This window comes from Oceanobacillus sp. GQ8, assembly GCF_059758495.1.
Genome location: NZ_JCAXEV010000005.1, coordinates 56080 through 113750 on the forward strand (window position 1 = coordinate 56080; position 57671 = coordinate 113750).

A 57671-nucleotide genomic window follows, 5' to 3' on the forward strand; every position below is an offset into this window, starting at 1 on the left:
ATTTTCTGATAAAACTGTTACTTTTACTTCACTATTCTTGTCATTTTTAGTATCTAATGTGTAATAGGATACCAATACACAAAAGAATAGTAAAAAAGCAATGATAAGAATCTTTTTTTTATTCATAAATTATCATCCTTTATTTAAATCTTTTCAGTGTAAAAATGAAAAATACTCTCTAAATCTTTTATCTCTGCTTGTTTGTTATTTTCAATAGATATTTTTAATTCTTTAACATTTCCACTGGCTACGATTTCACCTTTGCTAAGTATGATAAACTTATCACACAATTTTTCAGCAACATCCATTAAGTGCGTGCTAATAATGATTGAATTTCCTAATCTTGCGTATGATTTTAAGTATTTTTTTATAACTCTAATACTTCCCGGATCCAAACCTACCAGTGGTTCATCAAGAACCAAAAGTTTTGGCTGATGTACTAGCGATGCCATCAAAGTAATTTTCTTACGCATACCTTTTGAATATTCACTAATTAAAGATTCAATACTTCCTTCCATTAATAAGTCTTTACTCATTTGTTCGATGAAAGAATTTATATATTTAAGTTGGATTCCTCTTATTTGTCCTACAAACTTTATGTACTCACGTCCAGTTAAAAAATCGTATAATTCTATATCGTCAGAAACAAACCCTACTTCTTGGTTTAAATTATTTTTTGTTGCAAATTGAGTATTATTCAATTCTACGGTACCTTGATCTGAATCTATTAATCCTACAATAATAGATAAAGTAGTGGTTTTTCCAGAACCATTTGGTCCAAGCAAACCTATAATCTCCCCAGGTAATAAACAGAAACTCACTTTATTTAACACCATTTTGCTATTATACCATTTACTAATAGAATCAATTCTTATCATTCAATCATTCCTTACTCAAAAAATTCATTAATAGAAGCAAAAGATTTAAAACTAGTCTGACGCAATTTTCCACAGAATACTTTATAGCAAAATAAGCTGCAGCCAACCGAAAAAATTGTAAAAATTTGTAGAGAGAGAGAACTCATTCCCAAAAATAAAATAGTGCTACCTGAGGTGAAAAGGTAAATAGAAGACATTATCTTATACATAATATCAGCTCTAGTGGAAGGCACATCGAGATAAGATTCTCGATTGAAATTAGGGAATGTAGTAGTGCATAATAACGCAATTGTAATTCCGACAATTAGTGTTAATACTCCTATTATCATAAAATGGAAAAAATCGGTTCTGTAAAACAAGAAAATAATGAGAGTCAGCACTATATTAATTGGAATAACGGTGATTATAAAACTCAAAATTTTTGCCAATGCTATGTTTTCAACTTTAACAGGTAATAACAACAAAAAAATAAAACTTTTTCCTTCGAAGTCTATAGAAAATCTATTAAATAGTTTCCCAACCATATTAATGGTTACAGAGATATGAGTAATCGCTAACACCTTGGAGTTTTCCATATTTATACTTAGAGATGTTTTATAAGTAATAAACCAATATAGAGATAGAATTATGACATACTGTGCTATGATCATAAAAAATGTTGCTGTTAGTCTATATTTATTATTCCTATTAAAATTATTGAAGTCTTTTTCAACAATTGCTATTACTTGAAATGGGATAAACTTAATCCTAGTAATCAACCCTCTAATAGAGTTTAAGTACAAATTGAATATTGATATATTCATATTTGTTTTGTTCTTAATATAACTAGAGTTTAAAAGTTGGATTAAATAGGCTGCTTTACTGTAAGTGAATTTCTTTTTAAAGAATAGGAAAGCAAAAGAGCAAGAAATAATAATAATTATGAGTAACCAATGACCTCTTAGTATGTATTGAGTTATATTTTTTGACTCAACGAAAAATTCATTTACATATATAGATTCTAATAGTAGCTTTATGTTTTCTAGAGGTATATATTGCATAAAAGGGTGCAATATAATCAAGAGTAGAAATAAAGAAATAGCTTTAAAAAATAGAAACACAAAGTTATAAACTATTAATGTCTCCCTAATTAGTTTTTTTAAAGTCATCTCGATAATAATCAACAATTTCAATGAGTGTGTAACAACAATTGCAATAATTATACATAAAAGGAATACAAGAAAATTTATTGTTTCGAAACTTGACAATTTCAACCCACACAAGATTAAAACAAAAAAACTCAAAATTACTGTCGCGTATTGTAAAAGGTGCCTTTCGATTAACTTTCCAATTAAGATCAATTTTTTCTTGGCAATTAATGTAACCAACATCTTTATATCTTTCGCCATTAGAAGTCTATAAACATTAGCATGGAGATTATTTGTAAAAACTTGCATTACTAAAAGCAAGAAAAGACTATTGAACCAAATTTTCTGTTCACTATCTTTTAATAAGTTTACTTTACTAGCAACCAAATCAATGCCCATAAAGATTATGGACTGTAAAACTATGGCGATCATTATTAGAAACAAAAGCAAGATAAAAAAGAGGGGAATTAAACTTCCCCTCTTTCTAACAGGAAGTATTCTATTTATTAAACTTATAAATTTATACTTAATCATAAAGTGAATTTCTCTCATTTAAACAATCCTTTAATCCAAAAACTTTTATAATAACCAAAATATTATAAATAAACTTCCACAAGCCCTTCTACAATCGATGCACTAAAAAGAAAAACCACATATAAAATTAGTAAGCATAACATATCTAATAGATCCTGTTTATTAATGAAGTTTTTACTTCTGAAGATGGAATTAATTACGATATAACCTGGTTTAATAGAAAATGATGCAACTAATGAAATAGCAACTACTTCAAAAATCCCATGAATAAGTGTATATTTGATTATTGTTAGGAAGGATAAATCATGAGCAATACTGTATATAGACACACCTAATAAATATCCTTGTAAGACTAAATATATAATGGATATAAACCCTAAAGTGAATACGCCCAATAAAACTGGAGTTAGCATGAAAAAGTTATGTTTAAAAATAGAAAACCATACCACTTCATTAATCTCAAGTTCTTCACCTGAAGTTAAGGTTGGTGAATTACTAACAGTTGGTTCTTCCAATACTTGAATAATGATCGTCCCAAATAAGCTTATTAAAAAAAGAGATACAGAAAATATAAATACCCAGATGTTCCTTCTTACAAATGATATTAAAAAATTTCTTACTAGCTGAATATTTAAACGTCCCTCTGATTTATTTATCATTCTCATTTAAGTTATTAATCCTTTTTTCAAAAGATGGATGGTTTTTTCTCCATTCATTTTTTTCATCGTTATTAGGATATTCCTCCTCTTCGTAAACAAAAGCCTTTAATTTTTTAAGCGTATTTACATATAAATACTTATCATTCAAATGAGATGCAGCAAAATTGTCCGCCTGTATTTCAAATGCTCTACTAATTTTTTTAGGTAACCACTCTGTAATAAATATAAGACAGAGAATACCGAAAGGTAGTATGAATATATATTGCCACCATCCATTTAATAGCATGTATTGCCTTGCAAAGTACATAATGACACTCATAACTATTGTAATTATAATACTAGATACCACAGTAAACTGGGAATGTTTTAACTTGATGTGTCCCATTTCGTGCAACAAGATTGCTTTTATTTCTTCGGCGTCAAATCTTTCTAATAAACCTTCTGTTATAAACAAATTTTCCCTTTTTTGAAATGGTATCTTAAACGAATAAATCCATGCATTAATTTCGTGTTTTGAGTCTTTTTTTAGCATAATATTAATTTTTTTGCTAGTAAGATTTTCCAAACTTTCTCTAATACAATTTATTTCATTAGAATTAAGATTTTCATAACTATTAAATATTTTTTGTAGTATTGAATAACCCGCTAAAAATAGGAATAATAAAAATAGGTACCAGCCAGTAAACATGTATAAATTATTCATTATTTCAGCTTGTAAGTATAATGGGAAAACTAAATAAGAAGAAAAGTAAATTAAGATTGTGGTTATCATAAAGAAAATTCCAATTTGCTCTTTATTAGACAACATAAACAAGTCCTTCATATTTCGGCTTTCTTCATCTGGCACCTGAGGATCGGCCTTCTTGGTTATGATTTCAAAGGAATATGTTGTAAACAAAATTGATAGCAGAATTGGTATTAGTATCGCCGTTACCACACTTATAGCATAAGAGTTTGTTATTGAAAGTAAGTATCCCATTAAAAGATAATAATTTATTATTAATGGAAAAAAAACAGCTAAAACAAATGGCAAAAATAGAGTGAAAATATTTTTAAATGATTCCTTTATGTTAAAAACAAAGAATAGCAACCCTGGTATGAAAATCGTTAATATAGTAGAAATAACAACAATGAAGATACTATATTTAAAACTTGTTTTAAGTATAATATCACTAGAGTTTGATAGATCTAGAGTATATTTCTCAAAGAAAAGGTTGCTGGACCTTTTCTTTAAAGGAATTTTTTCAGAGTTGGTTATTTTAAACCCTCGCCGAAGTATAACTTCAGAACTCTCTAATCCTTTATCAAAACCAATATTATAAGTACTATTCTCCGGAGTAATTTCATGAAATGTTATCACTTTATTAACCAAAGTTAATTGCACTTTATTATCGCTATTTCCTTTCAAATCCTCATTATGAGACATAAGATAATCCCCATGAAAAAGCGACTCACCAATAAGTATTTTTGAACTTGACGCTTCGTCATTAGAATTTAATAAAATCATAGGAGAGACCGCGGCTGACCGGAAGCCCACCTCAATCAGTATCACTATTACAGTAATTACGCAAGCTACTAAGTAAGATATAGAAATTCTATGTAACATTTGATCACATCCTGTTGAAAAGTATTATAATACTATAAGATCATCTCTAGTATCTGAGGAAGTAGTTTTAGAATATTAGCAAATAGGAACACAGAAATGATTAATACCAAAGTCACCCATTTTGATAAGCCTCTCAATAATACTCTAATACCTATATACATAATTACATATTTCCATATAACGAATAAGTCTAAATTCTTAAAGAAATATATCAAGAATTGGTTATTAGTATTATTCATCAGGCCAGCAAAACCATTTGGTTCATAAAGTTCACCTGATATTAAAACTAATAAGGAAAAGAAAGTGACCTTTATAGATATAGGAATCCAACTATACCCAATAATACTTGATACTACTCTAAATGGCCTATTTTCAGAGGAAAAGACAGCAACTATAAAGTAAATAACTATTGACTGAACTAACCATTCAACAAGTAAACCTCCACTTATTAAAAATGACAAGGAACCCAGAATAATAGCGGAATTCGAAACATTCTCTTCTAAACCGAATATATATGTAATTTCTTCAATCGTAAACTTTGACGTTGAAAAAGCTAATAAAAAGCCGGTGAATAATACCAAAATAAGTGGGAATAAGTTCTTTGGAGTGGAACATAGTTCAAGAAATAATTTTCTTGGATCTATTAGCGCTTCCCAAAAAGTATTAATTGGATGTAGATACTTCTTCATTTACTAACCACCTACCTTCATTTTAATACACAAATAAAATGGAGTTAGTTCCAATTTTATTAATTGGAACTAACTTCCTTATAATTACCATAAAACTGCTTGTCTTCTTCCCTTTTTCTTAATGTACCATTTAAGTGACATTCTTGCTGCCCAAGTAATTGCGGTAACTACTCCGAAAGAAAGGAAACCTAGTACAACTGAAATGGCACTAGCTATATCCGAACCAGTAATAACAGCGTTTACAATTTTGCTTGCTTTTGTCTGTGCTTGGTTCCAAGTAGTTTTCTTGCTGTACTTATTAATTATTCTAGCTAGATTTACTTCTACAGAAGATTTCTCAATAGTTTCTACAGTATTGACGGTGGATTTTTGACTATTTACACTTGGAGCAGTTAATGTGGCAAACATCATTATAGCAGCTATGAGAATCATTCCAAATGCTGTGAAACTCCTTGATCTTTTATTAGTAGAATTCAAACTTTTCATACTTTTCACCTCCTTCACAACAATTATAATACAATACCTTTTCATATAATACAATAACAATTTCTATAATTTCCATATAATAGTAATCATATTGTTTCTATATTAAGAATCTAAATAAACCTTTTAATGGCTCGCCGATTGCATTATGATGTACTATGTATCTCCCTTGATAGTCCACCCAGACAACAAATGGTAATACCATGGAATAACTGAACTAATTAATGCATCACTACAATTACTCACTCTTGAAACGTCAAGTAGTTTTAACACTTTCTGTTTTTAAAAAGTTATTCACGATATTTAATTCTATGACTAGCTCTATTAAAGTGAAGAACTTCAGAACAGTGGAGGAGTCTATCATAAATTGTCATAGCGATTCCTTGGTCGCCAAGTAGCATTTGCGTATTAAGGGAAGAAGAAGTTTTTCGAGTATTATATACAGTAAAGAGGAATTATTAGAAAATGAAAGGTATGATCAACAGTTAGTAATTATTTATTTAACCCAGAACAATTTAATAATTTAAAGACATAGCTAAAATATATATCGAAAAAGAAGACATAGAAAAACGGGTATCTGAATTAAATGAGCAATGCAGATCGAGAATTGAAGTAAACTAGTAATAATTGGATGAGGGGGGATCAGAATGGAATTAAAAGGGATTAAGAAAGTTCCAAAACTATAAATAAAAAGAGTATACACTTTGTAGATGAAATCTTATAAAGGTGTTTGAATTTATTGATAGTAAAAACGAAAAGAATACTTTTGAGTGTAAATAACTTACATTATTATTTAGCACTTTAAGAATAGACCTTATAAATAAGTAAAGGGACTGTCAACAATTTTGTGTAAATCACAAATGCTCATGTTTTGCTCATGTTTATATGACAAAATAGGTATATCTATGTTGAAATATTGAAACAAGAAGCTACTGTAATGGGAGTATGAGCTTTTATTTATTTATGTTTTGACTGTTAATATATGGGCGGCATGATGTAATAAAGTCGTCAATCCCTTGATATATAAGGCTTTATTAGGAGACCTTTAGTATTTAGTGACCGGTATAAATTAATGTGTTTTATAGAGGGCTTTCATTAAGTAAACTTAATGAAAGCCTCTTTTTTTATGTCTTTCTTCTCAACGAACTCCTGTTCATTAATTATTGCTTTTATCTATTCCTTATTCTATTTCAATGAATAATGCCCATTAATTAGTGTAGTATTCAAACAGGTACGTTAATTCAATCAGGTGTTATAGAAATTACAACTTGAGGTCTCATAAATTTTCTGAAGGGGTTAAAAGTGTTAAAATAATATATTCCCCCCAAAAGATACGTATAAAATGATAAAATTTAATAGCATAGGTAATTGTAAGAGAAGTTGTTTAAGTAGATGTTTAAAAAGGGGGATATATTATGGGGGTAATTATTAAAGAAGTACGCCTAAGAGATTTTAAATCTTATAAATCAGCAGATATTAATTTATCGGAAAATTGCGTGCTTATAGGTGCCAATAACGTAGGGAAAACCTCTTTTTTGAAGGCACTTCAAATAGCCTTTATAAGGGGAATACGAGTGAGCGATGAAGATATATATGTTAATATAAATGAAATCTTACCAAAAAGCAGAAGAGCAATTATTGATATTTTAATTGTTCCTACTGATGAAAATAATCATGTAGTAGAAGAGTTTGATGAAGATTGGTTTGAGCACTTTGGAGAATTAAGAAGTGAAGATAAGAATACATTAGCTCAATTTTTTGCAATGAGAACTATAATAGCATATAACACTATTAAAGGTGAATATGAAATTGAGAAAAAGGCATTAATTGAATGGCCGCATACTGATAATGTTGAGACCTATATAGAATATAAGAGAATGAGAATAACAGAAAAGGTCTTACAGGCGATGCCAATTTTCTATATGGATGCTAAGAGAGACATTGCTATAGAAATGAAAGATAGGAATTCGTATTGGGGAAGATTAGTTAGGGATGTTGGTTTAGAGAATGAAGAAATTGAAACTATAGAATCCACTTTAGACCAAATAAATAATGAGATTATCGAACGAAGTCCTATTTTAAAACATTTAACTGATAATCTTAGTAAAATCTCCAGAACTGTAAATACAGATGAAGACAGTATTAAAATAAACCCAGTATCAAGAAAAATCAGAGATTTAAATAGAGGTATTGATCTTACTTTTAAAGATGAACAATCCGAGAGATTTCCAATATCTAATCATGGTATGGGGACTAGAAGCTGGATTACTTTCCTTACAGTAGTCGCGTATATATCATGGAAAATAGAGCAAATGGATAAAGAAGATATGCCATACCACCCAATAGTTCTTTTAGAAGAACCTGAAGCCCATTTACATCCACAAGCTCAGAGGAAGATATTTCATCAAATCAATGGTCTTTCAGGCCAAAAAATTGTAAGTACTCATTCTCCGATGATTGTGGGTCAAATAGATATAGAAGATATTAGACATGCATCTAAGACGGAAGGTAACACTACTATAAACTCAATTAATAATGCATATTTAGATGAACAGGAAATACGAAAAATTAAACAAGAAATACTTAAATCCAGAGGAGATTTACTATTTGCTAGAGCTATTCTCTTGTGTGAAGGCGAAACAGAAGACCAAGCATTACCAACCTTTTTTAGAGAATATTTTGGAGTTGAATCCTTTGAGGCAGGCATTAATATTATCAGTGTAGGAGGTTTTGGAAAGTATAAGCCTTTTTTAAGAATAGCAAAGGATTTAAATATCAAAGTATATCTTTTAAGTGATGGAGAGAAACAAGCAATACAAAAGGTCACAAGGGATATAAAAAAAGTTTACGGAGATGGGACAGTTATCGAGGAACTTAGAGGTATTAAATTTTTGCCAAACGAATTTGATTTTGAAAAATACTTGATCTATAACGGGTATGAAGAAGATCTCTTTAATGCCATGACCGAAATTCTTGGCAATGGTTTTCTAGATAAATATATTTCAGCTAAAGATCAGAAACCAAAACCTGGTGGCAGAAGAGCAACAAATGAAAAGTGTGCAACTTGTGAACAATTTATATATGAAACAACTTTCAGAGATTACAGTGGTGATGAAGGTAAAACGGATGCATTACTAGATTGTATACAAGAAAATAAAACTGCTTACTCTTCAGTAATTGCCGATATAATAATCAAGAATAGGGTAGAGAAGAAAATTCCTACAATTATAGAAGAATTATTTAAGGAAATGAATAATGATTTGAAAATTACTTCTGAAGAGAAACTGGAGGTGAATGTATAATGGAATTTCCTCTAACTGAAAATCAGTTAAAAATAGTTAAACATATAGACGGAGCACTTCTTGTTATTGCGGGTCCTGGAAGCGGAAAGACGAGAGTACTTACAGAAAGAATAACAAATTTGCTGGATATAGGAAAAAAAAGAATTCTTGCATTAACTTTTAGTAATAAAGCTGCTGAAGAGATAACCGAGCGAATTAGACAAAATATAAATGAAGAACTCCGTGACAACGTTCTGGTTGGAACAATTCATAGCTTTTGCCTTGACGTAGTTATGAATAGGGGGAATTTAATAGGGCTGCCCAATGGCATGGTCATATTTGAGTCGGATGCCGATAAGTTGGAAATAATGAAAAAGGTAGCTTACGAAATACCGGATTTAAGGAATGAAATTTTTGGATCAAAAGGTAAAAGTAATATCTTAAAGAATTATCTAAGAGAAATAAGTAAGTATAAACAGGATTTTATTTCACCTGAAGTGTTATCAGATTCTAGTGATGAGCGTGAAGTTGAATTTGCAAAAGTGTATGAAGCATATAACAATATGATGTTAGCTCAAAGAGCATTAGATTTTGATGATATTCTTTTTTATGCATACAGAATATTTACTGAAAGACCACAAATAGCTAATTCATATACGAGACTTTATAAATATATATTTGTGGATGAAGCCCAAGATTTGAATGAAGCCCAATATAAAGTTATAAGGGCATTATGTAAGGACTTTGAAAATATTATGATGGTTGGAGATCCTGCACAATCCATCTATGGATTTAATGGATCTGATAGTGATTTTATGACAGAGCATTTTATACGTGATTTTAGGACAACTGAATTCAGATTAGTTGAAAATTTCCGTTGTACAAAAAAAATAATTGAGGCTGCAAAAAAAATTCAAACTAATGTAGATAGTAGTGCTGTTTATCCGTTAGAAGGCGAATTATTGGTTCGAGAGTTTCGTAATGAACATGAAGAGGCAACATGGATACTGGGTAAAATTGAAAATCTAATAGAAAATGGGAGCAAGTGGGTTGAAGATAAAATAAGCTTTGAAAAGATTGCTGTTATTGCCAGAAATAGATATGTTATGTCAAAACTTCATGAATTGTTAATAGAAAAAGGGATACCGGTTAATCAAGGTGCTGCTTCAAGAAGTATTGAAAGCGAATCGATAGCAATAAAAGTATTTGAAGCGGGACTAAGAGTTATTATTAATCCTTATGATAATGTCCATTTTAATCAAATTCTTGGCTTAATTAAATATAAGGGGAGATTGAATAATAGTAGTGATTTGAATTACTTAGAATTGTTGATAAACATAGATATAAACAATATTGATATAGACTACGTCAAATATTTTAAAGGGATCAAAAAGGCATGGGATGTTTTGTTAGAAGATGAAGAAAATTTTTCAAGAGCCTTAAAGGTTATTACAGAGATTTTAGTTGAAGAGCAAGCACAGGACTTTGAACTAGAAAATGAACAGTATTTAATTCAAAAAGATATAGAAATGTGGAAAGGACATTGGAAGAAATATTGTAGCCAATCTGTCTTGGGTCAAAGGACTTTATCACATTTTAGAAATCAAGTATCTCTAGGGAAGACACAAACACATAGTAATTCAGGGATTTCCTTGCTGACAGTCCATATGTCAAAGGGCTTAGAATACGATATTGTATTCTTAATAGGACTTAATGAAGGGACATTCCCTGACTATAGGGCTAAAAATCATAAGGAACTAAAAGAAGAACTAAATAACATGTTTGTTGCATTAACTAGAGCTAGAAGGGTCTGCTATATTACATATCCTCAGTACAAACTTATGCCTTGGGGTGATATTAAACTTCAAGCCCCGTCTAGTTTTATAGGTAAAATGGGGCTGAGCCAAGAAAAAAATTAGTTTAGATTCCTTTATTTTCCTAAAGTTAATTGTAATGTCATTATGGCGAAATTGATAAGAAGCCTATGAACAAGTCAAGGGTACAATTTTCTTATTGTGGGGGTACTACTTTATTTAGGGGGAAAAACAGCCCCAAGTGAATTAATTTCACTTGGGGACGTACATTAATTCGTGTCAGCGATTTTGTTCTACTATTAGAATTTATATTTTATGGTTGATAGTATAAGAAAAACTAAGGCTTTCATCATTGGATTTGGCGACAAGCTAAGATTGTTTAGAGGAGGTCATAATTAATCCTACTTGCTTTAAGAAGAAAGTTAGAAATTAAGGTTTGTTCTAATGAATGAGATGTAATGAGAATTCTTTCATTAAATTTCCAAACTTATTGGAAGCCTCTTTTTTCAAGTTTTTTGTCATGTGTGCATATATATCCATAGTAGTTTTAATGTTATTATGCCCTAACCGTTCTTGTATTTCTTTAATATGAACATTAGCTTCAATTAATAAAGAAGTGTGTGTATGCCGGAATGAATGAGGTGTAACGGGCTTATTAATTGTTGTTTTCTTTAGAATTCGCTTCATTCTATGGAAAGATGTTTAATTGTTTTAGGATATCCTTCATTGGTTGCATAAATAAAGCCACTATCTATATAAAAAGGCTTGTTTTCTTTCATAACATTTTCTTGTTCTCCCTTGTGTTTCTGGAGCAATTTCATTAACAATGAATCAAGTGTTATTGTACGTATAGATTCTACTGTTTTAGGGGTAAGTAATGTATATTTTGATTTGTTATTAGTTGGATTGTAATATTTTTTATAACACGTAGTGTATGGTTTGTAAAATGAATATCAGACCATTTCAAAGCGATCATTTCACCAATTCGTATACCTGTATATGCTAACATTGTGAAAACTAGCAGATCGCCATCTAAACCTTCATTTTTAATAATTGTAAGAAATCCTCTAATTCTTCTTTTTCAAGAAATTTATCAAAGTAGGTATGAGTCTAATAAATTTATGAAAAGAATATAAGTAAGTCTAAAAAAGGTCAATTATAAAAAAATTTTAAGAATCTTATCAGTGATTTACGGTAACTATATATTTGTAAATGATCATGCTTTTGCTCATGTTTCAAAAAAACAAGAGATTTTCAGTAAGGGAAATTTTACTGGAAATCTCTTTTCTTATTTGTGACCATTAGGCACTTATGAACTTAGTCTGTTCATCTCACTTTTTAATTGCACTTCATCGTATTCGGTAAGTATAAATCCTTCGATTTCGATTTCGTGTTAAAAGGTTTTTCTATTTTGATTACTCCGGTTAATCCTTATTCGGCTAAAGCCCCTTCAGTTGAAGAAGGCATCTTGATTGCTTCTTATTTTTTTATTAACTTTTGATACTCTTTTATCAACTTAACAAAGTCATTAATGAAATGTAGATTATGTGGCAATTTAAATTCCTTTAATAAATTATGGGTGTATTTCCTTCTCTTTCTTTCGTTGGAAAGGTTAACAAATAATTCTGTTCCTTTTATCTTATTTAATATTAAATCTGCAACTTTTTGGTAATCATGATTTTTGAAAAAAGGTATATCCATTATATTACCTGGCATCCTATTATAAGCTTTTGGATATGAATCATAAGCTCTTATCGCATTATCTCCCGACTCGTTCAAATTTGAAAATGAGGTATTTACTAAAGGGATTAAACTAATACTGAATGTGGCTCCTAAATTATAACATTATATATTACAGGATTTCCTGTTGGCTCTTGAAGACAGGTCTTATAAGCCCTGTCGAATACGCTTTCGGATTCCCAACGTAATACATATCATATACACCATTATGGATGGATGATATAAATGCCAGTGTAATCTTTAATTCCCATGCCTTCTCTTACTTTTGTATTTTTAAGTTCAAGCAATTCTTGTGAAGTATTTTTTTACCTTTTCTCTAAGAGCATCTAAACCTTTTCTCACAATTTCTTTTTTTGCACTACTTTAAATTTGGCTTTTTTTAGAAAAACATAGTTCGCCTGGGTATAGAATTATATTCATAATCCTTACCTAAAACCAACTTTAACCAATTCATTTCATCTTCCGTTATCATATTATCACCTTCCTGGGTACTAATATTTCACATCAATATATGTAGCCACACGATACTACTATTAGTCTTTCTAATCAAATTCTTACAAGGAAGTGTGTAAGGGAAGACTGTTTTATTAAAAGTAGGCAAAAAATGAAAAAGTAAGGGTTTCTCTAATAAAGAAGAACCCTTACTTTTCCATTATAATTCAATAGCTTTAATATACTTCTATATGCCCCTCATTGGATGCTACTATTTTCGGAAGAGAGTATCGTTAGATATAAAAAGCATTATATATCAAAGTTTAAACCCCTCAAGAAATGTGAGGTTATCTAATGGTAGATTCAAGCGTTTAAATTGTTTAATGACTATCTCTTGTTTTACTTTTCCTTTTTTTGGAATGCTTTTGGATAGCTTTCTGGATGACCGACTACTGCCCCTTTTTCAATCCACTGTTGTCGATATAATTGAAAAGCGGCTTCTTTCATTTCATCAGGAGTGACAATATATCCTAAATCTACATCATGATCTTCACTGTACCCATATTGAAAACGACAACAAGGGCATATTTCATAAGAGGGAGCATAGGTATTCTCTTCGTATGGTGTTTCATCTTCTACAGCATCATATCCGCAAATTGGGCAAGTATAAGTTTCCATCTAAATTCAGCTCCTTATTGATTATTATAATATGCTCTAGCTTTTTTCTTCCATTCTTTTTGTCCATATTTTGGTTTAAAAAAAGTTTTTATGACATCATTCTTCGTTAAAGAAATAAATTCTCCAGTTTGGTTATTATTTAACAATATCTCCTGAGTTACCTTTCTTTTTCTTACTCAAAACATTTTTACTGGTTGATCCCGCTAAACTTTGAGCCCTTTTTAAATAACCTGCCTTAGTTAATCCAGGAAATTCCTTTTTATGATCTCCCCAATGCCCATTTAACTTTTTTGTACTCGCAAATTTTATTTTTGAGAATGTTTTTCCAGAAGCTTTTGTCCCATATTTCTTCGTAGCATTGTTTACAGCACTTTTCCCATATTTTTTAATTGCCCATTTTACACCATGTTGAGCTACCTTAATAGCCACAACTATTGCGGGATACCAAGAAGCCTGAAATTCAGCAGTATCCACATAAAATTACTCTTCTGTATCAAGATCAGTGACTTCAATATCAAAATTATACTCAAACAACATATTTATAGCTAAAAGGCGTTTCCGTACAGAGTTCTCACTTTGTCGGAAGCGTCCTTTTTCATTTTATTTATGCATGAATAAATATCTCTTTATTGAGTTTCATACCTTCATAGCCAACTCTTTTCATAATAGACCTTTTTATAATGTTAAGAATCGTATTAAAAACAAAAAAACCGGACGAAAATGTCCGGTTTCTAACTCTTAGGAATACTGCCCTGTCACTTTCCCTCCTACTTCTCTCTATTAAAAAGATCAGAAAGATTTTTAGTAGCGTCATTTGTTTCTTGCACTAGATGCGTGAGTTGTTCCTTATTTTCCGTTTGCAATTGAATACTTGCGGAAATCTCTTCCAGGGAAGCGGTGGTTTGTTCTAAAACAGAAGCAAATTCGTTTACTGATGCTTCAATGTTTCGAGTATCTTGATCAATATTTCCCGTTACAGATGTGAAACTTTGGATTTCTTGTTGAAGTTTATTAATGGAGTCTTGGATCGATTGGAAAATAGATCTATTTCGTACGGTTTCTTCAATATTTTCATCCATTCTACTTGATACAACATCCATTTGTTTTTGCGTTTCCTGATTGTTTTCGTGTACTTGATTTAACATGGTAGAAATTTGCTCCGTAGTTTGTTTGGACCCTTCTGCTAGTTTACGAATTTCGTCCGCAACAACGGAAAAACCTCTACCTGCTTCTCCGGCTCTAGCTGCTTCAATAGAGGCATTTAGAGCAAGGAGGTTTGTTTGATCGGAAATTCCTTGTATGGCCTCAATTGCTGTTAACGACGACTCGATATTTTTACTTAATTGATTCATATCTTTTTTCAAGATTTCAATGAATTCCTTGAAATCTTGCATATTATTATTTAGCACTGCTGACTGTGAACTACCTTCATCAATTCGTCCAGTTATGTTACTCGTAAAACGATTCGTTTCTTGTACCCGTTTATTCATGGAGACAACTTGCTTTGCAGTACTTTCCATTGCAGTCATAATATCATTAATCGAATTTCCTTGTGATTGTGTTCCAGCAACAATTTCTTGTATTGAAATATTTACTTCTTCGATTGTTTGTTTTTCCAATTCGGATTGTGACTTCACTTGTTCCATGTTGTCTGCAATAACTCGTGAATTATCTTCAATAACGATCCGTTGCTGCGTTTCCTTGTGTAACTGCTCTTCAGCATCAGCCTTCATACTACCAAGATCTTTCTCCAATCTGCCCATAACTTTCGTTTGGAAGACAAGAACGAGAACAGATAGAGAAAACAAGAATAGATAGGTGGTGAGATCGGAAGAATAAATAGCTCCATTTATAGAAAAGGCAAAAAGTAATAAACTAACCGCTAAAGCAGTTCCGATAATAAAAATTGCTAGATTCATATAAAAGGCGGAACTAATTAGTAGGAAATAGAGAAGAGAAAGGTTATTTTCAGATGGGCTGATAAAAATAATACTCCCTAAAATAGCTGCTAATCCGATTATCGCGAGATACCCGATTTGTTTCGTGAATTTTTTTGTTTTGAGCAAATAGGCAATTGTACCACATAAAACAAGCCCACCAATTGCGATCGCTAGAATGAGTTCAAGCGGTTTATTCATGCCTATTTCTACTACTACACCTAAAACTACTGTTATGATCAACATGATTAAAATAATTCTATTTTTTCTTTGTAATGTTTTCAGTTGTAATTCATCAATCGTCATGAACATTCACTCCTTCAGTTTGTGAAAATTTCCATTTTTTATATCGGAATAGTAATGAAAAATATAAATATATGATTCCTTAACCAAGAGAAGAATAAAAATAGAACACTAGCATAGACTAGTGTTCTGCTTGTAGAGTTATATGTTTTTACAGTAACTCTTTGAAATAGGAAAGGTTTTCTTCAAAGTTTGGAATAACCTTTTCGGTTTCAGCTTTCTTCACTAAACGTACTAGTAAGTCGTTAAATGGTGTGTCGATATCGGTTTCTTTACCTTTGGATGAGACAACCCCATTAATATAGTCTATCTCGGTTTTTCGTTGCTTTTCGAGGTCTTGTAACATACTTGCTTTGAGTAAGGCTTGTGGTCCAAATGCTTTCTTTGCAAAACCGATTGCTTGAGCTAGATTGATCTTGTTTTCCTCTAGTTTAAAGATAGCTAAATTAAATCCAGCAAGTTCTTCAAATTCCACACCTGATGCGATCCCAACTTTAAGTGTTTCATCTGCTAACATTACTGCGCTTGTTACAGCATCTTCATTATTAAGAACGTCTCCGTATGTACAACCTAAAGCAGTAGATAACCCACTCATAGCAACATTTACTAAGAGTTTTGCCCACTTCGTTCCTACAAGATTAGTAGAGATAGTTGTATTACCTACTAAATCAAGAACTTTCTTTATTTGGTGAATACGGTCCGTAGTGGTTCCATCTAATTCGCCGATTTGAAAAGCGTTTGCTTTGAATGCATCAGCTGCTGTTGTTAATTCGGATACACCAGGTTTAACCCATGTTGCACCAAACTCAACGGATCCGCCGATCACTTTATCCTTGCCTAAAATAGAAGCAAGCGACTCTTCCGGAACACCGTTCTGTAAGGAAAGAATGGTACTATCTTCATTTAAATAAGGTTGAAGATTAGATAGAACCTCCTCATTATATAGTTGCTTCGTTAATAAAAGGACTAAATCATAAGTTCCTTCCATTTGCTCTGGAGTAATTGCTTTTACCGCAATTGTTTCCGTAACGGTTCCTGTAATGGTTGCACCAGATTGATTTAGAGCGTCAACATGCTCTTTGTTCACATCAATAAGTTCTACAATTTCGGCCCCTTTTGAAAGATATGCACCGATAATGGTGCCTAAGGAACCAGCTCCCATGATTGCTATTCTCATATAATTCCTCCTCTAAGTTGCAATGGCAATATAAAGTATACTCTATATCCAAATTTAATGCATATATATTGAATATCAACTAAACATTTCCATTTCACAGCCGATATAAGATAGTAGAAGAGGTTGCAAATATGATAGTAAGGGGATTGGGATGGGACAACAAGATACATATAATACACAAAGGGTTCATAAGGTTAATTTATTTTTATTATCTTCAATAGTGTTACTTTTAGTTATACCGATTGTATTTTCCAGAGGTTTTAGTGATAGTGTAGGTATCGTGGTTGCGGGTACATTGGTTATTATTCTCTCTGTAATTAATTATTACGTACCACTACCTCCATATGTAAAAGGTTTAATCTTCGCTTTATTACCGTTTTTAGTTACAATCGCTCTATTTCATTCGGATGGTTTTGCATTAAATAAGCATTATATTATATTATTGTCTATTGCAATGATTGCTCTTTATTTTAAAGAAAAACTTATACTTATCTTTGCTGTTTTTGTTAATGTAGCGATAATTGCCACGTACTTGATGGTACCCGAAGAAATATTCGGTTTGGATCATAACTTTAAAGGTTTTATTACGGTAATTGCCTTAATTAACGGGATATTGGTTGCTTTGTATTTGTTAACCAAATGGGGAAGAGAATTAATTAATGAATCGTATCAGAAGGAAATGGAAGCACAGCTTTTAACAAAGCAATTAAAAGAAACGCTTCAGAAAATCGAAAAAAATACAAATACACTAGATGATAATATCGATCATTTAAATAACAATATTACAACAATCTATGATTCTAGTCATCTGATCAAAGAATCAGTTGAGCAAATGGCGACTGGAATACAAGAAGAGGCTAATAGCATTAGTTCGGTTAGTGAATCAATGGGAGATTCGGTAGATCGAGCGAATAAATCCATTTCCATATCACAAGATATTGTGGACAAATCAGATACCATGAATAAAAAGGTTCAAGAAGGCTGGGAGAAATTTAATCAAGTAAACAGTTATATGTCTACTGTAAATACTGCCATAAGTACCACTGCTATTACAGTAAATGATTTACAAACGAGCTTAGAAACAGTAAATTCCCTCTTAAAAGGAATTAAGGATATTGCGGAGCAAACGAATCTATTAGCATTGAATGCTGCTATTGAATCTGCGCGTGCTGGTGAGCATGGAAAAGGTTTTGCCGTCGTAGCAGATGAGGTGCGTAAGTTAGCGGAACAAAGTGCAAATATAACATTAGATATTGAAAATGTAACACAAGACTTATTCCACCAATCAAAAAATGCCCAAGAGAAGTCGAACAAAGGGGAGATAGCTTTTGTGGAAGGACAGAAAGTATTGGATGAGCTCTCTTCATACTTCAAAGAAATAAAGGATTCCTTCCAATACACAAATGATGAGCTATCGATGGGAATGAATGAAATTCAATCATCGACGGACAATTTCAAGGATATACAAATGCAAATTGAAACAGTAGCAAATATTGCAGAAGAGAATACTTCTTCTACCCAAGAAATAGCTGCAACACTTGAAAGTGAACATCAATTAATTTCAGATATAAATACAGCAATTGTAGAAATCAATAAGCTAAGTAGTGAACTAAAGAAAATAATTACGACGAATTAATAAAGTGAAACTTCGATCAGTGGGGATTTTCGTTCTTCCCCACTGATTGTTAGTTGAACGAATCGGGGTAAAAACGGACGACATGTGTAATCTGTCCCGTCAACCCTTGATATTTAAAGTGATTTGTAAATAAGATGTAACATCAGAGATATAAAAAGGCTTCTCACTAGTTGAATAAACTTTGAGAAGCCTTTTTCATTGATGGTTGCTTGATTAGGGGAAAGGTGTTGCATGTTAGTACCAAAAATGTGATGGACATTAGTTATTGAAGTATTAGAGAGGTTTCCATGTTATTAAACTTTATGGAGGCCTTTCTTTTAGTTTTCTTGATCAATAATAATAAAAATAGCATTATTTTAACGAGCTAAAGCCACTTCATTTGCTAAAGGATTAGGGCAACTTTCCTTTGCAAGGATTAAAAGTCATCAACTCCTCGCTTATTATTTAATGTAATTTCAATTATGGAGTGATTCCAAATCCGTTAAGATAAAATGCGGAAAAACATGTGGGCCAGTTTACAAAGAGTATAAGTTGTGTTAAATTAATGTTATTAAATATGTTAAATAAAAATTTAATAAAGTTAATAAACAGAGTGAATTTTACAAAACAGGCTATTTTTGAAAAGTAAAATCATCACCCACACAATGTGCAAACCTTTGGGATATATAATCTGCCTTGATAATAAGTTAGGCAATCCCGAGTGGTAGAGTTAGTAAAGACAAACATATTTAACGTATTTCTTAACCGTGAAACGAATAAACGGGTTTAAGTAAATTTTATTAAAAACTCTCAAACTACTAATACTTCAATACGGTTTTTAGATGAATGTTTGACAGTTTTAATTTTGGACCAATTTTCAATATTTTAGGAGGTAATATAATGGAAGAAACATATGATGTAGTTATTATAGGCGGGGGTAGTGCAGGATCAGTCCTTGGTGATCGTTTAAGCGCAGATGGGAAACGCAGTGTTCTTGTTTTAGAGGCAGGGAGAAAAGATTTTTCATGGGACTTATTGATACAAATGCCTGCAGCTTTGCCATTCCCAGCGGGGAAATCTTTGTACGACTGGAAATATGAATCTGAACCTGAGCCCTATATGAATGGACGACGTATTAAGCATGCCCGAGGTAAGGTGCTAGGAGGTTCGAGTTCAATCAACGGGATGATTTTCCAGCGCGGTAATCCATTGGACTATGAACGGTGGGGAGCAGATACAGGAATGGAAACATGGGACTATGCCCACTGTCTTCCATATTTCAAACGACTGGAAACTGCTTTAGCGGCAGAACCAGAAGATGAGTTTCGCGGTCAAAAGGGTCCGCTCAAATTGGAAAGGGGACCAGCAAAGAATCCTTTATTCCAAGCCTTCTTTAATGCGGCTGTGGAGGCTGGATACTCGCGAACGCCTGATGTAAATGGTTTTCGACAAGAAGGATTTGGCCCATTCGATAAACATGTGTATAAAGGCAGACGTTTTTCCGCTTCGCGTGCATATCTGCATCCGGCTATGAAACGTCATAATTTGACGGTGAAAACTCGTGCTTTTGTTTCCAGTATTGATTTCGAAGGAACCCACGCAAAGGGTGTGACATATCAACGCAACGGGAAGACTCATCAGGTCAAAGCAGGTGAAGTCGTACTCTCTGGTGGAGCAATTAATACGCCTCAGTTGCTTCAATTGTCCGGGGTTGGTAATGCGGAGCACTTGCGCTCATTAGGCATTAAACCGGTAGTGGATCTTCCTGGTGTAGGTGAAAACTTGCAGGACCATCTTGAAACTTATATCCAATATGCTTGTCCAGAGCCAGTTTCGGAGCAGCCTAGCTTAAATAAATTGAAGTTTCCTTGGATAGGCCTTCAGTGGTTGCTTGGAAGAAAAGGTCCTGCAGCAACCAACCATTTTGAAGGTGGAGGTTTTGTTCGTTCAAATGAGGATGTTAAATACCCAAATTTAATGTTCCATTTCCTTCCAGTAGCGGTGCGGTACGATGGACAAAAAGCAAACACGAAGCATGGCTTCCAAGTTCACGTGGGGCCAATGTATTCTGATGCTCGAGGGTCATTAAAGATTCGTTCAAAAAATCCTAAAGATTACCCAAGTATGACCTATAATTACCTTTCGACCGAACAGGACCGACGAGAATGGATTGAAGCTGTACGAATTTCAAGAGAAATTATGTCACAGTCAGCCTTGGCACCTTATAACTCAGGAGAAATTTCACCAGGTCCTTCTGTTCAAACAGATGAAGAGATTTTGGATTGGGTAGCGAAAGATGCGGAGACGGCGCTTCATCCATCGTGTACAGCAAAAATGGGACCAGCTTCAGACCCTATGGCTGTTGTAGATCCTCTAACTATGAAGGTCCACGGACTAGATAATGTACGGGTGGTCGATGCGTCAGCCATGCCTTATGTTACTAATGGAAATATCCATGCACCAGTATTGATGCTAGCGGAAAAGGCAGCGGACTTAATCCTAGGAGAGAAACCGCTGGAGCCTATTAATGCCGACTTCTATCGTCATGGGGTACATCCATCCGAAGCAGGAACTGTAAAAGGTTAAGTAAATAAGGTTATTATTGGAAGGACTCTTTCACAATGTATTTGCTAGTAAAGCATTCATTTGATGAAAGAGTCCTTTTTTGGATGGGAAATATAACTGTTAAACTACAAAATACCCATCTATCCTTACATTTCTCACAACGACTAAACACCAAAAGAGAACAGTAGGAAAACAGACTGTATTCTATGCAACAAAAATCAACCTTGTTTAAAATCGAGCCTTTCATATAAAAATTAAAAAAGTAAAAATAAAAAAGAAGCTGGCTTCTCTATATTAGAGAGACCAGCTTCTGTTAATTTTATTTTACCCATTCATCAATTAAATCTTGATTCTCTTCAACCCATTGTTCTGCTCCAACAAGAGGTTCATCAGCATTTTCAACATAGTTAATCAACTCGCCAATTTGTTGATCATTCATTTTCCAATTACTAAACCACTCGCTAATTTCTGGATAATCATCTTTAAATCCCTGTCTTGTCGCATGGTGAATTTTTTCTACGTCACCGAATGTGTTTTGTGGATCTTCCAGGAATTTTAAGTCGTAATTGGAGAATATCCAGTGTGGGCTCCACAGAGGTGCGACTATTGGTTCTTCATTTTCTACCGCATTACCAATCTCAGTTAACATTGCAGGTTCAGAGCTTGGTAGTAGTTCAAATTCGAGATTATAATCTTCAATTAATTGTTCCGTAATTTCCATCGTACCTGCGCCAGGATCAAAGCCTATAATTTGTCCTTCAAACAGTTCTTTATGTGCATTCAAATCTTTGACACTGTTTACTTCTTCTAAATAGGTTGGTACTACAAGACCTACTTTTGCATTATCAAACCAAGTAGATTCCGAAAAGTCCACAGTATCTTGGTATTCTTTAAGATAATTTGCATCCTGGACTGGTAACCATATTTCTAAACTGGCATCCAGCTCGCCACGTTCTAAAGCCATCATTGTAGCTCCCATGTCCAATACGGTTAAATCGACATTATAACCTTTATCTCCTAGAATCACTTTCCACATATTTGTTACTGCAATATTTTCAGCCCAGTTAATTTGAGCAATTGTTAACTCTTTTTTACTAGCCTCTGCTTCTGTGCCTGACTGTACCTCGGATGTTTCTTCACTATCATTTCCGCATGCTGACAGTAAAGCAAAAATGAACAGTACTAAGATTAAACTAAGTCTTTTTCCAAAATTTTTCATGTAGTAAAGCTCCCCTTTTTAAATTATAAATATTATAAACGTTAAATATGTTAAGAAATATTTTAACGTTATATATAAACTTAACATACCACTTTGTTGAATCAAGATAAGTGGTATGATAGGTAGTCTAGTGACTACCTAATAAAAGATTTTCGTTTTAAACTTGCTTATCCTTTGGTAAAAACTCGAATATTTCACCATTCCTTATACTGGCAACTAAGTTATCCAACCAATGGTAATATGTTTTTGATTCTTCTAATTGATCGTAGTATGTTTTTGCCTCTGCAACAATTTCTGGTGTGCTGGAAGAATCTTTTATTACATTTATAAAATCTTCCTGCGCTTCCTCAATTGCCTCCATATTCATTTTCACTTCCCGTTCCCACATCTGACAATAAAATACCATAAAGGACCGGAAAAAATTTTTCTCAGCTATATAAGTATGTTTCCTAGAACCGCGTGTGAATGTTTTCTTCACCATCTCTATCTCCTGAAGCTTGCGGACACTAGTACTCATACTTGGTTTACTCATTTCGAGCTCCGTTTGCATTTCATCAAGAGTCATTTGATCTTTAAAGTACATCGTTGCATATAAATTCGCAGCAGCTGGTGTTACACCATATAAATCCATTGTTTCTGCAATAGCTCCAATGACTTTATCTTTAGCCCCTTCTATTCTAATTCTGGATTTTTCAGCAGATTCACTCATAAAGTCGCTCCTTTAATATAAAGTAAAGCATGTTAAATATTTTTTTAATCTTCTTCGCAAACTTTATGTTACCGAATTCAGATCAAATGTCAAATGAAAATAATGATTTTAACCACTTGCAGTTGTCTACTAACATGGTAGTTACAATCTTTCTAAAGGGATTAATTCTTTTTAAATTTTTATGTTTCCTTTTGACATCAGTAAAAAGACGTGTTATCATTTTTTAAAGTGTTAAATAAATTTTTAATAAAATTAATTTATTAAAACTTGGAGTTGATAGACTTGAGTCTCAAACAGCAACAATACATTAATGGTAAATGGGTGAACGCAATTTCTGGTAAAACGCGTGATATTATTAATCCGTTCAACCAGGAAGTTATTGCTACCGTACCAGAAGGTGATGAATCTGATGCAAAGGCAGCAATCGCTGCAGCAAGAGAAGCATTTGATAATGGAGGTTGGGCTTCCACGCCAGCAACAGAGCGAGGAACTATTGTAAGGAAAATTGCTGAATTAATAGAAAGAGATAAAGAAGAACTTGCGAGATTAGAAACATTAGATACTGCTAAAACGATAGAAGAAAGCCGTGGAGACATGGATGATATCGCCGGCGTATTTCGTTACTATGCAGAACTCGCAGATAAGAATGGTGGGGAACTGATTGATTCCCCCGTACCAAACTCTATTAGTAAAGTGGTCCACGAGCCAGTTGGTGTTTGCGGACAAATTACACCGTGGAATTATCCATTACTTCAAGCATCTTGGAAACTAGCTCCAGCGCTGGCAACTGGAAATACTTTAATAATGAAGCCAAGTGAAATTACACCACTTACAACCATTAAAGTATTCGAACTAATAGAAGAGGCGGGAGTGCCTGCCGGTGTTGCAAATCTAGTGCTCGGTACTGGTAACAGAGTTGGTTCAGAGTTAGCTAGTAACATGGATGTGGATCTTATTTCCTTTACAGGTGGAATTGTTACTGGAAAGAAAATCATGCAGGCTGCAAGTGTTAATGTAAAGAATCTCGCACTCGAACTTGGCGGGAAAAACCCTAATATCATCTTTGCTGATGCTGATTTTGAAACAGCTGTAGACCAAGCGTTAAACGGAGTATTTTTCCACGCAGGACAAATCTGTTCCGCTGGTACAAGACTGATCATAGAAGAAAGTATTCACGATGAGTTCGTTAACGCACTTGTGGAGCGAGTAAAAAAAATTAAACTCGGAAGTGGATTTGAAGAAGATACACAAATGGGACCGCTTATTTCAGCTGAGCACCTTGCGAAGGTAGAAAACTATGTAGAAACAGGTATTAATGAAGGTGCTGTATTAGCAGCTGGCGGCAGCCGTCCAAATGATCCAGAACTTAAAAATGGATTTTTCTATCTTCCTACTATTTTCACAGACTGTACAACAGACATGAGCATTGTTCAAGAAGAAGCTTTTGGCCCCGTTATCACGGTTGAAAAATTCAGTGTAGAAGAGGAAGCAGTAAAGCTTGCTAATGACTCTATCTATGGACTTGCAGGTGGCGTTTGGACAAACGATATAACAAAAGCTGAACGTTGTGTGGCGAAGATGCGTATGGGCACTGTTTGGATTAATGAATTTAACCTTTATTTCCCACATGCACCATGGGGTGGATTTAAACAATCTGGTATTGGACGAGAACTAGGAAGACCAGGTATTGAAGAATATACAGAAACAAAGCATATATTCCAAAATCTTAAGCCTGAACCTATTAATTGGTTCTAGTTATCAATCTTGTGGTAGGGACACATGACAAGTTATGGGATCTTAGCCTAAGTTAATACACTATTTAATATCGAGGTGTCTCTCTCTAATTTTGGGTCAGTGTCAAATATCATACTTCTTAAAGGGCATAGAAAGAATGCTAACATTTTGCTAATTTCCACTTTTTTGATTAACCATAAAAGAGCAGAGACCATTCATTAGTTCACGAAACTTTTGAATGGTCTTTTCTTCTAATTTTAAACGGAGCTTCCTCCTATATAATCTCCATCTTTTCTAAAGTGGAAAACACATGCCTCAGATCTCCAATAATGTCCTCCGCTTCTTCAATGCCCACTGAAAATCGTAACAACCGATCACAAATACCTCGACTTGTTCGTTCTTCAACTGGAATGTCAGCGTGAGTTTGTGTGGCGGGATAGGTTATAAAGCTTTCGATTCCGCCTAGACTTTCGGCGAAGGTGATTAACTGCAGATTTTCCAAGAACGTTCCAATCCATTTACTTTCCTTTAGGCGAAAGGAAAGCATACCCCCATAACCAGGGTAAAGTACATCTGTTACCACTGGTTCATTTGCCAAATACGCAGCAACTTTTTTTGCATTTTCCTCATGTTGTTTCATTCTTAATGCAAGGGTTTTTAAACCTCTAATTAATAACCATGAGTCAAATGGAGATAAGACAGCGCCAGAGGCATTATGTAACTCGGACAACTTTTCACAAATCGTATTTCCATTTGCGACAACCAAGCCAGCTAGTACGTCGTTGTGCCCACCAATGTATTTGGTTGCACTGTGGATAACAATGTCAGCACCCAATTCCAGTGGACGCTGGAGATAAGGAGTTAAGAACGTATTATCTACTATTAATAATAGGTTGTGTTTCTTGGCAAGAGTCGCGTATTCTTGAATATCAATTTTTTGCATTAATGGGTTTGTTGGGGTTTCGATAAACAAGGCTTTAGTATTTCCTGTAATGACTTGTTCTGTTTCTTCACCATCGTTAAACGCCGTGTAAGTAGTTTGGATATTATAGGTGTCGGCATAATGCTGAAGTAAACGATATGTCCCTCCATAAATATCTTCTGGAGCAATGATTTCATCCCCTGAGCGGAAAAGGGATAAGACTAATTGAATGGCAGCCATTCCCGAACTGCAGGCATACCCGCTATCTCCTGCTTCCAAGTTTGCAATCCCTTCCTCAAGAATGGATCGAGTTGGATTTTTTGTCCTTGTGTAGTCGTATCCAGTGGTCATGTTAAGACCTTGATGTTGGTACGCTGTTGATAAATAAATTGGCGGGTTTACGGCACCCGTTTTTTTGTCGCTATGATTGCCCAGTTGCACCAATTGTGTCTCGATGTGTCTTTTTGTCATGTAATCGATCCTTTCAGCAAATAAATAAAGGACTTTTAGCAAGGGAAAAGATCCTTAATAACGCGTTTACGCTTTGCGCATACTGGACTTAGCATAAATGTAAAAGGAAGAGGAATTGTTACATTCCTCTTCTTGAAGTTTTTATCCCCAAATCTCTTTCCCAATCTCAACAATAAATTTTAATTTATTCCACTGATCTTCTTCCGTTAATTTATTTCCGTGGTGGGTTGATGCAAATCCACATTGTGTGCTCAAGCATAGTTGATCTAGCGGAACATATTGAGATGCCTCTTTAATTCGTGCTTTAATCGATTCTTTGTCCTCTAGCTCCCCATTTTTCGATGTGATCACACCAAGAATAACCTGGGCTCCGCCAGCTGGGATATGTTTTAGCGGTTTAAAATCACCGGAACGCTCATCATCATATTCCAAGAAGAATCCATCCACTTTCTCTTTGGCAAACAAAGTAGATGCGATTAAGTCATAACTCCCTTCGAATGCCCAATTGGAACGATAGTTTCCACGACATAAGTGTGTTGTCACGACTAAGTCGTCTGGTTTACCTTCCAGTACCTCATTAACAACGCGTAATGCCAATTCAATTAGTTTTTCCCTTGAATATTTCCCCTCGTTAAACGGAATATCTGGTGAAGAAAGTCCAGCAATATAAACATCATCAAATTGTAAATAGCGAACTCCAGCTTCATAAAAAGCGTGTAATGCATCACGGTATGTTTGAATAACATCATTGGCATATTCATCAATGTCGGGGTAAATGTCTTCGTTAATTATCCCTTGATTGAAGAGTTGATTAGGGCTAGGGATTGTTTGTTTGGCAACTGCACGCCCAGCAACAATTTCATTAAATTCGATGAAATCTTGAATGAAAGGGTGATCGGGATTAAAGGAAACCTTCCCTGTATTTCGGACATTATATCTTTCAGTCTCCTCATTACCATTGAAAATATATCCTACATCTGGAACATATCCTTCTATCCCGTTTAGATGCTCTAAGAAATCAGTATGCCAAAATCTGCGTCTAAACTCGCCATCCGTTACTGCATTTAAGCCAATTTCAATTTGCTTATCCACAATACGCTTAATTTCCTTTGTTTCGATCTCACGCAATTGTGTGGCAGAAATTTTTTCTTCTTTAAATTCCTTTCTTGCTTGATGAATGCTCTCCGGCCGTAATAAACTTCCTACTTGATCCGCTTTAAAAGGTGCTTTTGTTAAGGTAATTGACATGTTAAATCCCTACTTTCGTTTTATTTTTTATAAACGCAATTCAACTAAACTAGTAATGAAAGTATCTATTTTATGTAACCAACAAAAAACCCCCTTCTTAACAAATAAGAAGAGGGTTGGATACGTAAAAATTTTCTCTTCTTATCTCCAAGCTTAACGCTTCTGGAATTAGCACAGTACAAATGTCTGTTGCTGAGGTTTCAATGGGCCAGTCCCTCCACCTCTCTGGATAAGAAAAATCATATGAAATTTTTTGATTAGTCAATATACTACAGATGTATTATCAAAATGTCAAGAAGGTTTTAAAATATTTATAAATAAAAGGCGATCCAAAAATAGCTTGAAGACTTCGTCATTCGGGTACCTATTAAAGTAGTGGGTTACATAACTCTAAGCTTCAACATAGAACTTATACAAATAGGAGGATATTGATGGTGGATAATGGTAACCAGGAATCGTCAAATCAGACAAGTAATACACAAGAAATCCCAGAAAGGCAATTTTTATTTCCTACTCAGATTATGCAATCGTTTAGTGATAAAGGAAAAGAACACCTTGATACAAATACACCCTCCCGATTCGTCCTCTCTTTAAAGGCAGGGTCGTTTATGACCTTTGGTGCTGTTTTTTCTATACTGCTTGCCATCGGTGTTGATGCGAAAGGGCTGACTTATATTCTGCAGGGTCTCGGTTTTACAGCAGGATATCTTATGGTATTTATGTCACAATCTGTATTGTTTACTGAAGTAAACGTCCTTTTACCAACATCGTATTTACAAAGGTCATATTGGCAAAAACATAAGTATGTTAAATTTTGGGCTGTAGCCTATATTGGAAACCTTGTAGGTGCGTTGTTTGTTGCTTTATTAGTCATTATGTCGAACTCCTTGACACCTGAATTTTCGAAAGAGATTGAAACACTACTGTCTCACAAAATGAAATTTGCCGAAAATGGCTGGGTAGGCTGGTTTCAAGTAGTGTTGTCGGGAATTCTTGCCAATTGGCTTATTGGCATGGCAACATTTTTAACAACCGCGGCTAGAGACGTGGTCGGAAAAATCTTGGGTACAGCTCTACCTGTCATTCTGTTTGTTGCGGGTAATTTCCAACACAGTGCTGCAAATATGGGCTATTTCAGTTTAGGAATTTTTACATCTGACAACTATGCTTGGCACGAATATATATTGCTTAATCTGATCCCTGCAAGTATTGGAAATATCATTGGCGGTGCCATATTCATTTCACTATTGTTCTTATATGCTTTTCGGAAAGAGATGCGAAGTTAATATTTTAGGGTTTTCCCACTAACCTGCACGACTTGAACTTTTTCATTCAGATTCTGATTTTTAAAGTCGGCAAAAAGTAATATGGTTTTATCTGAGAAGAAAACCCCTTTGTGGTTATCATAACCACAAAGGGGTTTAAATGTAATAGCACGCGTGTAACTGCTGAAGAAGGTATTGTTGCCGGTTCGGTACTGGATTGTAAAACATGGCATCTATTGCAAAACGGACTTCTTTTTAGGGAGTTTTTAAATATATGCTATAGTTTATACATGATAATAAATAAGTTAAATGTAGGGAGGCATCGAAATGGAGAAGGCAACCATTCTTATCGCAGACGATGAAATAGAAATTGCCGATTTAATTGCGATCCATTTGGAGAAAGAAAACTATCGTGTCCTAAAAGCTTTAGATGGTCAAGAGGCGCTTGACGCCATCGATTCCTATTCCATAGATCTTGTGATTCTAGATATCATGATGCCAAAAATGGATGGGTATGAAGTGACACGCTCCATTCGTGAGAAACATAATATGCCGATTATATTTTTAAGCGCAAAAACCTCAGACTTTGATAAAGTGCAAGGACTTGTGATTGGCGCAGATGATTACATGACCAAGCCCTTTAACCCTATTGAATTAGCAGCCCGTGTCAACGCTCAACTGAGACGTTATAAGAAGTTAAACCAGTCAAATAATGAAACAGAAAAACTAGATTTTGGCGGGCTTATTATTCTTCCAGATCAACGAAGAGTTTGCTTGTTCGATCAAGACATTGATTTAACCCCGAAGGAATTTGAGATTCTTTATTTGCTAGCAAGCCATCCAAACAAAGTGTTTAGCGTTGAAAATATTTTTAAGCATGTGTGGGCGCAGGATTACTTTGAAGGCACAAATACAGTCATGGTGCATATCCGCACACTAAGGAAGAAGCTTTCTGAAGAGAGGAACAACTATAAATGGATCAAAACCGTTTGGGGAGTGGGGTATTCATTCAATGGTTAAATTTATTTACAGCTTTCGTTCAAAAATGATTTTCCTGTTTGGGCTAAGCATGCTGTTTGCTGGCATTATTACCTACCTCATTTTTTTATCGCTACGGTGGTACTACTACAATTTTGTCGATTACGAAGATCCGCTTATGGACCTAAGGTTTTGGATCAATCGGATTGGGGACATTAACTTTTTCTTGATTTTCTTTATTCCCCTAGCTGTTCTCTTTTTCTTTATCCTGACCAAGCCTTATTCTGTTTATTTTAAGGAAATCTCCTCCGGTATTCGCCAACTTGCACGCGGGGACTTCAATCACCGGATTGATATTTCTTCTAATGATGAATTCAAAGAAATCGCCAAGGACATTAATATGGCCGGACAAAAATTAGAAGAAGCTATAGAACGGGGTGACTTTTCTGAAAGTAGTAAGGATCAGCTAATCGTCAATTTAGCGCATGATTTACGTACACCGCTTACCTCTGTTCTTGGGTACCTGGATTTAATTTTGAAGGATCCCCAGCTAACACCAGAGCAGAGAGACCATTATTTAAGAATTTCCAATACGAAAGCTCAGCGGCTAGAGCGACTAATTGATGAATTGTTTGAAACCACCCGAATGAATTACGGTATGCTGCCACTTAATAAGAAAGCCATTAATATGAGCGAACTCTTGCTTCAAATAAACGAAGAAATGTATCCTATTTTTGAAAAAAAACAATTGGAAGTCCGCTTGGACGTGAAGTCAGATCTGTTTATTCAAGGGGACGGTGAGCAATTGGCTAGAGTGTTTGAGAACCTTCTCATTAATGCCAATCGCTATGGAGCCGATGGTCTCTATGTAGATATAAAAGGCTTTCAAGAAGAAAGTGATGTCGTCATTCAAATCATCAATTATGGGAACCATATCCCTGAAACTGAGATTCCTTACCTTTTTGAAATGTTTTATAAAGGCGACCCCTCACGAACCCATAAAGAAAACAGCACAGGCTTAGGCCTATTCATCGCTAAAAATATTGTGGAACAGCACAATGGTACGATTTCTGTTAACAGTAGTGTAATCCGCACGCAATTCGAAGTCCGCCTGCCTTTAAAAAACGATTAAAAACTTAAGAAAAACTTTATTTTTTTCCCACAGTTTTTTTAAACAGTTTCTCCTATTCTTTTATTGAAGGAAAGATAAGGAGGAACTCCAATGAAAAAGGTAGGTTTGATTATACTTTTAGTGATGGGTATAGTCACAGCATTTATGATTACATTCATGAGTAACGAAATAGTCATAGAAGAAGAAAAAAGCGGTTTTACGGGAGATACAGATGTAAAAACAATTCAAGAGGAAGACATCCATAAAGGTAACCTCGTCTTAATCAATGAGAAGCACCCGGTGGAAAAGGAAGGTGTAAAAAAAGATATTCAAACCTTCCACCCAGAAGACTTTAAGGGTGTGCAGCTGCTCGATCAGGAGATCCAACTGTCTCAATCCATCAGCCAAAAATTTATGAATATGCTAGAAGATGCTCAACATGACGGTGTTGACAGTTTTACAATTACTAGTGGCTACCGAGGAATAGAAGAACAAACCCTTCTTTTTAAAGAAATGGGAGAAGATTATGCGCTTCCCGGTGGATACAGTGAACATAATTCTGGGCTGGCCATGGATGTAGGTTCCACCGAAGGCCTAATGGCAAATGCTTCTGAAGGAAAGTGGATCGAAGACAATGGATGGAAACACGGATTTATTTTACGTTATCCTGAGAACAAAACCAACATTACCGGCATTGAATATGAGCCCTGGCACATCCGATACGTCGGGCTTCCTCATAGTGCTTTAATGTACGAGCATGATTTCGTACTTGAAGAATATCTCGATTATGTAAAAGATAAAAAAGAACTTTATGCTAGTTTTGAAGGGAAAGAGTACTTTATTACATATTATCCATATGGTGAGAATCAACAGATTGAGTTACCCATAGATCGTGATTACATGATTACAGGAGATAATATGAACGGGGTAATCGTAACGGTGACTATGTAAAAATAAAAGAATGCTTCTCATAAGTTCAATTAACTAATAAGGAGCATTCTTTTTATTTTCACACCAAACTTACCAGTTAGATTAGTGGGATTGAAATAACCCAATAATGGCTAGAATCCATTCATTTTAAAGCAATATAATCGAATTGGGTATGGATGGAACATTTTATAATTAGTAATGTAAAGGGAGAAAAAACAAAGGATAGAAGGTTTATTGACCATCTATCCTTTGTTAATGTATTAATTATCGCTTTCTTCATCAACTGGAGAGTCTTTTTCTTCATAAGAATCACCAGAAGAGTTATTAGTAGTGCCGTGTTGATCAACTTCATCTTTTGGAATCGGATCTTTAGGTAATTCACTCTCTTTTTCAGGCGGATTATCTTCTTCGCTCTTAGGTGTGCTCTCGTCTTCATTAGTTGAGTTGCCTTTATGATCTGATGAATTATCTTCAGCTGGTAACTCTACATCATTACTCCCACAACCAACTAGTACGGTTAAGAGAAGAAAACTAGCCAAAGCAAGATTGATTCTTTTATTTAGAATTTCCATTTTTAAAATCCTCTCCATAAGTAAATCTTATCTGTTCTCCATACTATCAAATAGATCTCGATAATCAGAAGTGAAAGGTCGTGCATATAATGTGCCCCGTGGCTCGGACCTTCGTGAAGTTACTGAGAAGATTTGTCCTAGATGGTCGCTTGTCATAGTTCTAAACCAGGCTCCACCACTTGCTCCTCCAGTAAAGCCACAGGAAATTTGGGCATCGTTGCTAAAGAGTCTTTTTGTTGTGTCCCCATAACAAGAATATGGGATGTCTCCAGGATAAGGATCTGCTGCTGGATAACCGGTTACTCTAACACCCGTTTGGTTTTGACTATAATTAAAGCTTAATCCATTTCCCCCCACCACATTCACTAGATCTTGACCATTTTCAGGGAAAACAGTTAGAAATGCTTGGTCGTAATCATAATTCCCATTTTCTGTCCACCCTTGGAATGTTACTTTCCAGTTAACATTCCATCTTCCGTAAGGGGCATTACCTTCATAATATGCTGGAACAAAAATTATATTAGTATAAAAATCTCCACCGTTGCCTTCGTGCATACAATGGCCAGCAGTAGTTACAAGATTTTTATTAGGATTGTTAACCGCAGAAGCAGAGCATACGTAATTTCTGCCATCATTTGGATTTGTGAAGAATAGTTTTCCTGTTGTTTTTGGAACCACAGCATTTGGAGTTATGTTTAATGATGGAGCTGCAGGTTCCGTGTCGGAGGGCTTTAAATCAGCTGATTTATCATTAGCATTTAAAGAATTAGAATTTTTATTAGTATGGATAGTATCCATGGGAATAGCATTTTCCATTTGTTCCTTGGTCCAATATTCCTTTAGTTCATTTTGTATCTGAAATTGTGCTTTTTCTTCTACTATGTCTGCCTCACCAGCAAACGCAGCGGGGGTAATAATGAAGAAGGTGATGAACGCTATAAAGATAGAAAAAATATTTTTACCGTTTTTACCACTCATACGATCAATCCTCTCTAATTAATTATTTTATTTAGCGATTCATGATGTACTTGCTATAACAATATCCACCTCCTATTTGCTAAGTATGGTTACACGTTGTTTGTAACATATTGGAAACTAGAAATCTATGTTTTTTAAAATATTTCTTTAAATTAGAAAAAGGAGGCTAAAAAGCTACTAAATTAACTAGAAAAGTAGATGAAAAGTTATCAACTTGTTCAAAAATACGACAGACTTTTTATCCCGGTGCAACCGTCCGTAAGACTCCCACTTCAAAACATGAAGTGAAACCGTGATGTTTAAGTGGGAGTAAACGGACGCTAACCCCCCGATTCGTTCAACTAACAATCAGTGGGGGAAGAACGAAAACCCCCACTGATTGAAGTTTCACTTTATAGAGAACATAGATTTAATGAACAAAATAGTACCAATTTATCAGTACTATAATTATGGTTTTCTTATTCGCCAACGTTCATTTAATAAAAAATTCACTTGACATCTTGCTGACATATAACTGGTTTAACATTGCAAATGTACCAGGAAGGAGTAAGGAAGATGTTAGTAGGAAGACAGGAGTTAAAACATGCTATTTCGCTTGCAGAATACCAGGTGTTAAGAAAAAAATTGGCTCACTTTATGAGGAGCGATCCACATGCCGGGCCAAATGGAAAGTATATGATTCGCTCTACTTACTTTGATAACTTTGACAATAAAGTTTTGCAGGAAAAAAAGGAAGGTTATTTAAATCGAGATAAATATCGCGTGAGGATATATGGCAAGTGTGATGAAGTCATTAATCTGGAAAGAAAAAGTAAAAGGAATAATCTCACCTTTAAATCGAAATGTCAGATCACAAAGCGTGAGTTCGAGAAAATCAGGAAATCAGAAATTGCCTGGATGGAAGAAGACAATCGCTCATTAATAAGGGATTTGTTTTTTGAAATGCAATACTATCAATTAAAGCCTAGGACAGTTGTTGATTATATCCGTGAGCCATATGTATACCCATATGGGAATGTCCGGGTCACCTTCGATTTAAAAATACAGACAAGCATGCAAAACACTAACATGTTCGCTAGTAATTTACCGATGGTGGATGTATTAGAAGCAGATATCGTCATTCTCGAAGTGAAGTATGATAAATATTTACCAGATGTAATTAAACACTTGCTTCAGTTATCAGATACAAGACAAGAAGCATATTCAAAATACCAATTAAGCAGAATGTATGGCTAAGAAGAGGAGAGAAAAAAATGTTATTTACAGTAGCTTCAACCAATTTTTCAGATATATTTAAATCTAGTTTTATAGAGAATACCGCATCTTTCTCCATTATCGATTCATTATTAGGGTTAGGTATGGCGTTCATAATCGGTTTGTTTATTTACGCAATCTATAAGAAAACATTTAAAGGAGTAATCTATTCACACACCTTTAATATATCGCTTGTGATAATGACGATGGCGACAGCGCTTGTGATTATGGGGATAAGTCAAAATGTCCTTTTATCACTTGGTATGGTTGGTGCCTTATCCATTGTGCGTTTCCGTACACCAATTAAAGATCCAATGGATTTAGTGTTCTTATTCTGGTCCGTTATTGCCGGGATTTTAAGTGGTGCAGGTTTTATTTTATTAGCAGCAATAGGCACGGTATCCATAGGGTTAGTAATTGTATTATTCTCAAATAAGATTAGAGTTGAAAATCCATACTTATTAGTTGTGAAGTTCGATAAAGATAATATTGGCGAGAAAGTAGAGCAGGTTATTAGTAGTAAAGTGAAGAAATATGTTCTGAAATCAAAATCAATCATGCAAGGTGATGAAGTAGAAGTAACCTATGAAATACGTGTAAAAGAAAACGATGCACAGATAACATCGACTGTTTCTCAAATTGATGGTGTCCGTTCAGCAGTGATGCTGAGCTATGATGGTAATTTCACTGCGTAATAGAGGAGGGGTCTCATGAGAAGAGGATTAATTAAAGGAAGGGTTATCCTTCCTTTTCTTATAGGAATGGCTATTTTGATTACAGGCTGTAGCAAATCGAATGAAAATGTAGCAATAGTAGAGTCTGCGCAATCACTAGTTAGCTATGATACACAGGATACGTATGCCGAATGGGATGAGCAAGATGCCACAACCATAACTTTTAATGACCAATCAATTGACATAGAAGATAATAATAGTGTCCTGGTAAATGACAATACGGTAGAAATTCACACCTCTGGAACCTATGTTTTAGAAGGAAGTTCGACAGACACCCAAGTTATCGTGGATGCTGAAGATGAAGGGACCGTTCGTTTAATTTTTAACGGTGTTTCATTAGAATCTACATCAACTGCTCCGATCTTTGTCAAACAGGCTGATAAAGCCGTGATTTCTGTTGAGGAAGGGACGAGCAACACGATTACAGATCCATCCGAATATGTATATGAAGAAGAGACAGATGAACCAAAAGCGGCTATATACAGTAAGGATGACTTAACAATTAATGGGACAGGAACTTTAATTGTGAATGGTAATTATAAGGATGGTATTACAGGGAAAGACGACTTGAAAATGATAGAAGCTACCATCGAGGTTACAGCAGAGGATGATGGTATCGTAGGGCGTGATTTGTTTGCAATGAATGATGCATTCATTACGATTGATGCTGGTGGGGATGGAGTGAAAAGTTCTAATGATACAGATGAAAATAAAGCCAATATGGTACTGGAAAGTGGCTCCTTAAACATTGATGCTGGTAGCGATGGTATACAATCGGAAAATACTGTAACCATTGTGGACGGTGAATATACTATTACTGCCGGAGGAGGCAGCCCGAAAACGATAGAGGCTACTACCGAGCTTGGAGGAGGATTTGGTGGTCAGGGGCAAGGAACAATGCCTAATGGCCAGGAGTTTTCAGAAGGAAACATGCCACAGGGAAAACCAGATTTCGCTGAAGGAGAAGAGCCGCCAGAACAAGGAGAGATGGGCGGATTCGAAAACAGACAACCTCCTGAGCAAGCACAAGAAAGGGAACAAGAGCCAAATAACAAAGAAGAAACAGAGGAAACAGAAGAAGACGATACAACAAGCACAAAAGGGATTAAGGCTGAGAATAAACTAGATATTGTTGGGGGAAGCCTTACAATAGATGCAAATGACGACGCATTGCACAGTAATAACAACATGGTAGTTGCAGGTGGGGAAATCACGTTATCTACCGGTGATGATGCGCTTCATGCAGATAATAAGATGACCATAAGCGATGGTTCCATTCAAGTTAATAAGAGTTATGAAGGAATTGAAGGGAAATCGATAACCGTATCAGGTGGAGACATCCACGTTACCGCAGAAGATGATGGTATAAATGTAAATGGTGGAACAGACCAAATGGCAATGCAAAGGTTTGGGGAAAGCCAAACGGAGAATGCAGAGGAAAGTGGCGAGGAAGAAGAGGAACAAGAGGAACAAGAGTCCGATGAAGGAAAATTGCTTATAGAAGGTGGCTCTATTTATATCGATGCAAATGGAGATGGCTTGGATTCGAATACTTCCGCTGTCATGACAGGCGGTACTGTACTCGTATATGGGCCAACGAATAGTGGAAACGGGGCATTGGATTATGATCAATCCTTTGAAATGGAAGGCGGAATACTGATTGCTGCTGGGAGCAGCGGAATGGCTGAAGGTGTTTCCGAGAGCTCTAAGCAATCAACATTTATGATGACATTTCCTGAGACGCTGGAAGCCGGTACTACTGTCTACGTTGAGGACAGTAATGGAGAGGCAGTCGTTGCGGTTGCACCAGAAAAAGCTTTCCAATCAATTGTAATCAGTTCACCAGATCTAAAGCAGGATGAATCCTATACGATTTATACAAATGGGGAGCTCTCTGGTGATGAAGTAGAAGGTTTTTATCAAAATGTAACCAATGAAGGCGGAACAAAAGTACTTGAATTCTCTTTAACGAGTACGATGATGTATTTGAATGAATCAGGTGAAACAGAACAATCTAGTGGTATGTTTGGTGGTGGACGCGGACAACAAGGGCAAGGTGGAAGCTAAATACAGTCGCCATTTTAGTAAAAAAGAAGCGCTTCTCTAGACAGGGGGCGCTTCTTCTAAATGAATAAGCAAGGTAATTCCTTATAGTTGAGATTGATCATTAAACGTAGGTGATGTAAGGCTGACTTTCTATGGTAAAATAGCCTTAGGAGAGATGAAAAAATGAGTAGAGTGTTAATCGTAGAGGATGAAATTGCCATCAGTAAAGTACTAAATGTCTATTTAAAAAAAGCGGATTTTGATACAAAGGTTATCATGGAAGGCAATCAAGCACTTCACGCTTTTCAAGAATGGAATCCGGACTTAGTGTTATTAGATGTTATGCTCCCGGGAATAGATGGGTGGCAAATTTTAAAGGAAATAAGAGAGAAAAGTAAATGCCCTGTTATCATGTTAACTGCCTTAGGTGATGTTAACTTTCGGTTAGACGGACTTAATGGCGGAGCAGACGATTATATAACAAAACCGTTTATTGGAGAGGAAGTTATTGCTAGAGTTAATGCAGTGTTACGCAGATCTCATAGCGAGGATCAGCAATTGAAAACATTTGGTGCACTGCAGATTGATCATGAGGCACATCGTGTACTTCTTTATCAGGAAGAAATGGAATTAACACCACGTGATTTAGCTTTGCTATTATTTTTATCCGAACACCCTAACAAAACGTTTACTAGAGATCAGTTGATCGAGCAAGTATGGGGATGGGATTATGAAGGAAGCGATCGGGCTGTTGACTTATCAATCAAACGTTTAAGGAAATCACTTAAAAATTGGCCATTAGAAGAAGGAGAAATAAAAACGCTAAGAGGGGTGGGGTATCAGTTCCGTGTTCACGAAAAATAAAAAAGTACCATTGCAACGGTATTGGACAACGCGCTACCTCATTACACTTGTGGCAGGACTTGCAGTTATTGCGATTATATCGGCAATGTGGATCCGTCATACAACCTTGGATAATCGCCTGAATATGATGGAATTCATGGCAGAAGAAACAGCTAATCGTATTGTCCATATGACAGATGATACGAGACCACCTGAATTTGAGATACATCGTCTTTTAACAGATCAAGGTAGATTTATGAATATAGAAAGCAATCCGATTATATATGTAACAGATCCTGAGGGGATGATTATTAGTAGTAATTTACCCCCAAAGTCCGATGACCAAGAAATCAATTCATCTATTTTGGAAAATGAAGAGACCATTCAAACGATCGCTTCTAATGATGATGAACAAACCGAATTTTATGTTATAAAAAAAGCGATTGAAGTAGACGAAGAGACATTTGGTTATGTATTATATGTGGAATCAAAATCAAATCTACTGAAAGTACATCAAGAGTATGGACAATTGATGATCTTAATAGGAAGTCTTCTTGTAATAGGCTGGATTGCGATTTATTTTATCACGGGCCGGTTAGCCAAACCGATAAAAGAAGTAGCAGCAGCTGCAAAGCAGATAGAAGAAGGGAATTACGATGTTTATTTTTCATCCCGTCCAAAAGAGGAAGAAGTTTATGAGCTAATAACCTCCTTTCAGCAAATGTCTGGAAAGTTAGAACATCTGGAGGCTCTTAGAACAGAACTTTTAGCAGGAGTGTCTCATGAATTGAAAACACCAGTCACTTCCATTAGTGGACTGTTACGGGCGATTGATGACGGTGTGGTTGATGGAGATGAAGCAAAAGAATTCTTGCAGCTTTCCATTGGGGAATCTGAAAAGATGAAAAAAATGGTAGAAGATCTGTTAGCTTTTAATAAATTCGCAGCAAATGCAGTACCGGTAACACTCGACACCTATTTAATTAATGAACTGATTATGGATGCTCTAAATTTATGGGAAAAGACGAACAAGCAAGAAGGGCTACAGCTGGATGTTTCATTATTAAAAGGTGATCAAATGGTGGATGTGGATCCGATACGTATTCAGCAAATCATGATGAACCTCCTAAATAATGCGTACCAAGCAATAGGGGAAGAAGGTACGATAACGGTGAAGCTTCATACAAGGCATGATAAGGTAATGATCGACGTGAATGATACCGGTGTAGGAATTCCAGAGGAGGAACAGACCTTTATATTCGAGCGGTTTTATCGAGGGGAAAATAAAAAATATAAAGTTGGCGGTTTAGGACTAGGGCTACCTTTTAGTAAGATGATAGCAAACGTATTGAACGGGAATCTTACGCTAGTTGAAAGTGATCATTCTGGCACTACTTTTCGAATTGAATTACCGATTTCAGATCAAGACGTTGTTGACTAATAGGCTAGTGGGGTCTTCATATGAGCGGGTCTGTGTTTAGTGAGAACTACTTCCGAGTTAGAGGGGAGTAGTTTTTTTAATGAGGTATAACTTCAAGACTTAATCGATACTCAAGGAGAGACTTACGGTAAAATTATGTATTTAACAGGAGTTTTACACGCTATGAAGAATACAATTAGTATTAAGTACTTTTTTAAGCTCTTGAATACTTGGTCTTTAATTAAAACAAGAAATGACTACGAGAAAGGTGGTAAATTACCATGGATTTTCTTGTAAGTATACTAGTTTTACTCATTACTGGAGGGTTATTTGTATCGCTCCTAATGCTATTTATTAAATTAATTATTAAATGGGCGAAAAAACAATAATAATTCTTCTTGTACTTTCTGGAAGTAATATTTCATTTTGTGTATAAGCCTTATCAATGCAGCATTGTTTATTAATAGCCATGGGGGCTGTACCATTAAAGTGATCAAGCCTCAACGGTGCTGGAATATAGTAAGTAAGAAGATAATGTAATGATAACTCAAACGTAAATAGGGAGTGGTAGCATGGATTTAATGATTACTATTTTTGAAAACGATACATATACCGATTATGCCTTTGGAAAAGAGCTGAAATTAGAATTTAAGAAAATTGACCGTGAAATTATCACTCTTGAGAGTAATAAAACAAAAGAACGAGTAGGATTCAAAAAGAAAGATATGAGAGTGGTAAATGTGAAAATGGATGGGGAAGAGATAGAAGATCCAGATCAATATAACGACACAATTTCAAAAGCGGTTGTCCAAGCAACAGAAAATTTGTCGCTCGAATTAGATGGACTGGTATAAATCTAGATAAACCGTTCGGAATCCTTCCAATCTTTAACGTTCAGAAAAATAAACCGTTTATTTTTTTCTGTGCAGGAAAAATAGGAAAAGAGACACATAAAATGAAAGGAGGTATATGTTGTTAAATGAATATGAAACATTTTACTTTCGAAGGGACCTAACATATTTGACCTATTTATTGCTAAAAAGCAATGAAAGTTCGAGGGAGAAGCAAATTCGAAGCGAAATTGAGTTTGTAAGAAGGATATTAAGTAAAGCTAGTTGATGACAAACAACCTTCAAATTAGTTCTGTAACCAAAGCATTGTATGTAAGCAGGAACCGAACGAGTATTCGAATCCAAACTATTCGAAGCCGTTCGGTTTTAATCTATTTGTGAACGTCATGCCTAATCTTCACCCAATCACCCATACATATATTCCGATCCTTTTGCATCCTAATTAATTGTGACAAGCATAAGAAAAGAAAGGTGATATTCCGTACTTATCAATTGATAAGTGAAGGGCTATTGTGTTATAAAATAAGAGTCAAAACGAAAAAAGGAGACTCTAATATGTTGGATTGGATTTTAAAGCGGTCTAAGCTCTTTATACTTTTTATTGTATTGTTTGTTATAGTAGGAGTGTTTACTTTCTTTCAACTACCACAGCGGGAAATTCCTGAAACGACAGCGAATGTGAGTACAATTAACACCGTCTATCCTGGTGCTACGGTAAACACAGTAGAGCGGTCGATTACAAACCCAATTGAAGACGCACTACGATCAGTAGATGGTATTGCCGAATTAAACTCGACTTCTTCAGCCGGATTTTCTAATGTAGTGGTAGAAGTAGAAGAGGGAGCGAGTAGAGATGACGTATTTGCAGACATAAATCAAGCTGTTTCCAGTGCATCAACGTCCTTCCCGGATGAGGCACTTGAACCAGAAATTAACGAATCGATGTCACAATCATCTATTGTCTCCTACCATCTCACAAGTGATACACGTGATAACTTACTCTCATTAGGAAATGAATTGAACAATTGGAAAGACGAAGTAGAAGCCTTACCAGGGGTTGCAGGTGTAACCGTCAAAGGATTACCTGAGGAACAAATCCTGATTAGCGTAAAGCAGGAGGAGTTGAAAGAAGCAGGGCTTAATCCGGGTGACTTGCAAACTGCCATTAATAATGAGTATTCTCCTACACCTCTAGGTAAGCAGGATATGGAGGAGGAAGTGGTTCAGCTTTCGGTAGATAACTATGATTCCTTGGAGCAGATGGAAGAAGTCTACGTTGGGAAAAATCCAGGTGGCGATGCTGTTTACTTAAAAGACATTGCAGATGTGGAGGTTAGTTCAAAAGAGCTTGAAGATCTTATCACATTTGAAGGAAAGCCTTCTATTTCCTTCACGGCTTACGTGAAGAAAGGTGAGGATATTCCCACTGTTGATGAACGAGTAGCTACCAAAGTGGATGAGCTTGCAGAAGGTCTTCCTTCTACTGTACAACTTGAGTCATATTATTCGCAGGCATCCATTGTAACGAATATTTTTGATGGATTATTCCAATCACTTGCCATTTCAGTATTAGCCGTTATTGTTGCAGCAGCTCTTGGACTGTCAGCTTCTGGCGCATTGGTAGTAGCACTTGCTGTACCAATATCTGTTCTGACTGGATTAATTCCATTACAATTCACAAGCGTTGATCTTAATCAAATTTCTGTTATCGGAATTATTATAGCGCTTGGTATTATCGTGGATGATTCCATTGTTATTAATGATAATATCCAACGCAGGTACAAACTTGGGGACAAAGGATTAATGGGAGCAGTCAATGGTGTGAAAGAGATTTGGGTCTCCATCGTAACTTCTTCTCTTGCCATTGTATTTACTTTCCTGCCACTTATTTTTCTATCCGGAGGAAACGGTGCATTTATCCGCGCCTTACCAACAGTGTTGATATCAACCATTATTGCATCAACGTTGGTAGCACTTGTCTTTGTGCCGATTTTTCGTTATTTATTTAACCGTCGATCTAAAAAACCTATGTCAGACGCACCAGGCCTTGTTGGAAAGCCTTTAAATAAGCTTGCAGACTTGTATGCCGATAAGCTTTTAAATAAGTTTTCCAAGAAGCCACTTATTGTTTCTATTATTGGGCTTATTTTTACAACCGCAATCTTCGGGTTAGTCTTGTTAACGCCATTTGAATTCTTCCCACCAGCAGATAAGGAAGAAGTAACGGTAGACATTACACTTCCAATCGGCACACCTCTTGAAGAGACGCACGATGTGCTTCAAGACATGGAAGAAAGATTACAAACAGATGAAGGTGTTTATGAAACAAGTGTCTTTACAGGTACAGGGACTCCTGGTCTCTTTAATAGTTCACTATCGAGGACTGGTGAGAATACCGGTCAGATTGTAGCCAGAGTAGATCGGGAAAATCAAACAACTCAAGGGCTAATTGATGACTGGACAGACAAACTTCGTAGCGAATACCCTGACGCTGAAATATTTATGGATACGATACAGCAGGGACCACCAGTCGGAGCTCCTGTCACCGTTACGGTGAGCGGTCCTAAGATGGAGCAATTAATTGAACTTAGAGATGAACTAACGAAAGATATTGAAGGATTAGAGACTGATATTGTGGTAGATGATGTAGGTGAATTTGAACCATCAATAGAATATGTCCCGAACCGCGAGGCGCTTGAAGAGAATGGCATTAGCATCAATCAAATTAGCCAGCAAATACGGTTAGCGACAGAGGGAATTCCGCTTAGCTCATTTGATGATGGTGTGGTTAAACGAGATATGAAGATCTTACTTGATGGCGAGGATACGATTGATCTTTCTAAGCTAGAAGTTCCTGCGGCATCGACAAATGGCCGACCAGAGCTTATTTCGCTGGATGAGCTTGTGACCCCAGAAGAGGGAGAGAAACTGCAAATCATTCCGCATATTGATGGCGAACGTTCCATTACGCTTCGGGCCTTTCCGGAAAATGAGGAGAATTATGAAGCAAACGTAAATGATATTGTAGAAAAACAAAGGGAGCAGCTTGATGATTCTGATTATAGCATTACATTAGGTGGAGAAAACGAAGCGCAAAGCGATTTCTTTATAGAAATTACCGTACTCTTTATTATCGTGCTTTTCCTAGTGTATCTCTTAATTGCTTTTCAATTTAATTCCCTTTCGTTACCGTTTCTTGTTCTTGTTGCAGTGTACCTGGCAATATCGGGCGCCATCCTGGGTCTATTTGTTACCCAAACACCAATTAGTTTCCTAGGTGTGATGGGAATGGTCTCCTTAACAGGTATTGTGGTGAGAAACTCGATTGTGTTAATTGAATTTATTGAACAATCCTTGAAAAAAGGAATGGATGTAAAAGAAGCAGTGATTGAGTCTGGACGTGTGCGACTACGACCAATCCTTTTAACCGCCATTACGTCGATTGTTGCCTTAATTCCAGTAGCTGTAAGTGGAGATGCTCTCTTTACACCACTTGCCGTGACGATTATATCTGGTATTCTCTTCTCGGCAATCTTAACCTTGATTATGGTACCAATGCTTTACCTCGTGTTCTATCGTTTTAGAAGAAAGAAAACAGACAGCGAAACGATATAATGACTTTCAAAATGAATATAAAATAGGCTTAAGGATCCGTAAATAACGAATTTTGTTATCTATCATAGGGATTAAAAAGGGCTATCAAATTGTAAATTAATTTGATAGCCCTTTTTTATATTACGAGGCGTTTTCTTCGTTGGCAAGTTTATTTCCTTTATAGATAAAATAAAGAGCAATGATCATAAATAGTAATGCAGCATAACGTTTACTATCTAAAGGGACTACTAAACTGTTGAACCAGCCGAAATTGTCAATAAGAATACCGATAACAAGCTGACCAATAATAACGGTAATATTTGTTGCAATAACCCCAATTTTAGGAACAGCGGCTATGATAAAAAGTAAAAACAACACTCCTAAAAATACAGCACTTAATTGCCATTTAGGTACTTCCAGAATGGAAAGAAGATTTCCATGCCCAAAAAATAATATTAAAATTGCTAGAAACATTGTTCCAGTTATAAAAGTTAATAGTGTCGTTTCAATTGTTCCTGCTTTACGACCGAATGTGCCATTAACAGCGGATTGTGCGCTTAATGTAAGACCACCTATAAAGGTGAATAGGACCATTAATATACCCAATTTCAGACCTCCTAGTAAACTAAAATAAGAGCTATCACCATTGAAATAACAGCTAATATTTTTTCATTATTGATTCTAGATTTCTTGCTTCCAAGCCAACCATAATGTTCAATCACAATACTCATAACTAATTGACCAATAATTACTGCAACCATAGTTATTCCAACGCCAACAAATGGAACACTTATTACAATTGACGTCAAATAAACAACGCCCAAGACACCACCAAGTAATGTCCATTTAGGTGCTTCTACGACATACGAAAGTTTACCTTTTCCAAAGAATAGCCAAAGTAAACCTAGGATGATGGAACCAACAAAAAAGTTATAAAAGCTAGTTTCCAGTTTTCCTATCGTTTTTCCTAATTCGCCGTAAATAGCTCCTTCAAAACTGAGCGCAGTCCCTGCTAATAATGCTAATATATACGAAATGTAACGCATTAAATTATTTCCTCCTGAATTCTTTATATTTAGATATCTAGAATAATCGATATATAGTGTTAAAAAAACAAAAATCAACCAACTCAGATTTCTGTTTTTAGAAATTCAGTAAACTGGTGAATGGCTTCTTCGTTTCTTCGATAATACGTCCACTGACCATACCGAACAGATTCAAGAAGACCAGCTTTCTGCATCATATTTAAGTAGTGAGATACCGTAGATTGAGAAGCTTCGGCTTTTTCTTGAATGTCTCCTACACAAACTCCCCCTTTGTAACTTACCTCCTTTGGCAGGTGAGCACCTTGTTTAGGAAAATGCTTCTCTGGTTCCTTCAACCACTGTAAGATGTTAAGTCTCGTTTTGTTTGATAGCGCCTTAAACACATCGATTGTTTCCATAGGCCATATTATATATCGAATTTATTCGATATGTCAATTAGTAGAAGTTAAATGTATCATCCGTGTCTTGGTCGAAATAGATCGTTGTAGTAGCTCGATCTTAAACTAACAATATTTTACAGTGGAATAGGATTCAACGTCGAGGACCTCTTGTTTCCCGTCATGCTAGTTTGATATGCTAGTAGAAAGATACATAAGATATTAGGGGGGGAATAGGTTGTACAAAATTTTTGTAGCTATAGGGATTATGGCTACTATAACGTTAGTAGGTTGTGACTTAAATCAGCAGGAAAACATAAAAGAGGTTACAATGGCTGAACTCAGCCAGCAGCAAGAATTGGAGAAAGAGGAAATAGTTCTCGATAAAGATGAAGTAAGCGATAAAGCAGAATCCGCCAGTTCTGACGCTGAGAACAAAGACCAAAATGCCAAAGAAAAGGCAGAAAATACAACGAGTGCGAACAAATCAGAAACCGACAAACCTGAAGAGCCGGAAATTGTAGAAGAGGCAAAAAGTGAAGAGACAGAAGAAACAGCTCCTGAAGAAAAGACGGAGGCAGAGGGGTCAGTTGCTACAGAGAAAGAAACGGAAAAACCAGTTGAAACGTTTAATCACTATCCACGAGGGCAATTTGCGGTGGATGGTAACACGGGCCAGACAGTGGAAAATGCGACTGGTATTATTACAATCGAAAAAGCCACATCTGCTAGCAGTGTGAAGGTCGGGCCTCTGAACATACAAATTAAAAATGTCAGTCTTGTCAGTGGGGAAGTAACAGAAGAGTCGATAGCTGGTATTTCGGGTGATGAGGTGAGGTTCTTGCAAGTCGACGCCGTTTTACAGAACACAAGTGATCTTCCCATTCGTTTCTTTTTTGCAAGCACTACAATTGGTATGAATGGCCACCAGTTAACCGCTCATGATATGTTCAGTGGCAGGACAGACGGAGATTACACCAGTACGACACCAAAGAATGCCACGTTGGTATACATGTTAAATGAAACCCACCCACCTTCAGAACAAATCAACAATGTAACAATTGATATTACTTCATCTCCTAAAATTATAGAAACAGAAGAAAGCGTTGGAAATGGAACGTCGGTTGATGTTTCGTTTTAAGAAGCAAAACCACTACACTTCAAGACAAGTAGTGGTTTTGTTTTATCATTTAATCATTTTGTCTTCGTGTAACACTTCTTCCATGTACTCTTTTCCCCATTCATACATTGCATCCAAAATAGGCATTAGTCTGGTTCCATACTCTGTTAGCGAGTATTCTACTTTTGGTGGAACAACAGGATAGACTTCACGGTGTATAATATAATGCGCTTCAAGTTCGCGTAGTTGATTCGTCAACATTCGTTGGGTGATCCCAGGCATAAGGGTTTTTAACTCACCAAACCGTTTCGTTCCTTTTTTTCCTAAATGCCAAATGATTAGCATTTTCCATTTACCACCTATGACAGAAAGAGTTAATTCCTTTTCACAGTTAAAGGTTTTTTCAGCGAAATTAGGCAAGTTTATCAATCCCTTTCTTTTATTTAAATGGAGTTGGACAGTATACTTTTTTGCACTATCTGTAATGAAAGTGCGTACTTCTCAATTCATTTTATAGAAAGTATAATCCTTTTTAAGCAGCTGAGTAAATCAATTCGTTTTTGAGCATTCTATTCTTGCTGTAAAATATTATGATGTAAAGGGGATATAAAAAGATGAAATTACAGTTAGCGTTAGATCTAGTAAATATACCAGAAGCGATTGAACTTGTAGCTGAAGTTCAAGATTCTGTTGATATTGTAGAAATTGGAACACCTATTATTAACAAATTTGGCCATGAGGCTGTTCGTAAAATAAAAGAAGCGTATCCAAGCTTAACAGTGCTTGCTGATGTGAAAATTATGGACGCAGCTGGTTATGAAGTAGAGCAAGCTTCAAACGCTGGTGCCGATATTGTTACGATCCTTGGTGCAGCAGAAGATAGCTCTATTCGTGGAGCGGTAGAAGCAGCAAAAGAAGCAGGAAAAGAAATTCTTGTAGACATGATTGCAGTGAAGGATATTGAAACGCGTGCTAAAGAGCTTGACCAGCTTGGAGCAGATTATATCTGTGTTCACACTGGGTATGACCTCCAAGCTGAAGGCAAGGATTCCTTTGAGGACCTACGTACGATTAAAGGTGTTGTTAAAAATGCGAAAACAGCGATTGCTGGTGGTATTAAGCTTGAGACACTTCCGGAAGTAGTTAAAGCTCAACCAGACCTTGTTATTGTGGGTGGCGGTATCACTTCAAAAGAAGATAAAAAAGCGGCAGCAGCCGAAATTAAAGAACTAATTAACAAAGGGTAATGGAAGATGAAAACGACGCAATACTTTGAAGAGATTATCCGTGAACTAGAAAGTACAACGCAGGCTATCTCAGAAGAAGAGTCTGAGAAATTAGTCGAGGCTATCGTTGCAGCTAATAAAGTATTTGTAGCTGGCGCAGGACGCTCTGGTTTTATGGGGAAATCATTTGTCATGCGCATGATGCACATGGGAATTGATGCCTATGCAGTTGGAGAAACGGTAACGGCCAACCTACAAGAAGGTGATTTACTAATTGTGGGGACAGGTTCCGGTGAAACGAAAACGTTGGTGCCCATTGTGGAAAAAGCTAAGAGCTTAGGTGGTAAAGTAGCGGCCGTAACGTTATCACCACAGTCAACGATCGGAGAGCTTGCTGATCTTACTGTTGTTCTACCAGGTGCGCCGAAAGATCAGGAAGAAGGCCAATATAAAACCATCCAACCGATGGGATCTCTCTTTGAACAAACCTCCTTACTCTTTTATGATGCTGTAATTCTGCGTTTTATGGAGAAAAAAGAACGGAATTCAAAACAAATGTATGGCAAGCATGCTAATTTAGAATAGAAATTAAAAAAAGAAGCTGCACCCTGAATTTTGGGTGCAGTTTTTTGAAGACAACTTTTAAAGTCTTGTCGACTAAATTAAAATCAGCAAGGCCCTGTTATCGTTATACCACTACATTGCCTCCTTGCTTGTTTCATCTTCTTTTACGCCTTCATCTAATTTACGAATGCCAAAGCCATTCGTGTAAGGGGCTAGAAAACCATATAAAGCAGAAAACACAATGCCACCTAAGTTGAAAATTGCCCATGGGAGAAATTCAAAGTTTCCTACACCAAGCGTTGTTGCCATGAATACACCTGAGACTGTCCAGGGCATGAGAGCTTCCGTAATGGTAACTGAATCCTCCATACTTCTAGATAGATTTGTTGGGTGAAGGTTTCGTTTTTTATATACGTCGCCATAAATGTCGTTGATCAAGAAATACGTGACAAGGGCGTTTGATGTACAATTAATAACCGCAAATCCAGTTATGAGGGAGGCGAAAATCACACTTCCAATTGATTTTAGATACGTAATAACTTTTTCAAGGATAACGTTAAGTGCTTGTGAGACTTCCAATGCAGATGCGAAAAAGAAGGCACAGAAAACGAAGAACGTCGCATTATACATCGAGTAGAGTCCACCACGGTTAAGTAGTTCCTGAATATCTTCTGAAATAAGGTCTGGTGAAACTGCAAGCATTTCTATATTGAACCCTTCGACAGCTGCGGTGAACAAATTAGCAACACTGGCACTTTGGAAAAAAAGTGCGATGAGCATAGCTGTTATAGCCGAACAAAATAGAACGATCAATGGATTCTTTTTCATAAGTGATCCCGTAATCACGATGACTGCTGGAAGCAACACGACGGGATTAAGGATGAATAGCTCACTAATTCCTGTCAGCATTTCATCTATACTGTTTAACTGACCAGGTGATGAGTCTATTTGAAGTCCAACAAAATAAAAAACAATGATAGCAACAATAGATGAGGGGACAGAGGTGTATAGCATATGTTTAATGTGTTCGTATAAATTGGAACCTGCAGCAAGTGAACTCATATTGGTTGTATCCGATAAAGGAGAAAGCTTATCTCCGAAATACGCACCGGAAACGACAGCACCTGCAGTAACCGCTAATGAAAGATCCATTGTCTGGGCAATACTCATAAGCGCAACACCAATCGTCCCGGCAGCGCCCCAGGAGGTTCCCGTACAGGTGGAGACGATGGCCGTAACCAAAAATGCTAGTACATATAAATAAGCAGGATCAATGATTTCCAGCCCGTAATAAACGAAGAACGGGATAGTTCCTGAAATCATCCAGGTTCCAATAAGCAGACCAATACTGAATAAAATTAAAATAGCTGGCAAAGCAGTCTTGATTTTTTCTCCCATCACGGTAATGATTTTTTCCCATTTATGACCGTATAACCCAGCAAATATTGCGAATACGACACCTGCGAAAATAAGCATCAACTCAGCTTGAAACTTGAGCACACCAATACCGATAATAAAAATTGCGAGTGCGAGGACAATAGGAACCATGGCCATCCCGACGGTAGGCCGTCTCACTTCATTTTGACTCATTTTAAATCTCTCCCTTTAGTAAGATTTAATCGTTTGCACGGCTTGAAATCCTTTTTCTAAGTCAGCGATTAATAAATCAGGCCCTTCTAGTCCGATCGAAAGCCGAACCAGTCCGGGGCTTATTCCTTGTGCTTCGAGATTAGAAGCATTATCACGTTTTATTGGTGCATTAATTAAACTCTCGTACCCTCCCCAGCTAACGCCAATTTTGAAAACCTTCATTTGATTGATGAATAAGGCAACTTTCTCAAAAGCCCCTTCTTTCAATTCAAAGCTTAATAGCCCAGAAAAACCGGCCATTTGCTCTTTTACGATAGGATTGTCTGTTTGTAAACTCGGGTGGTGTATAAAAGTGATCTCCTCCTTTGTTTTTAAATAGTTAATTAATTGCAGTGTATTATATTCATGTTGTTTCATTCTTATAGGTAGTGTACGTAAACCTCTTAGAATTAAAGAGGCATCATGCGGTGACATAACCGATCCATTGAGTTGAAATCCATATTTAGAAATTTGTTCGATTAATTCTTCGTTCCCTATCACTGCTCCGCCTACTACGTCACTGTGACCACCGATGTATTTCGTTAAGGAATGGATAGAAAGGTCAAAACCTAACGTCAACGGTTTTTGGAAAATGGGAGTGGACCATGTGTTATCAATTGCTGTAATAATCCCATGCTGCTTTGCAATAGTAGAAATACTTTTCAGATCGACTACTTTCATTGTCATCGTGCCTGGGCTCTCCACGTAAATTAACTTGGTATTTGGTTGAATGTCGGCTTCCACTTCTTCCCCTGTGAAACTATGTTCAATTCCAAAACGTTTAAGATGCTTTACTAGTTCCTGTGTCGGACCGTAGATCGTGTTAACGAATAACACATGATCGCCTTTTTGAAGGAGAGAGAGGAATACCGAGCTGATGGCCCCCATCCCCGAACCGAAGCATTTACACCTATCCCCACGCTCAAGCATGGCTAGTTTTCTCTCGAGAATTTCGGTTGTCGGATTGACTCCGCGTGTGTATACGTAATTCTCCCTTTCAGCTGATTGCGCTTTTGTAAACGCTTCAAAAGTTTCGAACGCAAATAAGCTGGTTTGATAAATGGGAGGGGAGACCGCTCCGTGGTGCTTTTCTGGTGTGTCAAAAGAGTGTGTGCATATTTGTTCATCTGTGTATGACAAGTTGTATGAACCCCTTCCTAAGTTGATGAAATTATTCCGGTGCAACCGTCCGTAAAACTCCCGCTGGTGGAAGTTTCACTTTATCGTATCATACTTTCAACCTGTATGAAAGGTTTAATTTTTCAGATAATTAATAATTGAGAAGTTTTTTGTGATAAAGTAAAGAGAGAGTAATGTAAGCTATACAAAGAGCGGTGTTGAGGTGAAAAATGGAAGCAATTAAAAAGAAACGATTATCGGAAATTGGTGCAAAAGAAATTAAAAGGTATATAAAAAGAGAGAAACTTAAAAGTGGGGATAAACTGCCGTCCATAGCTGAATTGGTGGGGATTCTTCAAATTGGAAGGTCGTCGTTAAGAGAAGCTCTACAATTATTGGAAACTCAAGGAGCTATTGAGGTTTTAAACGGTAAAGGAACTTTCATTAAAGATATGAAGCCTTTCCAAATTCAACTATCCTTTGAAGTAGAGGATGAGAAGAATTTTCTGCTGGAAGTGCTTGAGGTACGAGAGGCGTTGGAAGGAAAGGCTGTCCAATTAGCTGTGCACGCAGCGAATGAAGAAGATATTAAAAGAATGCAGGCCCATTTAAAAAACTATGTTCAATTTATTAAGGAAGAGAAAAGAGACGAAGCAAACCATGCTGATGCAAACTTTCATCAGGCAATTTATCATGCATCTAAAAACACCATGCTGGAAAGCATGATCGACTCAGTCTGGGAAACCTTCCATAAGTTTTGGAATGGGCCTTTTGGAAAAGAGGATATTTTCGACGAAAGCTACCCCCACCATGAAACGTTACTTCAAGCGATAAAAGAGCGGGACACAAATAAAGCAGAAATTGCGTTCGAGAAAATCATGAAATCAGTAAGAGATTCGATTGTGGAGATTCGTGCTTAAACGTTACTTCAAATAAATCTTAGGGACATCTTCTATTCGTATAATTGACAATGATATTCATTATCAATTATCCTTGAAATAGACATTATATAAGAGGAGATGTTTGTGTAACCATCATGCAACAAAAGGCCCGTAATGGCGAAGAAGAAGCCGTTTTAATTATTCGCTGGGAATCTGAAGAGCATTGGAAGCAATGGGAAAGAAGCGACGCCCATTTAGCTGGCCATAAAGCAAGAGCTGGCCAACCAAAGCCTGAGTATATTATTCGTCAAGAAGGCGGAAAATATCAGGTTAAAGCAGTAAAAGAAGGCCGCAACACCTAATCCCTAATACCAGTATATTTGAAACGGAAAATACGTTTAAAGTAGAATCGAGGGAAGAAAATGAGTAAGATACTAGTAGTATATTCGAGTATGTCAGGAAACACGGAATTGATGGCAAAATCTATTGGTGAATATCTAACAAATAAAAGTCACGATGTAGTTACCAAATCATTCGATTTTGACAACGTAGAAGTAAAAGAGCTATTAGAGTATGATGTTGCTTTAATTGGTACTCTGACTTGGGTCGAAGGCAGTCTGCCATTTGATGTTGAAGATTTTTATGAGGATATGAGAAACATAGATTTAACTGGAAAAATTATTGGTGCCTTTGGATCAGCGGATTCACAATATGAAATATTTGGGGGAGCTGCTGACATTATTGCAGATCGTGCGGAAAGTTTAGGTGCTCATGTCCTTCCTAAAAAACTAACGATAGACTTGGAGCCAAATGAACAGGATCTAAAAGAGTGTCATGAATTAGCAGAGATGGCGAATAAAGCTCTTCTCAATAAAACAATCTTATAACCCTAAGTTGGAATGGTCTTGTGTTAGTGTTATGACGTTCCAAAAAAGGGGAGATCCTTGGCAAAATGCACGTCATCAACACTACATAATAAGTTAATTTAGTGAATGAAAGAGGCTGGGACGTTATGTCCCAGTCTCCTCTACTTTAATAATTATGAGATGTGCGGTATCTATTACCAAATCCGATATCTTTTTTAAGAATGTAGATATGGAAGAAGTATTCACCTAAAGCCATAACGATGGCTGCGATAACAGCTGCTAATGCCATTGAACCTACAGAAAGACTTGTAAAAGCCATTCCTAAAAGCCAAATTATCACAAAGGCCATGCCAAGGTCTGCCATTGTTGCCATCATATTTGATGTCTTAGGTAGGATAAGTACGTCTCCTAATAGATAAGAAAGTGCGCCGAGAATTAGGGTAATAAGTAGTACATTACCAAACGTAATTCCAAACCCAACTCCTAAAACTAAATAGAGGACAACGAGAGACATTACACCTTTTATTGCTAGTGCTTTACCGTGTTCCATCATAATTCCTCCTTCGTTTAGTTGGTTTTTCAAAGTGTTTACGTTTTATTACTTTTTATCCTCGTTTGGAGGGGTGTTGTGCATATAGGATGGTGCCGGATTAAGCACCGGCTTCTTACCATGTGAAACTGGCTTGCTTACATATTCAAAGTTTGCTGCACCGTCTGGAGCTTGTTTACCAACAAAGTCTAATTTTTCACTGTCATTTCCTTCAGAGAAGTTAATCAGCTGATGAGAAAACTCTGTTGCTTCCCAGTCTGCTGGTACAGTACTAGGGACGATAACGCCTTCTTTTGCTTCAAGTTCTTTAATGGCTGCAATCCACTGATTTTGGTGCATTGTATCACGTGCTAAAAGGAAAGAAAGTAATTCTTTAACGCCACGGTCATCTGTCATTTCATAAAGTCTAGCAACCTGAAGTCTACCTTGTGATTCTGCATTTAAGTTTGCGCGCATGTCTGCAAGTAAATTTCCGCTAGAAACAATATATCCAGCATTCCAAGGTACACCTACACTATTTTCTGGTGCTGCGCCGATTCCAGATACGATTGCGTGATGTGGGTTCATATCACCCATTACGGCGCCGATAACTGGATCTTTCGCTGCTTCTTCCTGTGCTTGTACTGGAGCTTTGTCTAATAGTCTAGCAACCATCGTTGCTAACATTTCAACGTGTCCAATTTCTTCCGTACCAGTATCCAAAATTAAATCCTTATATTGTTCGTTCCCTCTAGTATTCCAACCTTGAAAGAGATATTGCATGGCTACTGACATTTCACCATACTGACCGCCTATAACTTCCTGTAGTTTTTTAGCAAATACGGGATCTGGACGGTCTGGCTTAGCATCAAATTGAAGTTCCTTCTTATGGTAAAACATGAAATATTCTCCTTTCTGTTGTTGTTCACTATTCTATTCCTCTATTAAAAAATTTCAAACCAAAGAAATATGAAAACATGACTATTTAATAGCTGAAAAGCGTCGGATAAAGCTCTGTTGGAAGTGATAGTAGAGGTGGTTTTTAATAATTGTAAAAAGAGGAGACCTTCTCTAAAAAGGTCTCCTCCCAACGTTAATGTCGATGTTGTATGAGGTCAATTGTTCCTAAGACCACATGGGCTAATCCGAAGCCGAAAATGGTGTTTGCCAACATGTCATTGGCGTTCTTTTGCTTTTTTAGAATATAGCCTGTCGTTGTGACGACGGTTCCTAGTGTGGTTGGAATAAAGCCTTCGCGAATTTCCATTCAATCTCCTCCTACATCGAGTTATGGCACATGACGTACCAGTAAGTAGTATCACCATTTAAGCAAATAGGATGCTTGCTAATAAAACAGCCCAACGTTATGATTTGAAAGATGTTGATAGAAAATAAAACGGTTGACCGGAAGTAATGATAGGCCATTTATTTAGCAGTTTTTTGCAATCAAAGTTTAAGGGAAAAGAAAGTGGTGTAAAGATGAACGCGTATATTTGGTTAACGATGGCTATTTTATTTGAAGTTTTTGGGAGTTCCATGCTTAAAGTTTCCAATGGATTTAAGAGGTTAGTTCCAGCGATAGGGGTTATTGTCGGAATGGGATTTGCTTTTTATTGTTTATCCATTGCCTTAAAAACACTACCTCTGGGTAACGCCTATGCCATATGGGCTGGTCTTGGCACGGCTTTAATTACCTTGGTAGGAGTTGTTTTTTGGAGAGAGAAGTTGAATTTAAAAAAGGTTGCGGGACTTATATGTATCATTACAGGCGTTGTCTTACTTAGGCTGGCTAATCCGGGCCATTAGAATAGAGGAGATAAATAATGAAAAAGGGTTATATTGCGTTATCCATTGCGATTATTAGTGAGGTATTCGGTACGACGATGATTAAATTATCTAACGGATTTACAGAAATGCTTCCCCTATTTGGAGTTGTGGTAGGGTTTGGTTCAGCACTTTACTTTTTATCTGTCTCTCTTAAAGAACTCCCTCTGAGTTTAGCTTACGCCATTTGGTCCGGAGTAGGTACAGCATTAACAGCTATACTTGGTATTGCAATTTGGCAGGATCCTTTTAATGCAATTACGTTTGTAGGGATGCTCCTAATTGTTGGTGGAGTCGTTTTAATGAACGCTTCAACAGGGAAAGAACAAGAAACAGAACCTTCTCACTAGTACTTGGCGAAAATTTAGAACACTACAAAGGGGAGAAGTTAAATTGGGAAAAGATATTCTAAAAAATGACTGGGCTCCATTGCTCCAAGACGAATTCTCAAAAGATTATTACCAAGAGCTACGAACATTTCTGAAAGAGGAGTATGCAAAGCACACCGTCTATCCAAAGAAGGAAGACATTTTTAATGCGCTTCACTTCACTCCGTATGAAGAAGTAAAAGTAGTCATTCTAGGACAGGATCCATATCATGGTCCTAACCAGGCACATGGCTTAAGTTTTTCCGTGAATCCACAGGTAAGTGTTCCACCATCTTTGCGAAATATTTTTAAAGAGCTGCAGGACGATTTAGATGTCCCCATACCAAATCATGGGTATTTGATCGATTGGGCAGAACAGGGAGTGTTGCTCCTAAATAATGTCTTAACGGTCCGAAAGGGACAAGCGCATTCACATAGAGGTATGGGCTGGGAGGGGTTTACAAATCGGGTGATCGAGACGTTGAATAATAAAGAGACCCCAGTAGTATACATTCTGTGGGGATCAGCGGCTCAGAAAAAAGAGGCACTGATTGATACAAACAAGCATTATATAATAAAAGGGCCTCACCCAAGTCCATTGTCTGCTTATCGTGGTTTCTTTGGAAGTAAACCATTTTCTCGTACAAACGAGACACTAGAGAAGCATGGATTAAAAGGGATTGATTGGTAAAAATGTGGAAGTGTAATCACCTTCAAAGTTATTTTCACTGTTTAATGGGGTTACAATCAATTCCTAAGGCATTAGCAGGCTTTTAACATGTATTTTCTGAAAAAGTCTTTGATTGACTCATCGAGTCCGATCAAAGACTTTCTTTATATATAAATAATAAGAGAGAAGTAGGGGGACAATAGTAGAAAAGACGAGGGATTTGCTTTTATGAATACTTTACTATCTGAAATTAAAGCGACTTTTGAAGATAATGATGACTTTTTTCTGCAACCACTGAATATAAAAGGCATCGAACTTGTTTTTATGGGACTAACAAGCCTTATTGATCTCCCAAAGTCCATTGAAGCTTTGGAAGATAAGTTTGAGAAAAATTCAACAAAAAAAGAAATTCTAATGCAATTAAATAACAATGGAGAGAAAAAAGCGACTATAGCAGAAATAAGTTCTTCTGTCATCGAAGGAAAGCTCCTCGTTCTTGTTAAGTCTAAAGCAAATGTTGTTGCTTTAAAACCAATAGGTAAAAGCCTATCCAGATCTGTTGAATCATCAGAAAATGAACAGGTTTTACAAGGTCCCTTAGTAGCTTTTACAGAAGAACTAGATACAAATATCGGGATTTTAAGAAAGCAATTACCTACAGTAAATCTTCTTGTGAAAAATTATACAATGGGTAGGGATATTAAAAGGAAGTTGTCCCTTCTTTACTGTAAAGGAACAGCAAATCAAAAATTGCTAGACTCCATTATGGCTAAAGTTGAAAGTTCTCAGGAAAAAGAAATCAATAGTATTCAGGATTTAATAAAGGCAATGGGTATGCGTTCTAGTAGTATTATTGCGCCATTTAAGATAACGGAATTACCGGAAGAAGCAGCACATTCTTTATTAAAAGGAAAGATTGTGCTATTTTTGGATAATTTACCATTTGCGTTAGTTTTACCGGGTGTTATTTGGGATCTATTTATCCTTGAAAATGATCGAAATTTTACCTACCCACTGATGCTTGCCATAAGGTTGCTGCGCATCGTTGCTATCAT

53 protein-coding genes, 1 pseudogene and 1 riboswitch (2 of these 55 only partly in view) are annotated in these 57671 nt (G+C 36.0%); of the genes and pseudogenes, 26 read left to right on the top strand and 28 right to left on the bottom strand.

All coding sequences use genetic code 11. From position 1 onward, the window contains the following. From AC6CHS_RS15565 to AC6CHS_RS15595, 7 genes are all read right to left on the bottom strand, one after another. Positions 1-126, bottom strand: partial view of an efflux RND transporter periplasmic adaptor subunit gene (locus tag AC6CHS_RS15565; protein ID WP_498237483.1) — the beginning only. Its footprint begins 1020 nt before the window's first position; only the first 126 of its 1146 coding nucleotides appear in the window; its start codon is at positions 124-126; its stop codon lies beyond the left edge, outside the window. 17 nt (positions 127-143) lie between these two features. Continuing rightward, positions 144-878, bottom strand: coding sequence for an ABC transporter ATP-binding protein (locus AC6CHS_RS15570; RefSeq protein ID WP_498237485.1), 735 nt, complete (start codon positions 876-878; stop codon positions 144-146). 11 nt (positions 879-889) lie between these two features. After that, on the bottom strand, positions 890-2557 hold the full coding sequence (locus AC6CHS_RS15575; protein ID WP_498237487.1) for a hypothetical protein: 1668 nt from the start codon (positions 2555-2557) through the stop codon (positions 890-892). A 44-nt stretch (positions 2558-2601) separates the two neighbouring features. Continuing rightward, positions 2602-3198 (bottom strand): stage II sporulation protein M, encoded by a 597-nt coding sequence (locus tag AC6CHS_RS15580; protein ID WP_498237488.1) that lies wholly within the window; start codon positions 3196-3198, stop codon positions 2602-2604. Continuing rightward, the gene (locus tag AC6CHS_RS15585) at positions 3188-4705 is read right to left on the bottom strand and encodes a M48 family metallopeptidase (protein WP_498237490.1); all 1518 of its coding nucleotides are present in this window, start codon (positions 4703-4705) and stop codon (positions 3188-3190) included. Before AC6CHS_RS15585 ends, AC6CHS_RS15580 begins: the two co-directional genes overlap by 11 nt. 131 nt (positions 4706-4836) lie before the next feature. Then, entirely contained in the window at positions 4837-5493 is a 657-nt protein-coding gene (locus tag AC6CHS_RS15590; RefSeq protein WP_498237492.1) for a YIP1 family protein, read from the bottom strand. 84 nt (positions 5494-5577) lie between these two features. Then, complete coding sequence (locus AC6CHS_RS15595; RefSeq protein WP_498237494.1) at positions 5578-5979, bottom strand: uberolysin/carnocyclin family circular bacteriocin; 402 nt, start codon at positions 5977-5979, stop codon at positions 5578-5580. A gap of 1412 nt (positions 5980-7391) precedes the next feature. Between AC6CHS_RS15595 and AC6CHS_RS15600 the strand changes: the two genes are divergently transcribed. Then, complete coding sequence (locus AC6CHS_RS15600) at positions 7392-9278, top strand: ATP-dependent nuclease (protein WP_498237496.1); 1887 nt, start codon at positions 7392-7394, stop codon at positions 9276-9278. Beyond that, positions 9278-11176 (top strand): ATP-dependent helicase, encoded by a 1899-nt coding sequence (locus AC6CHS_RS15605; protein ID WP_498237498.1) that lies wholly within the window; start codon positions 9278-9280, stop codon positions 11174-11176. Before AC6CHS_RS15600 ends, AC6CHS_RS15605 begins: the two co-directional genes overlap by 1 nt. A gap of 336 nt (positions 11177-11512) precedes the next feature. On the opposite strand, the gene AC6CHS_RS15610 is transcribed toward AC6CHS_RS15605, so the two are convergent. The 6 genes and pseudogenes from AC6CHS_RS15610 to AC6CHS_RS15635 form a co-directional block, all read right to left on the bottom strand. Beyond that, positions 11513-11758, bottom strand: coding sequence for a tyrosine-type recombinase/integrase (locus tag AC6CHS_RS15610; protein ID WP_498237500.1), 246 nt, complete (start codon positions 11756-11758; stop codon positions 11513-11515). A 169-nt stretch (positions 11759-11927) separates the two neighbouring features. Further along, positions 11928-12080, bottom strand: coding sequence for a tyrosine-type recombinase/integrase (locus AC6CHS_RS15615; RefSeq protein WP_498237502.1), 153 nt, complete (start codon positions 12078-12080; stop codon positions 11928-11930). 1562 nt (positions 12081-13642) lie between these two features. Next, on the bottom strand, positions 13643-13921 hold the full coding sequence (locus tag AC6CHS_RS15620) for a hypothetical protein (protein WP_498237504.1): 279 nt from the start codon (positions 13919-13921) through the stop codon (positions 13643-13645). Between the two features lie 14 nt (positions 13922-13935). Beyond that, positions 13936-14455, bottom strand: a pseudogene (locus AC6CHS_RS15625) (SAR2788 family putative toxin); the annotation flags it as partial. Between the two features lie 233 nt (positions 14456-14688). Further along, positions 14689-16164: a methyl-accepting chemotaxis protein gene (locus AC6CHS_RS15630; protein ID WP_498237506.1), complete on the bottom strand. Its 1476-nt coding sequence runs from the start codon at positions 16162-16164 to the stop codon at positions 14689-14691. 148 nt (positions 16165-16312) lie between these two features. Beyond that, a complete protein-coding gene (locus AC6CHS_RS15635; RefSeq protein WP_498237508.1) occupies positions 16313-17338 on the bottom strand; it encodes a ketopantoate reductase family protein in 1026 nt (341 codons plus the stop codon). Between the two features lie 151 nt (positions 17339-17489). Here AC6CHS_RS15635 and AC6CHS_RS15640 point away from each other — a divergent pair, with 151 nt between their 5' ends. Further along, complete coding sequence (locus AC6CHS_RS15640; protein ID WP_498237510.1) at positions 17490-18974, top strand: methyl-accepting chemotaxis protein; 1485 nt, start codon at positions 17490-17492, stop codon at positions 18972-18974. Between the two features lie 879 nt (positions 18975-19853). Continuing rightward, entirely contained in the window at positions 19854-21539 is a 1686-nt protein-coding gene (gene betA / locus AC6CHS_RS15645; protein ID WP_498237511.1) for a choline dehydrogenase, read from the top strand. Positions 21540-21837: 298 nt separating this feature from the next. On the opposite strand, the gene AC6CHS_RS15650 is transcribed toward betA, so the two are convergent. Both AC6CHS_RS15650 and cudC read right to left on the bottom strand, forming a co-directional pair. Further along, positions 21838-22737, bottom strand: coding sequence for a glycine betaine ABC transporter substrate-binding protein (locus tag AC6CHS_RS15650; RefSeq protein WP_498237513.1), 900 nt, complete (start codon positions 22735-22737; stop codon positions 21838-21840). 157 nt (positions 22738-22894) lie between these two features. After that, on the bottom strand, positions 22895-23446 hold the full coding sequence (gene cudC / locus AC6CHS_RS15655) for a choline uptake/conversion transcriptional regulator CudC (RefSeq protein WP_498237515.1): 552 nt from the start codon (positions 23444-23446) through the stop codon (positions 22895-22897). Between the two features lie 282 nt (positions 23447-23728). Between cudC and betB the strand changes: the two genes are divergently transcribed. Further along, positions 23729-25201: a betaine-aldehyde dehydrogenase gene (gene betB / locus AC6CHS_RS15660; RefSeq protein WP_498237517.1), complete on the top strand. Its 1473-nt coding sequence runs from the start codon at positions 23729-23731 to the stop codon at positions 25199-25201. Between the two features lie 253 nt (positions 25202-25454). Here betB and AC6CHS_RS15665 read toward each other — a convergent pair whose 3' ends face one another. Both AC6CHS_RS15665 and AC6CHS_RS15670 read right to left on the bottom strand, forming a co-directional pair. Further along, positions 25455-26573, bottom strand: coding sequence for a methionine biosynthesis PLP-dependent protein (locus AC6CHS_RS15665; protein ID WP_498237519.1), 1119 nt, complete (start codon positions 26571-26573; stop codon positions 25455-25457). Positions 26574-26714: 141 nt separating this feature from the next. After that, positions 26715-27821 carry a 5-methyltetrahydropteroyltriglutamate--homocysteine S-methyltransferase gene (locus tag AC6CHS_RS15670; protein ID WP_498237521.1) on the bottom strand — a complete coding sequence of 369 codons (1107 nt, stop codon included), beginning with the start codon at positions 27819-27821 and terminating at the stop codon, positions 26715-26717. 138 nt (positions 27822-27959) lie between these two features. Then, positions 27960-28057, bottom strand: a riboswitch (SAM riboswitch). A 195-nt stretch (positions 28058-28252) separates the two neighbouring features. Here AC6CHS_RS15670 and AC6CHS_RS15675 point away from each other — a divergent pair. The 4 genes from AC6CHS_RS15675 (at position 28253) to AC6CHS_RS15690 (ending at position 32126) form a co-directional block, all read left to right on the top strand. Continuing rightward, the gene (locus AC6CHS_RS15675; protein ID WP_498237522.1) at positions 28253-29107 is read left to right on the top strand and encodes a formate/nitrite transporter family protein; all 855 of its coding nucleotides are present in this window, start codon (positions 28253-28255) and stop codon (positions 29105-29107) included. A gap of 306 nt (positions 29108-29413) precedes the next feature. Then, the gene (locus AC6CHS_RS15680; RefSeq protein WP_498237524.1) at positions 29414-30106 is read left to right on the top strand and encodes a response regulator transcription factor; all 693 of its coding nucleotides are present in this window, start codon (positions 29414-29416) and stop codon (positions 30104-30106) included. Then, a complete protein-coding gene (locus AC6CHS_RS15685; protein ID WP_498237526.1) occupies positions 30099-31196 on the top strand; it encodes a sensor histidine kinase in 1098 nt (365 codons plus the stop codon). The genes AC6CHS_RS15680 and AC6CHS_RS15685 overlap by 8 nt, the downstream gene beginning before the upstream one ends. A 90-nt stretch (positions 31197-31286) precedes the next feature. Next, a complete protein-coding gene (locus tag AC6CHS_RS15690; protein ID WP_498237528.1) occupies positions 31287-32126 on the top strand; it encodes a M15 family metallopeptidase in 840 nt (279 codons plus the stop codon). A gap of 239 nt (positions 32127-32365) precedes the next feature. On the opposite strand, the gene AC6CHS_RS15695 is transcribed toward AC6CHS_RS15690, so the two are convergent. Continuing rightward, positions 32366-32677: a hypothetical protein gene (locus AC6CHS_RS15695; protein ID WP_498237530.1), complete on the bottom strand. Its 312-nt coding sequence runs from the start codon at positions 32675-32677 to the stop codon at positions 32366-32368. Between the two features lie 27 nt (positions 32678-32704). Beyond that, complete coding sequence (locus AC6CHS_RS15700) at positions 32705-33655, bottom strand: trypsin-like serine peptidase (protein WP_498237532.1); 951 nt, start codon at positions 33653-33655, stop codon at positions 32705-32707. Between the two features lie 555 nt (positions 33656-34210). Between AC6CHS_RS15700 and AC6CHS_RS15705 the strand changes: the two genes are divergently transcribed. The 7 genes from AC6CHS_RS15705 to AC6CHS_RS15735 all read left to right on the top strand — a co-directional run bounded on the left by AC6CHS_RS15705 (position 34211) and on the right by AC6CHS_RS15735 (position 44418). Then, positions 34211-34891 carry a polyphosphate polymerase domain-containing protein gene (locus tag AC6CHS_RS15705; protein WP_498237534.1) on the top strand — a complete coding sequence of 227 codons (681 nt, stop codon included), beginning with the start codon at positions 34211-34213 and terminating at the stop codon, positions 34889-34891. Between the two features lie 17 nt (positions 34892-34908). Further along, positions 34909-35604, top strand: a complete 696-nt coding sequence (locus AC6CHS_RS15710) for a DUF4956 domain-containing protein (protein ID WP_498237536.1) — start codon at positions 34909-34911, stop codon at positions 35602-35604. 15 nt (positions 35605-35619) lie between these two features. Then, positions 35620-37710 carry a carbohydrate-binding domain-containing protein gene (locus tag AC6CHS_RS15715; protein WP_498237538.1) on the top strand — a complete coding sequence of 697 codons (2091 nt, stop codon included), beginning with the start codon at positions 35620-35622 and terminating at the stop codon, positions 37708-37710. Positions 37711-37872: 162 nt separating this feature from the next. Beyond that, complete coding sequence (locus AC6CHS_RS15720; RefSeq protein WP_498237540.1) at positions 37873-38553, top strand: response regulator transcription factor; 681 nt, start codon at positions 37873-37875, stop codon at positions 38551-38553. Beyond that, positions 38537-39973, top strand: a complete 1437-nt coding sequence (locus AC6CHS_RS15725) for a sensor histidine kinase (RefSeq protein ID WP_498237542.1) — start codon at positions 38537-38539, stop codon at positions 39971-39973. Before AC6CHS_RS15720 ends, AC6CHS_RS15725 begins: the two co-directional genes overlap by 17 nt. A 551-nt stretch (positions 39974-40524) precedes the next feature. Further along, entirely contained in the window at positions 40525-40806 is a 282-nt protein-coding gene (locus AC6CHS_RS15730) for a hypothetical protein (RefSeq protein ID WP_498237543.1), read from the top strand. 552 nt (positions 40807-41358) lie between these two features. Beyond that, entirely contained in the window at positions 41359-44418 is a 3060-nt protein-coding gene (locus tag AC6CHS_RS15735; RefSeq protein WP_498237545.1) for an efflux RND transporter permease subunit, read from the top strand. Positions 44419-44538: 120 nt separating this feature from the next. Here the strand turns inward: AC6CHS_RS15735 and AC6CHS_RS15740 are convergent, their stop codons facing one another. The 3 genes from AC6CHS_RS15740 to AC6CHS_RS15750 all read right to left on the bottom strand — a co-directional run bounded on the left by AC6CHS_RS15740 (position 44539) and on the right by AC6CHS_RS15750 (position 45841). Beyond that, entirely contained in the window at positions 44539-45003 is a 465-nt protein-coding gene (locus tag AC6CHS_RS15740) for a DMT family transporter (protein WP_498237547.1), read from the bottom strand. 11 nt (positions 45004-45014) lie between these two features. Beyond that, complete coding sequence (locus AC6CHS_RS15745) at positions 45015-45443, bottom strand: DMT family transporter (protein WP_498237549.1); 429 nt, start codon at positions 45441-45443, stop codon at positions 45015-45017. 83 nt (positions 45444-45526) lie between these two features. Then, a complete protein-coding gene (locus AC6CHS_RS15750; protein ID WP_058951154.1) occupies positions 45527-45841 on the bottom strand; it encodes an ArsR/SmtB family transcription factor in 315 nt (104 codons plus the stop codon). Positions 45842-46058: 217 nt separating this feature from the next. Here AC6CHS_RS15750 and AC6CHS_RS15755 point away from each other — a divergent pair, with 217 nt between their 5' ends. Continuing rightward, positions 46059-46961, top strand: coding sequence for a hypothetical protein (locus tag AC6CHS_RS15755; protein WP_498237551.1), 903 nt, complete (start codon positions 46059-46061; stop codon positions 46959-46961). 45 nt (positions 46962-47006) lie between these two features. Here the strand turns inward: AC6CHS_RS15755 and hxlR are convergent, their stop codons facing one another. Next, on the bottom strand, positions 47007-47360 hold the full coding sequence (gene hxlR / locus AC6CHS_RS15760; RefSeq protein WP_498237553.1) for a transcriptional activator HxlR: 354 nt from the start codon (positions 47358-47360) through the stop codon (positions 47007-47009). A 194-nt stretch (positions 47361-47554) separates the two neighbouring features. Between hxlR and hxlA the strand changes: the two genes are divergently transcribed. Together hxlA and hxlB are read left to right on the top strand one after the other, a co-directional pair. Then, a complete protein-coding gene (gene hxlA, locus AC6CHS_RS15765; RefSeq protein ID WP_498237554.1) occupies positions 47555-48187 on the top strand; it encodes a 3-hexulose-6-phosphate synthase in 633 nt (210 codons plus the stop codon). Between the two features lie 6 nt (positions 48188-48193). Beyond that, complete coding sequence (gene hxlB, locus AC6CHS_RS15770) at positions 48194-48751, top strand: 6-phospho-3-hexuloisomerase (protein WP_498237555.1); 558 nt, start codon at positions 48194-48196, stop codon at positions 48749-48751. 111 nt (positions 48752-48862) lie between these two features. Here the strand turns inward: hxlB and nhaC are convergent, their stop codons facing one another. Continuing rightward, positions 48863-50320: a Na+/H+ antiporter NhaC gene (gene nhaC, locus AC6CHS_RS15775; RefSeq protein WP_498237557.1), complete on the bottom strand. Its 1458-nt coding sequence runs from the start codon at positions 50318-50320 to the stop codon at positions 48863-48865. A 15-nt stretch (positions 50321-50335) separates the two neighbouring features. Next, positions 50336-51499 carry a trans-sulfuration enzyme family protein gene (locus AC6CHS_RS15780; protein WP_498237559.1) on the bottom strand — a complete coding sequence of 388 codons (1164 nt, stop codon included), beginning with the start codon at positions 51497-51499 and terminating at the stop codon, positions 50336-50338. Positions 51500-51708: 209 nt separating this feature from the next. Between AC6CHS_RS15780 and AC6CHS_RS15785 the strand changes: the two genes are divergently transcribed. From AC6CHS_RS15785 to AC6CHS_RS15795, 3 genes are all read left to right on the top strand, one after another. Beyond that, positions 51709-52398 (top strand): FadR/GntR family transcriptional regulator, encoded by a 690-nt coding sequence (locus tag AC6CHS_RS15785; protein WP_498237561.1) that lies wholly within the window; start codon positions 51709-51711, stop codon positions 52396-52398. A gap of 116 nt (positions 52399-52514) precedes the next feature. Then, positions 52515-52721: an antibiotic biosynthesis monooxygenase family protein gene (locus AC6CHS_RS15790; protein ID WP_498237563.1), complete on the top strand. Its 207-nt coding sequence runs from the start codon at positions 52515-52517 to the stop codon at positions 52719-52721. 60 nt (positions 52722-52781) lie between these two features. Next, on the top strand, positions 52782-53246 hold the full coding sequence (locus tag AC6CHS_RS15795) for a flavodoxin domain-containing protein (RefSeq protein ID WP_498237565.1): 465 nt from the start codon (positions 52782-52784) through the stop codon (positions 53244-53246). 145 nt (positions 53247-53391) lie between these two features. Here the strand turns inward: AC6CHS_RS15795 and AC6CHS_RS15800 are convergent, their stop codons facing one another. The 3 genes from AC6CHS_RS15800 to AC6CHS_RS15810 form a co-directional block, all read right to left on the bottom strand. Further along, positions 53392-53775, bottom strand: a complete 384-nt coding sequence (locus tag AC6CHS_RS15800) for a DUF2512 family protein (protein ID WP_498237567.1) — start codon at positions 53773-53775, stop codon at positions 53392-53394. Between the two features lie 48 nt (positions 53776-53823). Continuing rightward, positions 53824-54654, bottom strand: a complete 831-nt coding sequence (locus tag AC6CHS_RS15805) for a manganese catalase (protein ID WP_498237569.1) — start codon at positions 54652-54654, stop codon at positions 53824-53826. A gap of 193 nt (positions 54655-54847) precedes the next feature. Beyond that, entirely contained in the window at positions 54848-55021 is a 174-nt protein-coding gene (locus tag AC6CHS_RS15810) for an asparagine synthase (RefSeq protein ID WP_498237571.1), read from the bottom strand. 173 nt (positions 55022-55194) lie between these two features. Here AC6CHS_RS15810 and AC6CHS_RS15815 point away from each other — a divergent pair, with 173 nt between their 5' ends. The 4 genes from AC6CHS_RS15815 to AC6CHS_RS15830 form a co-directional block, all read left to right on the top strand. Further along, on the top strand, positions 55195-55560 hold the full coding sequence (locus AC6CHS_RS15815; RefSeq protein ID WP_443149691.1) for a DMT family transporter: 366 nt from the start codon (positions 55195-55197) through the stop codon (positions 55558-55560). 17 nt (positions 55561-55577) lie between these two features. Continuing rightward, on the top strand, positions 55578-55928 hold the full coding sequence (locus AC6CHS_RS15820) for a DMT family transporter (protein WP_498237573.1): 351 nt from the start codon (positions 55578-55580) through the stop codon (positions 55926-55928). Between the two features lie 43 nt (positions 55929-55971). Beyond that, on the top strand, positions 55972-56637 hold the full coding sequence (locus AC6CHS_RS15825) for a uracil-DNA glycosylase (protein WP_498237575.1): 666 nt from the start codon (positions 55972-55974) through the stop codon (positions 56635-56637). A gap of 207 nt (positions 56638-56844) precedes the next feature. After that, on the top strand, positions 56845-57671 hold the 5' portion of the coding sequence (locus AC6CHS_RS15830; RefSeq protein ID WP_498237577.1) for a spore germination protein. It continues 502 nt past the right edge of the window; only the first 827 of its 1329 coding nucleotides appear in the window; the start codon lies at positions 56845-56847; its stop codon lies beyond the right edge, outside the window.

Coding starts and splice junctions, on each gene's coding strand:
- AC6CHS_RS15820 (WP_498237573.1), top strand. CDS start 55,578: ATGAAAAAGGGTTATATTGCGTTATCCATTGCGATTATTAGTGAGGTA.
- AC6CHS_RS15580 (WP_498237488.1), bottom strand. CDS start 3,198: ATGATAAATAAATCAGAGGGACGTTTAAATATTCAGCTAGTAAGAAAT.
- AC6CHS_RS15575 (WP_498237487.1), bottom strand. CDS start 2,557: ATGAGAGAAATTCACTTTATGATTAAGTATAAATTTATAAGTTTAATA.
- AC6CHS_RS15710 (WP_498237536.1), top strand. CDS start 34,909: ATGTTATTTACAGTAGCTTCAACCAATTTTTCAGATATATTTAAATCT.
- AC6CHS_RS15675 (WP_498237522.1), top strand. CDS start 28,253: ATGGTGGATAATGGTAACCAGGAATCGTCAAATCAGACAAGTAATACA.
- hxlA (WP_498237554.1), top strand. CDS start 47,555: ATGAAATTACAGTTAGCGTTAGATCTAGTAAATATACCAGAAGCGATT.
- AC6CHS_RS15670 (WP_498237521.1), bottom strand. CDS start 27,821: ATGTCAATTACCTTAACAAAAGCACCTTTTAAAGCGGATCAAGTAGGA.
- AC6CHS_RS15615 (WP_498237502.1), bottom strand. CDS start 12,080: ATGTTAGCATATACAGGTATACGAATTGGTGAAATGATCGCTTTGAAA.
- AC6CHS_RS15650 (WP_498237513.1), bottom strand. CDS start 22,737: ATGAAAAATTTTGGAAAAAGACTTAGTTTAATCTTAGTACTGTTCATT.
- betA (WP_498237511.1), top strand. CDS start 19,854: ATGGAAGAAACATATGATGTAGTTATTATAGGCGGGGGTAGTGCAGGA.
- AC6CHS_RS15730 (WP_498237543.1), top strand. CDS start 40,525: ATGGATTTAATGATTACTATTTTTGAAAACGATACATATACCGATTAT.
- AC6CHS_RS15715 (WP_498237538.1), top strand. CDS start 35,620: ATGAGAAGAGGATTAATTAAAGGAAGGGTTATCCTTCCTTTTCTTATA.
- AC6CHS_RS15585 (WP_498237490.1), bottom strand. CDS start 4,705: ATGATTTTATTAAATTCTAATGACGAAGCGTCAAGTTCAAAAATACTT.
- AC6CHS_RS15590 (WP_498237492.1), bottom strand. CDS start 5,493: ATGAAGAAGTATCTACATCCAATTAATACTTTTTGGGAAGCGCTAATA.
- AC6CHS_RS15595 (WP_498237494.1), bottom strand. CDS start 5,979: ATGAAAAGTTTGAATTCTACTAATAAAAGATCAAGGAGTTTCACAGCA.
- AC6CHS_RS15700 (WP_498237532.1), bottom strand. CDS start 33,655: ATGAGTGGTAAAAACGGTAAAAATATTTTTTCTATCTTTATAGCGTTC.
- AC6CHS_RS15790 (WP_498237563.1), top strand. CDS start 52,515: ATGCAACAAAAGGCCCGTAATGGCGAAGAAGAAGCCGTTTTAATTATT.
- AC6CHS_RS15695 (WP_498237530.1), bottom strand. CDS start 32,677: ATGGAAATTCTAAATAAAAGAATCAATCTTGCTTTGGCTAGTTTTCTT.
- AC6CHS_RS15610 (WP_498237500.1), bottom strand. CDS start 11,758: ATGAAGCGAATTCTAAAGAAAACAACAATTAATAAGCCCGTTACACCT.
- AC6CHS_RS15810 (WP_498237571.1), bottom strand. CDS start 55,021: ATGGAAATTCGCGAAGGCTTTATTCCAACCACACTAGGAACCGTCGTC.
- AC6CHS_RS15720 (WP_498237540.1), top strand. CDS start 37,873: ATGAGTAGAGTGTTAATCGTAGAGGATGAAATTGCCATCAGTAAAGTA.
- AC6CHS_RS15750 (WP_058951154.1), bottom strand. CDS start 45,841: ATGGAAACAATCGATGTGTTTAAGGCGCTATCAAACAAAACGAGACTT.
- AC6CHS_RS15570 (WP_498237485.1), bottom strand. CDS start 878: ATGATAAGAATTGATTCTATTAGTAAATGGTATAATAGCAAAATGGTG.
- AC6CHS_RS15745 (WP_498237549.1), bottom strand. CDS start 45,443: ATGCGTTACATTTCGTATATATTAGCATTATTAGCAGGGACTGCGCTC.
- AC6CHS_RS15620 (WP_498237504.1), bottom strand. CDS start 13,921: ATGGAAACTTATACTTGCCCAATTTGCGGATATGATGCTGTAGAAGAT.
- AC6CHS_RS15640 (WP_498237510.1), top strand. CDS start 17,490: ATGGGACAACAAGATACATATAATACACAAAGGGTTCATAAGGTTAAT.
- AC6CHS_RS15605 (WP_498237498.1), top strand. CDS start 9,278: ATGGAATTTCCTCTAACTGAAAATCAGTTAAAAATAGTTAAACATATA.
- AC6CHS_RS15690 (WP_498237528.1), top strand. CDS start 31,287: ATGAAAAAGGTAGGTTTGATTATACTTTTAGTGATGGGTATAGTCACA.
- AC6CHS_RS15665 (WP_498237519.1), bottom strand. CDS start 26,573: ATGACAAAAAGACACATCGAGACACAATTGGTGCAACTGGGCAATCAT.
- AC6CHS_RS15735 (WP_498237545.1), top strand. CDS start 41,359: ATGTTGGATTGGATTTTAAAGCGGTCTAAGCTCTTTATACTTTTTATT.
- nhaC (WP_498237557.1), bottom strand. CDS start 50,320: ATGAGTCAAAATGAAGTGAGACGGCCTACCGTCGGGATGGCCATGGTT.
- AC6CHS_RS15785 (WP_498237561.1), top strand. CDS start 51,709: ATGGAAGCAATTAAAAAGAAACGATTATCGGAAATTGGTGCAAAAGAA.
- AC6CHS_RS15685 (WP_498237526.1), top strand. CDS start 30,099: ATGGTTAAATTTATTTACAGCTTTCGTTCAAAAATGATTTTCCTGTTT.
- AC6CHS_RS15705 (WP_498237534.1), top strand. CDS start 34,211: ATGTTAGTAGGAAGACAGGAGTTAAAACATGCTATTTCGCTTGCAGAA.
- AC6CHS_RS15635 (WP_498237508.1), bottom strand. CDS start 17,338: ATGAGAATAGCAATCATGGGAGCTGGTTCCTTAGGCACCATTATCGGT.
- cudC (WP_498237515.1), bottom strand. CDS start 23,446: ATGAGTGAATCTGCTGAAAAATCCAGAATTAGAATAGAAGGGGCTAAA.
- AC6CHS_RS15680 (WP_498237524.1), top strand. CDS start 29,414: ATGGAGAAGGCAACCATTCTTATCGCAGACGATGAAATAGAAATTGCC.
- AC6CHS_RS15600 (WP_498237496.1), top strand. CDS start 7,392: ATGGGGGTAATTATTAAAGAAGTACGCCTAAGAGATTTTAAATCTTAT.
- AC6CHS_RS15630 (WP_498237506.1), bottom strand. CDS start 16,164: ATGACGATTGATGAATTACAACTGAAAACATTACAAAGAAAAAATAGA.
- AC6CHS_RS15805 (WP_498237569.1), bottom strand. CDS start 54,654: ATGTTTTACCATAAGAAGGAACTTCAATTTGATGCTAAGCCAGACCGT.
- hxlB (WP_498237555.1), top strand. CDS start 48,194: ATGAAAACGACGCAATACTTTGAAGAGATTATCCGTGAACTAGAAAGT.
- AC6CHS_RS15800 (WP_498237567.1), bottom strand. CDS start 53,775: ATGGAACACGGTAAAGCACTAGCAATAAAAGGTGTAATGTCTCTCGTT.
- AC6CHS_RS15795 (WP_498237565.1), top strand. CDS start 52,782: ATGAGTAAGATACTAGTAGTATATTCGAGTATGTCAGGAAACACGGAA.